Annotated in this window: 54 protein-coding genes (2 of these 54 running past the window's edge); 25 read left to right on the plus strand and 29 right to left on the minus strand. The window is 67.3% G+C overall.

Features of this window, described 5'->3' with window-relative positions; genetic code table 11:
* From gcvPA to NDI65_RS05870, 6 genes are all read right to left on the minus strand, one after another.
* A protein-coding gene (gcvPA, locus tag NDI65_RS05845) for an aminomethyl-transferring glycine dehydrogenase subunit GcvPA (RefSeq protein ID WP_089781559.1) crosses the window boundary here: on the minus strand, positions 1-283 show its beginning. Its footprint begins 1,061 nt before the window's first position; only the first 283 of its 1,344 coding nucleotides appear in the window; it begins with the start codon at positions 281-283; its stop codon lies off the left edge, out of view.
* A 1-nt stretch (position 284) separates the two neighbouring features.
* On the minus strand, positions 285-665 hold the full coding sequence (gcvH, locus tag NDI65_RS05850; protein WP_089781557.1) for a glycine cleavage system protein GcvH: 381 nt from the start codon (positions 663-665) through the stop codon (positions 285-287).
* Between the two features lie 2 nt (positions 666-667).
* Complete coding sequence (gcvT, locus tag NDI65_RS05855) at positions 668-1,759, minus strand: glycine cleavage system aminomethyltransferase GcvT (RefSeq protein ID WP_089781555.1); 1,092 nt, start codon at positions 1,757-1,759, stop codon at positions 668-670.
* 294 nt (positions 1,760-2,053) lie between these two features.
* Positions 2,054-4,474, minus strand: coding sequence for a DUF2309 domain-containing protein (locus NDI65_RS05860; protein ID WP_310893479.1), 2,421 nt, complete (start codon positions 4,472-4,474; stop codon positions 2,054-2,056).
* Positions 4,464-5,948 (minus strand): proton-conducting transporter membrane subunit, encoded by a 1,485-nt coding sequence (locus NDI65_RS05865; protein WP_089781551.1) that lies wholly within the window; start codon positions 5,946-5,948, stop codon positions 4,464-4,466. Before NDI65_RS05865 ends, NDI65_RS05860 begins: the two co-directional genes overlap by 11 nt.
* 364 nt (positions 5,949-6,312) lie before the next feature.
* A complete protein-coding gene (locus NDI65_RS05870) occupies positions 6,313-6,798 on the minus strand; it encodes an Lrp/AsnC family transcriptional regulator (RefSeq protein ID WP_007274563.1) in 486 nt (161 codons plus the stop codon).
* Between the two features lie 425 nt (positions 6,799-7,223).
* Between NDI65_RS05870 and tuf the strand changes: the two genes are divergently transcribed.
* Positions 7,224-8,486 carry a translation elongation factor EF-1 subunit alpha gene (gene tuf, locus NDI65_RS05875; RefSeq protein WP_004969741.1) on the plus strand — a complete coding sequence of 421 codons (1,263 nt, stop codon included), beginning with the start codon at positions 7,224-7,226 and terminating at the stop codon, positions 8,484-8,486.
* 119 nt (positions 8,487-8,605) lie between these two features.
* Here tuf and NDI65_RS05880 read toward each other — a convergent pair whose 3' ends face one another.
* The 3 genes from NDI65_RS05880 to NDI65_RS05890 all read right to left on the minus strand — a co-directional run bounded on the left by NDI65_RS05880 (position 8,606) and on the right by NDI65_RS05890 (position 12,213).
* Positions 8,606-8,857, minus strand: a complete 252-nt coding sequence (locus NDI65_RS05880) for a hypothetical protein (RefSeq protein ID WP_089781549.1) — start codon at positions 8,855-8,857, stop codon at positions 8,606-8,608.
* Between the two features lie 337 nt (positions 8,858-9,194).
* A complete protein-coding gene (locus NDI65_RS05885; protein WP_310893480.1) occupies positions 9,195-10,487 on the minus strand; it encodes a RimK family alpha-L-glutamate ligase in 1,293 nt (430 codons plus the stop codon).
* 160 nt (positions 10,488-10,647) lie between these two features.
* The gene (locus tag NDI65_RS05890; protein ID WP_089781540.1) at positions 10,648-12,213 is read right to left on the minus strand and encodes a S8 family serine peptidase; all 1,566 of its coding nucleotides are present in this window, start codon (positions 12,211-12,213) and stop codon (positions 10,648-10,650) included.
* 195 nt (positions 12,214-12,408) lie between these two features.
* On the opposite strand from NDI65_RS05890, the gene NDI65_RS05895 reads away from it, so the two are divergent.
* The 5 genes from NDI65_RS05895 to hmgB all read left to right on the plus strand — a co-directional run bounded on the left by NDI65_RS05895 (position 12,409) and on the right by hmgB (position 18,752).
* Complete coding sequence (locus NDI65_RS05895; RefSeq protein WP_089781538.1) at positions 12,409-12,885, plus strand: NYN domain-containing protein; 477 nt, start codon at positions 12,409-12,411, stop codon at positions 12,883-12,885.
* A gap of 135 nt (positions 12,886-13,020) precedes the next feature.
* On the plus strand, positions 13,021-13,869 hold the full coding sequence (locus tag NDI65_RS05900; protein WP_089781537.1) for a TatD family hydrolase: 849 nt from the start codon (positions 13,021-13,023) through the stop codon (positions 13,867-13,869).
* Between the two features lie 172 nt (positions 13,870-14,041).
* The gene (locus tag NDI65_RS05905) at positions 14,042-14,629 is read left to right on the plus strand and encodes a DUF2150 family protein (protein WP_089781535.1); all 588 of its coding nucleotides are present in this window, start codon (positions 14,042-14,044) and stop codon (positions 14,627-14,629) included.
* Positions 14,630-14,685: 56 nt separating this feature from the next.
* Positions 14,686-17,352 carry an Ig-like domain-containing protein gene (locus NDI65_RS05910; RefSeq protein WP_089781533.1) on the plus strand — a complete coding sequence of 889 codons (2,667 nt, stop codon included), beginning with the start codon at positions 14,686-14,688 and terminating at the stop codon, positions 17,350-17,352.
* Between the two features lie 62 nt (positions 17,353-17,414).
* Positions 17,415-18,752 (plus strand): hydroxymethylglutaryl-CoA synthase, encoded by a 1,338-nt coding sequence (gene hmgB, locus NDI65_RS05915; RefSeq protein WP_089781531.1) that lies wholly within the window; start codon positions 17,415-17,417, stop codon positions 18,750-18,752.
* Positions 18,753-18,854: 102 nt separating this feature from the next.
* On the opposite strand, the gene NDI65_RS05920 is transcribed toward hmgB, so the two are convergent.
* Together NDI65_RS05920 and NDI65_RS05925 are read right to left on the minus strand one after the other, a co-directional pair.
* Positions 18,855-19,157, minus strand: a complete 303-nt coding sequence (locus NDI65_RS05920) for a hypothetical protein (RefSeq protein ID WP_089781529.1) — start codon at positions 19,155-19,157, stop codon at positions 18,855-18,857.
* Between the two features lie 57 nt (positions 19,158-19,214).
* The gene (locus NDI65_RS05925; protein ID WP_004062555.1) at positions 19,215-19,922 is read right to left on the minus strand and encodes a helix-turn-helix domain-containing protein; all 708 of its coding nucleotides are present in this window, start codon (positions 19,920-19,922) and stop codon (positions 19,215-19,217) included.
* Between the two features lie 141 nt (positions 19,923-20,063).
* On the opposite strand from NDI65_RS05925, the gene NDI65_RS05930 reads away from it, so the two are divergent.
* A complete protein-coding gene (locus tag NDI65_RS05930) occupies positions 20,064-20,708 on the plus strand; it encodes a metal-dependent hydrolase (RefSeq protein WP_310893481.1) in 645 nt (214 codons plus the stop codon).
* A 73-nt stretch (positions 20,709-20,781) separates the two neighbouring features.
* Positions 20,782-21,354: a GNAT family N-acetyltransferase gene (locus tag NDI65_RS05935; protein ID WP_089781526.1), complete on the plus strand. Its 573-nt coding sequence runs from the start codon at positions 20,782-20,784 to the stop codon at positions 21,352-21,354.
* Positions 21,355-21,402: 48 nt separating this feature from the next.
* On the opposite strand, the gene NDI65_RS05940 is transcribed toward NDI65_RS05935, so the two are convergent.
* Positions 21,403-21,984, minus strand: coding sequence for a transporter (locus NDI65_RS05940; RefSeq protein WP_310893482.1), 582 nt, complete (start codon positions 21,982-21,984; stop codon positions 21,403-21,405).
* A 171-nt stretch (positions 21,985-22,155) separates the two neighbouring features.
* Between NDI65_RS05940 and NDI65_RS05945 the strand changes: the two genes are divergently transcribed.
* Positions 22,156-23,343 (plus strand): amidohydrolase family protein, encoded by a 1,188-nt coding sequence (locus NDI65_RS05945; RefSeq protein WP_089781741.1) that lies wholly within the window; start codon positions 22,156-22,158, stop codon positions 23,341-23,343.
* An 8-nt stretch (positions 23,344-23,351) separates the two neighbouring features.
* Here NDI65_RS05945 and NDI65_RS05950 read toward each other — a convergent pair whose 3' ends face one another.
* Together NDI65_RS05950 and NDI65_RS05955 are read right to left on the minus strand one after the other, a co-directional pair.
* Positions 23,352-23,999 (minus strand): GNAT family protein, encoded by a 648-nt coding sequence (locus NDI65_RS05950; protein ID WP_089781521.1) that lies wholly within the window; start codon positions 23,997-23,999, stop codon positions 23,352-23,354.
* Positions 23,996-24,634 (minus strand): GNAT family protein, encoded by a 639-nt coding sequence (locus NDI65_RS05955; RefSeq protein WP_089781519.1) that lies wholly within the window; start codon positions 24,632-24,634, stop codon positions 23,996-23,998. The genes NDI65_RS05950 and NDI65_RS05955 overlap by 4 nt, the downstream gene beginning before the upstream one ends.
* 205 nt (positions 24,635-24,839) lie before the next feature.
* Between NDI65_RS05955 and NDI65_RS05960 the strand changes: the two genes are divergently transcribed.
* The 3 genes from NDI65_RS05960 to NDI65_RS05970 all read left to right on the plus strand — a co-directional run bounded on the left by NDI65_RS05960 (position 24,840) and on the right by NDI65_RS05970 (position 27,956).
* Entirely contained in the window at positions 24,840-25,232 is a 393-nt protein-coding gene (locus NDI65_RS05960; protein WP_007274577.1) for a hypothetical protein, read from the plus strand.
* Positions 25,233-25,345: 113 nt separating this feature from the next.
* Positions 25,346-26,806, plus strand: a complete 1,461-nt coding sequence (locus NDI65_RS05965; RefSeq protein ID WP_089781517.1) for a replication factor C large subunit — start codon at positions 25,346-25,348, stop codon at positions 26,804-26,806.
* A gap of 88 nt (positions 26,807-26,894) precedes the next feature.
* A complete protein-coding gene (locus NDI65_RS05970) occupies positions 26,895-27,956 on the plus strand; it encodes an alcohol dehydrogenase catalytic domain-containing protein (RefSeq protein WP_188423050.1) in 1,062 nt (353 codons plus the stop codon).
* Between the two features lie 43 nt (positions 27,957-27,999).
* On the opposite strand, the gene NDI65_RS05975 is transcribed toward NDI65_RS05970, so the two are convergent.
* The 5 genes from NDI65_RS05975 to NDI65_RS05995 all read right to left on the minus strand — a co-directional run bounded on the left by NDI65_RS05975 (position 28,000) and on the right by NDI65_RS05995 (position 31,778).
* A complete protein-coding gene (locus NDI65_RS05975; RefSeq protein WP_007274580.1) occupies positions 28,000-28,233 on the minus strand; it encodes a hypothetical protein in 234 nt (77 codons plus the stop codon).
* Between the two features lie 70 nt (positions 28,234-28,303).
* The gene (locus NDI65_RS05980) at positions 28,304-29,032 is read right to left on the minus strand and encodes an amino acid ABC transporter ATP-binding protein (protein ID WP_007274581.1); all 729 of its coding nucleotides are present in this window, start codon (positions 29,030-29,032) and stop codon (positions 28,304-28,306) included.
* On the minus strand, positions 29,029-29,862 hold the full coding sequence (locus NDI65_RS05985; RefSeq protein WP_004969786.1) for an amino acid ABC transporter permease: 834 nt from the start codon (positions 29,860-29,862) through the stop codon (positions 29,029-29,031). Before NDI65_RS05985 ends, NDI65_RS05980 begins: the two co-directional genes overlap by 4 nt.
* 49 nt (positions 29,863-29,911) lie before the next feature.
* Positions 29,912-30,721 (minus strand): basic amino acid ABC transporter substrate-binding protein, encoded by an 810-nt coding sequence (locus NDI65_RS05990; RefSeq protein ID WP_007274582.1) that lies wholly within the window; start codon positions 30,719-30,721, stop codon positions 29,912-29,914.
* Positions 30,722-30,986: 265 nt separating this feature from the next.
* Positions 30,987-31,778 carry a COX15/CtaA family protein gene (locus NDI65_RS05995; protein WP_193310977.1) on the minus strand — a complete coding sequence of 264 codons (792 nt, stop codon included), beginning with the start codon at positions 31,776-31,778 and terminating at the stop codon, positions 30,987-30,989.
* A gap of 234 nt (positions 31,779-32,012) precedes the next feature.
* Between NDI65_RS05995 and NDI65_RS06000 the strand changes: the two genes are divergently transcribed.
* Both NDI65_RS06000 and NDI65_RS06005 read left to right on the plus strand, forming a co-directional pair.
* A complete protein-coding gene (locus NDI65_RS06000; RefSeq protein WP_089781511.1) occupies positions 32,013-33,119 on the plus strand; it encodes a M24 family metallopeptidase in 1,107 nt (368 codons plus the stop codon).
* Between the two features lie 131 nt (positions 33,120-33,250).
* The gene (locus NDI65_RS06005) at positions 33,251-35,506 is read left to right on the plus strand and encodes an NADP-dependent malic enzyme (RefSeq protein WP_089781510.1); all 2,256 of its coding nucleotides are present in this window, start codon (positions 33,251-33,253) and stop codon (positions 35,504-35,506) included.
* Positions 35,507-35,539: 33 nt separating this feature from the next.
* Here the strand turns inward: NDI65_RS06005 and NDI65_RS06010 are convergent, their stop codons facing one another.
* Complete coding sequence (locus tag NDI65_RS06010; protein ID WP_089781508.1) at positions 35,540-36,265, minus strand: hypothetical protein; 726 nt, start codon at positions 36,263-36,265, stop codon at positions 35,540-35,542.
* 178 nt (positions 36,266-36,443) lie between these two features.
* Complete coding sequence (locus tag NDI65_RS06015) at positions 36,444-37,082, minus strand: ribonuclease H (protein WP_042662440.1); 639 nt, start codon at positions 37,080-37,082, stop codon at positions 36,444-36,446.
* 177 nt (positions 37,083-37,259) lie between these two features.
* Between NDI65_RS06015 and NDI65_RS06020 the strand changes: the two genes are divergently transcribed.
* From NDI65_RS06020 to NDI65_RS06045, 6 genes are all read left to right on the plus strand, one after another.
* Positions 37,260-38,891 carry an ABC transporter substrate-binding protein gene (locus tag NDI65_RS06020; protein WP_089781506.1) on the plus strand — a complete coding sequence of 544 codons (1,632 nt, stop codon included), beginning with the start codon at positions 37,260-37,262 and terminating at the stop codon, positions 38,889-38,891.
* A 3-nt stretch (positions 38,892-38,894) separates the two neighbouring features.
* Positions 38,895-39,893 (plus strand): ABC transporter permease, encoded by a 999-nt coding sequence (locus tag NDI65_RS06025; protein ID WP_042662442.1) that lies wholly within the window; start codon positions 38,895-38,897, stop codon positions 39,891-39,893.
* Between the two features lie 6 nt (positions 39,894-39,899).
* Positions 39,900-40,964, plus strand: a complete 1,065-nt coding sequence (locus NDI65_RS06030) for an ABC transporter permease (protein WP_042662443.1) — start codon at positions 39,900-39,902, stop codon at positions 40,962-40,964.
* Between the two features lies 1 nt (position 40,965).
* Positions 40,966-42,159: an ABC transporter ATP-binding protein gene (locus tag NDI65_RS06035; protein WP_089781504.1), complete on the plus strand. Its 1,194-nt coding sequence runs from the start codon at positions 40,966-40,968 to the stop codon at positions 42,157-42,159.
* The gene (locus NDI65_RS06040; protein WP_089781502.1) at positions 42,152-43,483 is read left to right on the plus strand and encodes an oligopeptide/dipeptide ABC transporter ATP-binding protein; all 1,332 of its coding nucleotides are present in this window, start codon (positions 42,152-42,154) and stop codon (positions 43,481-43,483) included. Before NDI65_RS06035 ends, NDI65_RS06040 begins: the two co-directional genes overlap by 8 nt.
* A 114-nt stretch (positions 43,484-43,597) precedes the next feature.
* Entirely contained in the window at positions 43,598-44,533 is a 936-nt protein-coding gene (locus NDI65_RS06045; RefSeq protein ID WP_089781500.1) for a DMT family transporter, read from the plus strand.
* Positions 44,534-44,542: 9 nt separating this feature from the next.
* Here NDI65_RS06045 and NDI65_RS06050 read toward each other — a convergent pair whose 3' ends face one another.
* Positions 44,543-44,842, minus strand: a complete 300-nt coding sequence (locus NDI65_RS06050) for a transcriptional regulator (RefSeq protein WP_089781498.1) — start codon at positions 44,840-44,842, stop codon at positions 44,543-44,545.
* Positions 44,843-45,180: 338 nt separating this feature from the next.
* Here NDI65_RS06050 and NDI65_RS06055 point away from each other — a divergent pair, with 338 nt between their 5' ends.
* From NDI65_RS06055 to NDI65_RS06070, 4 genes are all read left to right on the plus strand, one after another.
* Positions 45,181-45,447: a hypothetical protein gene (locus NDI65_RS06055; protein WP_089781496.1), complete on the plus strand. Its 267-nt coding sequence runs from the start codon at positions 45,181-45,183 to the stop codon at positions 45,445-45,447.
* A 322-nt stretch (positions 45,448-45,769) separates the two neighbouring features.
* On the plus strand, positions 45,770-46,753 hold the full coding sequence (locus NDI65_RS06060; RefSeq protein ID WP_310893483.1) for an aldo/keto reductase: 984 nt from the start codon (positions 45,770-45,772) through the stop codon (positions 46,751-46,753).
* A gap of 62 nt (positions 46,754-46,815) precedes the next feature.
* Positions 46,816-47,376 (plus strand): DUF1684 domain-containing protein, encoded by a 561-nt coding sequence (locus tag NDI65_RS06065; RefSeq protein WP_089781492.1) that lies wholly within the window; start codon positions 46,816-46,818, stop codon positions 47,374-47,376.
* Between the two features lie 51 nt (positions 47,377-47,427).
* A complete protein-coding gene (locus NDI65_RS06070) occupies positions 47,428-47,616 on the plus strand; it encodes a hypothetical protein (protein ID WP_089781490.1) in 189 nt (62 codons plus the stop codon).
* A 173-nt stretch (positions 47,617-47,789) separates the two neighbouring features.
* Here the strand turns inward: NDI65_RS06070 and NDI65_RS06075 are convergent, their stop codons facing one another.
* From NDI65_RS06075 to NDI65_RS06085, 3 genes are all read right to left on the minus strand, one after another.
* Entirely contained in the window at positions 47,790-48,260 is a 471-nt protein-coding gene (locus NDI65_RS06075; RefSeq protein ID WP_089781488.1) for a type IV pilin N-terminal domain-containing protein, read from the minus strand.
* Positions 48,261-48,689, minus strand: a complete 429-nt coding sequence (locus tag NDI65_RS06080; protein ID WP_089781486.1) for a type IV pilin N-terminal domain-containing protein — start codon at positions 48,687-48,689, stop codon at positions 48,261-48,263.
* A gap of 405 nt (positions 48,690-49,094) precedes the next feature.
* The gene (locus NDI65_RS06085; RefSeq protein WP_089781484.1) at positions 49,095-52,190 is read right to left on the minus strand and encodes an adenosylcobalamin-dependent ribonucleoside-diphosphate reductase; all 3,096 of its coding nucleotides are present in this window, start codon (positions 52,188-52,190) and stop codon (positions 49,095-49,097) included.
* Between the two features lie 535 nt (positions 52,191-52,725).
* Between NDI65_RS06085 and NDI65_RS06090 the strand changes: the two genes are divergently transcribed.
* Positions 52,726-52,938 (plus strand): hypothetical protein, encoded by a 213-nt coding sequence (locus NDI65_RS06090; RefSeq protein WP_042662454.1) that lies wholly within the window; start codon positions 52,726-52,728, stop codon positions 52,936-52,938.
* 94 nt (positions 52,939-53,032) lie between these two features.
* Here the strand turns inward: NDI65_RS06090 and trpG are convergent, their stop codons facing one another.
* The 4 genes in view from trpG to trpD are tightly spaced (at most 1 nt apart) and all read right to left on the minus strand, a layout consistent with a single transcriptional unit that may run on beyond the window.
* Positions 53,033-53,653, minus strand: a complete 621-nt coding sequence (trpG, locus tag NDI65_RS06095) for an anthranilate synthase component II (RefSeq protein ID WP_089781482.1) — start codon at positions 53,651-53,653, stop codon at positions 53,033-53,035.
* Complete coding sequence (trpE, locus tag NDI65_RS06100) at positions 53,650-55,224, minus strand: anthranilate synthase component I (RefSeq protein ID WP_089781480.1); 1,575 nt, start codon at positions 55,222-55,224, stop codon at positions 53,650-53,652. The genes trpG and trpE overlap by 4 nt, the downstream gene beginning before the upstream one ends.
* On the minus strand, positions 55,221-55,886 hold the full coding sequence (trpF, locus tag NDI65_RS06105) for a phosphoribosylanthranilate isomerase (RefSeq protein ID WP_089781478.1): 666 nt from the start codon (positions 55,884-55,886) through the stop codon (positions 55,221-55,223). Before trpF ends, trpE begins: the two co-directional genes overlap by 4 nt.
* 1 nt (position 55,887) lies before the next feature.
* On the minus strand, positions 55,888-56,046 hold the 3' portion of the coding sequence (gene trpD, locus NDI65_RS06110) for an anthranilate phosphoribosyltransferase (protein ID WP_089781476.1). It continues 837 nt past the right edge of the window; only the last 159 of its 996 coding nucleotides appear in the window; its start codon lies beyond the right edge, outside the window; it ends in the stop codon at positions 55,888-55,890.

Genomic DNA, 56,046 nt, shown 5'->3' on the forward strand with positions numbered 1-56,046 from the left:
GCGAGAGGTCGTCGACCAGCGCCGGCACGTAGTGGGCGTGGTGGCCGCGGCCGAGGAACTCCGTCAGCTCCTCGTTGCGCGAGAACAGGTCGGCCATGGCGTTCCTGAGTTCGCGCTCGTCGGCACCGGAGACGCCGAACTCGCCGTCGAAGCGGACTTCCTCGGGGATGTCGAAGAGGTCTTCCGCGCTGTCGACGCCGACGGCGTCCAGCATCGCTTCCTCGTCGGCGTCGGTGTGTGGGGCGTACGGGCTTCCGGCCCGCCGTCCGTTTCCAGCTGTCATCTCACTCCGTCTGCTCGCGGTACTCCTCGGGGGAGAGGAGGTCGTCGAACTCGCTTTCGTCGGCCGGTTCGACTTCGAGCATCCAGCCGTCGCCGTAAGGGTCGTCGTTGAGGAGTTCCGGGGCGTCGAACAGCTCCTCGTTGACGGCCGTGACCGTGCCCGAGACGGGGGCGTAGAGGTCCGAGACGGCCTTGATGCTCTCGACCACGCCGAACTCCTCGCCGGCGACGAGCACGTCGCCCTCGGCGGGGAGCTCCACGAAGACGACGTCGCCCAGTTCGTCCTGCGCGAAGTCGGAGATGCCGATTTTGACGGCGTCGCCCTCGGTGGTGGTCCATTCGTGCGATTCCAGATACTTCCGGTCGTCGGGAATTTCGAACATTGTCAGTTGATGAAGGGGGGAGTCACGATTACTGCGCGCTTCTCGCGGCCGCGGACGAGCACCGAAATCTCGGTCTCGTCGTCGGCGTACTCGACGGGAACGTAACCGAGGCCGATGGGTTCCGACAGGGTCGGGCTCATCGTCCCGCTCGTCACGACGCCGATGACCTCGCCGTCCGCGTCGGCGATGTCGTAGCCGTGTCGGGGGACGCCGCGGTCGAGGAGCGTGAAGCCGACGAACGTCTCCTCGACGCCGGCCTCGCGCTGTCGTTCGAGGGCGTCGCGGCCCACGAACTCGGTGTCGAGGTCGACGACGAAGCCGATGCCGGCCTCGTAGGGGGTCCGGGGTTCCGTCTCGGGGTCGAAGTCCTGTCCCGAGAGCAGGTAGCCCATCTCCATGCGGAGCGTGTCGCGGGAGCCGAGCCCGCAGGGAGTCGCGTCGAGCGCCGACCAGACGGTCTCGGCGTCGGCCCACGGGCAGAGGACCTCGAAGCCGTCCTCGCCGGTGTAGCCCGTCCGGGCCACCCAGCACTCGACGCCCGCCACGTCGACGAACGCCGCTTGGAACTTCGAGAGGTCGCCGAGGGCCGCGCCGGGCGCGGCGTCGGTGACCGAATCGAGGGCGTCGGGGCCCTGCACCGCGAACATCGCCCACTCCTCGGTCACGTCCTCGACGGCGGCGTCGAGGCCCCACTCGTCGCGGAACGCGGTCCAGCGGTCGTACATCTCCTCGTCGTGGCCGGCGTTCGGGATGAAGAGATAGACCCGCTCGTCGCGGTCGGGGAGGCGGTAGACGACGGTGTCGTCGACGATGACGCCCTCGTCGTTCACGATGGCCGAGTACTGCGAGTCACCCGGTTCGAGGGCCGTCACGTCGTTCGTCGTCAGGCGTTGCATCAGCGCGGTCGCGTCCGGGCCGGACACCTCTATCTCGCTCATGTGCGAAACGTCGAAGATGCCGACCGACTCGCGGACGGCCGCGTGTTCGGCCTTGATGGAGTCGTACTCCACAGGCATGTCCCATCCGCCGAACTCGGTGAACGTCGCCCCGGCGTCCGCGTGGACGTCGTACAACGGCGGCTTGCGAAGGCCCATACAGGCCCCTGCGAACTGAGATAAGTAATGCTTTGGTATCTGTTCGCTCGGTATATCCATTATCGTGCATTAATCAGGGGAGGGATGCGGGGGAAAACACCACGAACCCGCAACCAGATGGCGAAATATGCCGTTCGGACGCGGTTGGGAGAAAGACGGCACGCACCGCGATAAACGAATTACTGCGATATATAATTCCGATGTGGGTCGACGACACGCCGCGAAGTCGCTATCCGTGGCGAATCGGCCGGAAAAAACGGTCGCTGGCGAGTGTCCGACTCGAACGCGGCCCGCTCAGTCGTCAGCGGCGGCGGGCGCGGGCGGCGTCTCCGGTTCGGGGCGCGCTTCGACCCGTTCGGACGTCGGCGTCCACGTCAGTTCTTCCTCGTAGTGGAACGCGCGGTGGTCCTGCGTCGGGTCGACGACCGTCAGCGAGAGCCAGTCGTTGTCGAGCAGTTCGGTCAGTTCCTCGTGGTCGGCCAAGATGTCGGTGACGCGGTCGACCGGCGCGTGGATAATCGTCGAGAGGCGGAGCGGCTGGTGGTACGGGTCGTCGTCGGCGGCCATCAGCGACTGGAGGGGGAGGCCGGTCATGAGGTCGCCGCCGTTGCCCTGATAGACGCCGACGTTGCCGACGGGGTTCTGGGTCACCTTCGACCCGCTCCCGTAGGCGGCGTTGTCGACCGTCGAGAAGTAGTACTGCATGTTAATCCACTGGGTGACGACCATCGGCCCCGTGAGAATCGCTTCGAGCGCGTCGCCGTCGGGGTCCGTCGAGTGGTCGTAGGAGTGGAGGAACGCGCGCCCGTCGAGGTTGAGGTCGCTCGTCAGTTCGCGCGGGCCGATGACGAAGCCGGCGTTGCCGGCCAGCCCCCACTCGGGGCGCGTCTCGGCCCAGTCGGCGGCGCGGCGCTCCGCCTCGCTGACGGCCGCGGAGCCGTTTGCGCCCGTCCGCTCGGCGGCCGCGTTCTCGCGGGCGACTGCGAGGTCCGCGCGCAACTGGTCGAGGTCGTCCGCGTGGCTCTCCGGCACGTCGCCGTCGTACAGCTCGATTTCGTCGGTCGTCGTGTTGTGCTGACCGGCGACGAACACCGTGTCCTCGGGGATGTCGAACCCGCGGTCGCGGAGTTCGTCCGCGACCGTCTCGTCGTTGCAGATGGCCGCGAGGACGCGGGCGTTCGGGCCGCCGGGGTTGCCGGCGCAGGCCCCGCAGTCCAGGCTCGAATCGTAGGGGTTGTTGGCCGTCTCGCTGGCGTGGCCGGTGAACACGACGAGGCGGCCGAACTCCTCCCACCCCATCAGGTCGAAGGCGTTCGCGGCGTACTCGACTTTCTCCTCGTCGGTCAGCCCCACCGGGAGGTCGCCGACGTAGGAGTGCTGGTGGTGGACGACCGGGTCGCAGAACTCGTGGTTGTCGGGGACCGCGTCGTCGGCGGTTCCGAGCAGGTCGGCGACGCGGCCGGGAACGAGCGTGCGGGCCGCGAGGGCCACCCCGTAGCCGCTCCCCGCGCTCTCGACGAAGCCGAAGGCGGTTGCGGGGTTGGTCTTCAGCGCCTCGATGGCTTCGCCCGCGGTCTCGCGGAGGCGCGACCAGCGGTCGCGGGTCGCCTCGGTGTCCCTGTCGGTCGGGACCTCGGTGACGCGGTGTTCCGGGTCGACAATCGGGGGACAGGCGTCGACCGCAATCTCGGCGTCGTAGCCCTGATACTCCATCGGGACGCCGAAGAAGCCGGCGTAGCCGTGGGTCTCGTAGTCGCCGGTGTCTTCGATGTGCCGGCGGATGACCTCCGAGCGCGTGTCGATACAGAACACCAGTTGCGCGTCCGGGCGACCGCCGGAGTCGCTGTGTTCGAGGGCCTCGCTCTCGGCGGCGACGCGGTCGACCACCTCGCCGCGGTAGCTCGCCTCCCACGCGCTCAGGAACGCGTCGGCGAGGTCGTCGGCCGCCTCGGCCTCGTCGCTTTTCGACCCGGTCGACGGCGCGATGTCGACGCCGAACGCGTCGAGGAGCGCGAGGCGGGCCGCGAGGTAGCCGTCGAGCGAAATCGGGTACGCGGACTGCCACTCGCCGCCGTCGGCGGCGCGTTGCTTGATGAACCCGGTCCAACCGGGGAGCGCGGCGAGCTGCTCCTCGAATATCGGCACCCACTGGCTCTCGGGATACGGCGCTAACGCGGACTCGATGGCCTCGACCGGCGACTCGGGCAGGTCGGCAACGACCCCGTCGTCGGGAATCCGGCCGTCGTGGGGGGCCATCGACCGGAAGGCGCTGTAGAAGCCGTCTTCGCGGTCCGGCATCGGCCAGTGGGCCTGCCCCTCGTCGAGGAACGCCGACAGCCACTTCGTCAGCACGCGGTCGACCCGCGCGGCGTCCGTGTCTGCGGCGGTCTCGGCGTCCGCATGGCCCGACTCGTCGCCGGCGTCCATGCGCTCCAGTAGGGCTTGGGGGTCGCCCTCGTAGCCGCGCTCGGTCAGTTCCGCGTCGAGCACCGCGGGGTCGATTTGGCCCCCTTCGAGTGCCGCTTCGAACGTCTCCGGGGTCGGGTAGCCGCGGCCGCCGACGAGGTCCGCGGCCTGCGTGACCGCCTCGCTGAACGGCATGTCCTCGAAGCCCGAAAGCGGGTTGGCCGTCACGAACGAGTGGACCGGCCAGACCGAGCCGACGGTGGTCGCGGCTTTGTCGATGCTGTCTTCGATGCTGTGTTCAGTACTCATTGTATTCCTCCGTGGCGGTCAGCATGGTGCTGGACGCGGGTTGGCTCGCGTTCAACAGCGCGACGTAGAGGCGGCGACTCCGCTCGTGGACGCCGAGTTCTATCGCGACGTAGACGACGAGGAAGACGCCGGCGACGAGCGCGTGGAGCGCGCTCAGTTCGGCGGGTGCCTCGACGACCGGCAGTCCGGACAGCACGCTCGAAATCCCCTCGTAGACGAGGGCGTACACGGCGATGGCCGACAGGGAGACGAGCGGGACCGCGCCGTAGCGGGCCGTCGACGGGAGCGCGGCGCGCGCGACGACGTTGCGGGCCGCGTGCAGCGTGGTGAGCACGACGAACGCCACGAGCAGGAGTCCGCTGTCGAGGTGCGTTCCCTTCCCGGTGAGCGCCGCGAACAGCGCGCCGCCGGCCAGTCCGGTCGCCACGATGACGGCCGTGCCCGCGACCCCGGTGTCCGGGTTCCCGTGGTCGGTCGGGGCGGTCCGTTCGACCGCGCCGCCCGAACTGAGGAAGTGGTACGCCTTGTAGAAGCCGTGCAGGATGAGGTGGGTGATGGCGGCCCCGAAGAAGCCGAGGCCGGCCTGCATGATCATAAAGCCCATCTGCCCGATGGTCGAGCAGCCGAGTTCGCTCTTGACGTCCGACTGGACGTTCTTGAGCAGTTTTCCGACGAGGGCGCTCGTCGCGCCGACGGCCACGATACCGAGCATGAGCGTGGCGTCGAGGGTCACGACCGGGGCGAACCGGAGCAGGAGGATGCCGCCGGCGTTGACGAATCCGGCGTGCATCAGCGCCGAGGCGGGCGTCGGCGCGGTCATCGACGACAGGAGCCAGCCGTGGAACGGGACGAGCGCGGACTGAATCATCGCCGCGAGAACGAGCGCGACGACGGCGACGAGCCACGCCGGGCCGCCGAGTCCGTCGGCGTTCGCGGCGATTCCCGAGACCGTCGTCGCGCCGGTCGCCCACCACAGCGCCGCGAGCGCGACGCCGAGGAACGCGCTACTGGCGAGGAAGTACCTGCGGGCGACGCTCGCGGCGGCCTGCGCCTGCGGCCAGCCGTCGATGACGCCGATGAGATTCGCCATCACGAGCCCCATCGCGAGCCAGAACAGCCAGAACAGCGCGAGGTGGTCGGCCGCGACGAGACCCATCACGGCCACCGTGAAGCCGAACACGGTCGCGAAGAACTTCGTCTCGTGGGCGGAACCGGCCATGTAGCGGCGCGAGTAGCTGTGGACGATGCCGCTGAAGAACGTCACGACCACCCACAGAAGCACGGTCAGGCCGTCGACGGCGACGACGCCGGGAACTTCCCACGCACCCCCGAGTCGGACTCGGGCGAAGAGCACGGCGACGCTCGCGGCGAACAGCGCCCACACGAGCCGCGTTAGTGCGACGGGCGCGAGCGGCGAGTCCGCCGCCGCGTCCGGGAGTGCTCCGACCGTCGGGTTCGAGCTGTGTCCTGACATCGTTCGGTTCGTCGTTGACCAGTCCGGTCATCGAGACCGCATCGCGGTCCGATACTGGTCGCCCTTACGCCCATCCGAGAACAGATTGTCTATTAAATCTATCTACATTCACAAACCGTTCGCAAATTAGCCATTATAGAACATTATAGTTTCGCGGCGTCGACTCTCGACTCTCAGAGTCGATTCCGCGTAGAACAGTTCGCTCGAGGCCTGATACCCGGTGAAGCGGCGCGAGCGAACGAATCGAGTGCGCCGGCCCGACGGCTGTCGCCCCGCCGCGGCGCCCGGCGACTGCGGTCGCTCGCCTGTCTCGGTGACCGATTCGTGAACGGCCCGTTCGTCGGTGGATGCCGCGCGCGCCCGGTCAGGAGTCGTTCTCGGCGTGCCGCTCGGAGTCGAACTCGCCGAACGGCGTCGTCTCGTGCGTGCGGACGAGGACTTCGTCGGCGACGGTGACGCCCATGTCGAGAAGCTCCTGCGCGATGGACGTGATGTCGTCGTCCGTCTCGCAGACGGCGGTCACGAGGAGGTTCTGCTCGCCGGTGACCAGTTCCTGGACCGCCACGACGCCGTCCATCTCCAGAATCTCGGGGACGAGTTCGCCCCGCTTGGGAATCGAGGCGGTGCAGTACAGCAACATCCGGAGCGGATAGCCCGACTTCTGATAGTCGACGCTCGCGCTGTAGCCTTTGACCACGCCTTCGGATTCGAGCCGCTGGATGCGCTTGCGGACGGTGCTGTCCGAGGTCCCCGTTCGCTTTGCGATGTCCCCAGACGACATGTTCCGGGCGTCCTCCTGGAGTGCGTATAGAATCGCCCTGTCCACGTCGTCGATGTCCTCGCGGGCCATACCACTACCTCCGCGAGGAGCACACTTTAGCCTTTGATATCGCGCGGACGCCCTCTCGCGTCTCGACCTCGGCGGTAGATTTATTACCCAAACGGTAGGAATAGTTACTATGATTGTTGTAAAGGACAACGCCGATACGTCTCACGCTCACGAGCAGTCCGTTCGCCGCACGGCCACCTTCGCCGACATGGCCGCCGCGATGCGTCAGTTCTGAGCCGTCGGCTTCCGCTTCGATTCCCCGCTCGACTCTCGCTCGGTTCGCCCGACGGCGTCGCAACGTGACGGCGTTCCTGAGTTTTCGCGTTTCCTGATAACCCGTTTCCGCGACCCGTCTGAGCCGGCGCGAGACGCGCTTCGCCCCGGGAAAACGGATTTACCTTTGGGTGTCATATTTTACCAAACTGGGCGACACCGCCCTGATACCCATGGCAGACAAACCACACCAGAACCTGGCCATCATCGGACACGTCGACCACGGGAAGTCCACCCTCGTCGGCCGGCTTCTGTTCGAGACAGGTAGCGTCCCGGAACACATCATCGAACAGCACCGCGAGGAGGCGGCGTCCAAGGGGAAGTCGGGCTTCGAGTTCGCCTACGTCATGGACAACCTCGCCGAGGAGCGCGAGCGTGGCGTCACCATCGACATCGCCCACCAGCGCTTCGACACGGACAAGTACTACTTCACCATCGTCGACACGCCCGGTCACCGCGACTTCGTCAAGAACATGATTACGGGCGCGTCGCAGGCCGACCACGCGATTCTCGTCGTCGCCGCCGACGACGGCGTCGCGCCGCAGACCCGCGAGCACGTCTTCCTCGCCCGAACCCTCGGCATCGAGGAGCTCATCATCGCGGTCAACAAGATGGACGTCGTCGACTACAGCGAGGACTCCTACAAGCAGGTCAAAGAGGAGGTCCAACAGCTCCTGAACCAGGTGCGGTTCAACTCCGACGACGCCGGCTTCATTCCCATCTCGGCGTTCGAGGGCGACAACATCGCCGAGCCCTCGGAGAACATGCCGTGGTTCGACGGGCCGACCGTCCTAGAGGCCCTGAACAACCTCCCCGAGCCGTCGCCGCCGACCGACGCCCCGCTTCGCGTCCCGATTCAGGACGTGTACACCATCTCCGGCATCGGGACGGTCCCGGTCGGCCGCGTCGAGACGGGCATCCTCAAGACCGGCGACAACGTCCGGTTCATGCCCTCCGACGCCGGCGGCGAGGTGAAGACCATCGAGATGCACCACGAGGAGGTCCCGGAGGCCGGCCCCGGCGACAACGTCGGCTTCAACGTCCGCGGCGTCGGCAAAGACGACATCCGCCGCGGCGACGTCTGCGGCCCGGCCGACGACCCGCCGTCGGTCGCCAAGACGTTCAAGGCGCAGATCGTCGTGATGCAACACCCCTCGGTCATCACCGCCGGCTACACGCCGGTCATCCACGCGCACACGGCGCAGGTGGCCTGCACGTTCGAGTCCATAGACCAGAAGCTCGACCCCGCGTCGGGCGAGGTCGCAGAGGAGAACCCGGACTTCATCAAGGCCGGCGACGCCGCCGTCGTCACGCTCCGGCCGCAGAAGCCGCTCAGCATCGAACCGTCGTCAGAAATCGCCGAACTCGGGAGCTTCGCCATCCGCGACATGGGACAGACCATCGCGGCCGGCAAAGTGCTCGAAGTCAACGAGTAGCGCCCGGTCCCGACCTCGGTTTTTTCGCGTCGCCGCCGCGACAGCGACCGCGCCGTCCACGCGGACGGTCGGCGACCGATTGGTCACAAACGGCGCGCGAGCGTTCGTCGCGTCCGGCGTCACTCGTCGGCGCCGGGGTAGAGCGCCGACACCTGCCAGACGTTCGCGCGGACGCCCGCCCTGACGATATCCATCCGCACGCGGTCGCCGGCGTGGTGGTTCGCGAGGTAGTCGCGGAAGCTGCTGTTCTCGTAGGACGTGACGTGGTACGTCGAGCCGTTGTCGCCGCGGAGCGTCGCCGCACCGTGGTCGTTGACCTCGTTTACGATTGTGAACGTATTTGGATTATTTCTGGACGCTGTCTCGGACATGTTCAACTATATGTTAATTAGAACCATAAAACCTGCCATCGCGTTTAGTAAATCATTATAAACTATATCCTGATTGTATCTCGGACGACACTGTCCGCTCGCCGTCTGTCGGTTCTCCGAGAGTGGCCCGCGTCCGGTGGTCGACTCGACGTGCCGTGCGCCGGTGTTGGGTTGCGACCGACGTGGGACGTGACGCGACGCGGCCACGCTGTCGAGCGCGGGTGGATCGTCGAAACGAACTGCATCGCGTAAGTACGGCCTCTCGAATCGGGGACGGGGCGCAGTCACCCTTGGCGGAGCAACCAATTAACCGAATGGCTTGATATATCCGGTCTCATTAGTCACCCGCGCCGCCGCGGACCCCTCGGCGCACGTCGACGTAGTAGTCGCGGAGCACGTCCCGGCCGATTCGAAGCGGCGTCTCCGAACCGACGTCCTCGTCGAGCACCGCGGTCACGGTCCGCCGCTCGCCCGCGAGTTCGACCACGATGTCCACCCGCGGCGGCGCGCCGTCTTCCACCGCGGCCGGTGGTTCGGTCCCGAGGTCGGACGCCAAGTCGGGCGCGATTCGCGTCGTCGACGCGGCGGTGTCGATGCGGGCGAGCACCTCTTTCGACCCGCTGATTCCGGTGACGGTCACGCGTTCCGCGTGGCCGACGACGGGAACCCGCTCGTCGCGGACCCGCGAGGGGGCGTCCGCCGGCGGCGTTCCGTCGAGGTCGCGGCCGAGTCGCTCGACGAGCGCCGGGTCGACGCGCCCGCCGGCCCGCTCGATTGCGAGGCTGGCGATGGCCGCCGCGGGCGACCGCCCGGTGGCGCGGAACAGGCCGCGGAACCCCGCGGTCGGGTTGACTTCGAGGACGAGCCAGCCGCCGTCGCTCTCGATGAGGTCGACGCCCGCGTAGTCGAGGCCGAGCGTCCGCGTCGCCCGGAGCGCCGCCCCCGCGGCCCGCTGCGGGAGGTCCCCGGTCGCGTCCTCCACGTCGCCGCCGAGGGCGACGTTCGTCCGCCAGTCCCCCGCCGGGGCGTAGCGGTACATCGCGCCGACGACCTCGTCGTCGACGACGTAGATTCGGAGGTCGCGGTGGCGCTCGCTCGCACCGACGTACTCCTGAATGAACGCCCGGCGGCCGTCGACGGTCGCCGAGACGGCCCGGTCGTGGTCGACTAACCACGTCCCACCGCCGTTGGTCCCGATTGCGGTCTTGTAGACGACCGGCGTCCCGAACCCGTCGCGCGCGGCGTTCAGTTTGGCGTCCGCGGTGGCCATGTACGTGTGCGGCACCGGGACGCCCGCGGCGGCCAGCCTGCTCGCCGTCGCGTGTTTGTGGACGGCGAAGAGAACGCTCCGCGGGTCGTTGAGCACGGGCCGAACGGCGGCGTAGCAACTGGCGATAGAGAGGTCTTCGAGCGGGCTCGTCGATTTCGACAGCAGGAGCCGGTTGACAACCACGTCGACGTCGGGGTCCAGCGCGACGCCCGACCGCGACACGTCGATGCCGACCGCCTCCTCGTGGAGCCAGACGGCCTCGTGGCCGAGCGCCGCGACCGCGTTGCTGATGGCTTTCGTCTCCCTGCTGTCGTGGAACCCCAGAATCCCCACGGTGACCGTTTGTGTATCCCCACCCATGGGTGAGACTACGCGTTCCGGTCGCATCAGCGCATCGCGAGGTCCCGCAGAATCGGAATGTGACGCCGCGCGACGCGTTGTCGCGCGCGACGGTCACCCGCTCATGAAGTCGGCTGTCGGTTCGCTCGCGAGGCGGCCTCGCGGGCGGTCGAGGTCCCCGTTACTCCTTTTCGGTGACGGTCACGGTGTAGCTGCCGCTGCCGGAGTAGCTGTCGACCAACACCGAGAGGTCGGCCGACGTGTCGGGGTCGTCGACGACTATCTGCTCTTCGCTGTTCGTGGTCCACGAGCGGTAGTCGTACGACCCGGTCGTGGGGCACGTCCCCGAGCCCTCGTTGACGTAGAGGTCGAAGTCGGCGCTCGTCGGGCCGCTGAGGTCGACGACGACCTGCGACGGCGAGCCGTACTCCCACGCGTAGCTCCAGCAGTCGGAGTCGGCCGACGACGACAGCGAGTCGTCGATGGTCGAGGTAATCGAGTCGCCACCGCCGCCACCGCCGCCACCGCCGCTTCCCGGCTCGGTCGTGACGGCGTTCGCGGCGTCCACGCGACCCGCGCCCTGTTCGTTCTCCGAGAGGCCGATATCGACCGCGGTGTTCTTGAGTTGGCTCCGCAGGTCGGCCGGCGAGAGGTCGTAGACGGCGAGCGTGAGCCCGGCGACCCCCGAGACGACCGGCGTCGCCATCGACGTGCCGGATATCTCCTTGTACTCGGTGTCGGTCGTCCAACACGACAGCACGTTCGTCCCCGGCGCGGCGAGGTCGATGTCGGTGCCGTAGTTGGAGTACGTCGCCAGCGTCTCGTCGGGGTCCAGCGCGGAAACCGCGACGCACTCGCTGTAGGCGGCGGGGTACGAGACGCTCCCGCTCCCGTCGTTGCCGGCGGCGGCGACGACGAGGCTCCCCTGTTGGGTCGCGTACGACACGGCGTTTTTCATCGTGGACGTGTAGCCGCCCCCGCCGAGCGAGAGGTTGATGACGTCCGCGCCTTGGTCCGCCGCCCACTCGATGGCGTCGGCGATGTCGCTCGTCGAGCCGCTGCCGGACTCGGAGAGCGCGCGCCCCGAGAGGAGCGACGAGTCGCTGATGCCGCCGATGCCCTCGTTGTTGTCGGTGGAGCCGGCGGCGATGCCGGCGACGTGGGTGCCGTGATACTCGTCGGCGAGCACGTCCGGATACGGGTCGCCGTCGGCGTCGACGAAGTCCTGGCCCTTGTCGGAGCCGAACTGCGCCGAGAGGTCGGGGTGGTCGTATTTGACCCCTTGGTCGACCACGGCGACGGTCACGTCGGGGCTGCCGAGCGTGGTGTCCCACGCGGCGTCGGCGTTCACCTGCTGTGGCGCGTACTGACTGCCGTACTGCGGGTCGTTCGTCGTGTAGAGCGCCTGATGGGTGACGTTCTTCTCCGCGTACTTCACCTCGTCGCGCTTCGTGACCGCCGAGATGAAGTTCTCGCGGGCGCGGTCGGCGGCGACCGACGGGAACTTGACCGCCACGTAGCCGAGTTTCTTGTTCTCGTGGACGACCGTCGCGTTGCCGGGGACGTGCTTTTCCACGGCCTTGCGCGGACTGTCGGCCGTCTTCGAAACGCCGACGAGAATCTCTTCTTTCTTCGGGCCGGGAGACCGACCGGGCGTCGCGGTGGTCACGCCTGCCGCGCCGGTCAACCCGGCGGCCGCGGCGAGCTTCAGGAAGGTTCGTCTGTCGAAGTTCGGTGTGCCTGTCATAGGCACACATGTCTCGGGAGGCCGTGGCAATATTTGTTAGCTTGACTGAAATTTCAATTTCAGCCTGTTCTTCAAATGGGATTCGGAACCGGCTCGTAAACCAAAATAAATCCTCGACAGATTCCCGAATCGTCGTTCCTGCTTCGGTCGCCCCTCCCTCGAAATTTATAAACCCGAAACCGGGTGAGGTGGTGTATGGACCTCCTGCGGCGGTTGGTCGGCCCCGACGGGCTTCCCTCGGGCCGAGTGGCGCTCTTCGTGGACGGGCCGAACGTCCTCCGCGACGAGTTCGACGTGGACTTAGACGACATCCGGGCGGCGGGGCGCTCGCTCGGCGACCAGTTGAGCGCGGCGCGGCTCTACCTCGACGAGCACGCCACGCCGGGGCTGATTCAGGCCGCGGAGGCGCGCGGGTTCGAGGTCGTCGTCACGAGCGGCGACGTGGACGTGAAGCTCGCGGTCGACCTCACGCGCTACGCCGTCGAGGACCGCGCCGACGTCGTCGCGGTCGCCTCGCGGGACACCGACTTCAAGCCCGCCTTGGAGACGGCCAACGCCTACGGCCTGCGGACGGTCGCCATCGCTCCGGGGAGCTACGGCCGCTCGGACGCGCTCCAGAACGCGGCGACCCACGCGATGACGCTCGACGACCCCGCCGACGGCGGCGACTGAGTCGGCGACGAGCCGGCGGCGCGGACCGCCTTGCCCGACGCCGACCGCCGGCGAGAGCGTCGCCGCACCGACACCGCACCGACCGCACCGACCGCGAACGGTTCGCTTTTTCCTCCCCCGACCAACCACACGTCCATGCAGGAGTTCGACACGCCGGTCGTGGACGACCACCTCCACCTCGACCCGGACCACGGGCGCGGGCTGGAGGCGGTGAAGGATTTCGCCCGGAGCGGCGGCACGCACCTCCTCGTCGTCAACAAGCCCTCGTGGCTCCTCGGACACGAGGTCGAGACGGGCGCGGACTTCCGCCCGGTCTTCGAGACGACGGTCGAGGTCGTCCGCGAGGCCACCGAGCTACTTCCCGGACGCGCGTGGCCGGTCCTCGGCGTCCACCCCGGTCTCGTCTCGAAGCTCGTCGACGACCGCGGGTTCGACCCCGAGGCCGCCCGCGACCTGATGTGCGCCGGCCTCGACACCGCCGCCGAGTTCGTCCGCGAGGGCGACGCGCTCGCGCTCAAGTCCGGCCGCCCGCACTACGAGGTCACCGACGCGGTCTGGGAGGCCTCGAACGCCGTCCTCAGACGCGGTCTCGACCTCGCCGCGGACTGCGACTGCGCGCTCCAACTCCACACGGAGTCGACGACCGACCTCTCGGACGTGGCGGAGTGGGCCGACGAGCGCGGCGTCCCCGGCGAGCGCGTGGTCAAACACTACGCGCAGGGCCACCTGACCGGCGGCACGCCGAGCGTCATGAGCGACAAGGACCGCCTCGAAGACGCCGCCGAGCGGGGCGACCCGTTCCTCATGGAGACCGACTTCATCGACGACCCCGACCGCCCCGGCGCGGTGATGGGACCGAAGACCGTCCCCCGGCGCGTCGACTGGCTCCTCGATGAGGGCCGCGACGACGCGGTCCGAAACGCGCACGTCGAGACGCCCGCGCTGGTCTACGGCGTCGACACCGAAGCGACGCTCGACCGATAGCCGGGGCGAGAGAACGCTAGGCGGGCGAGGCGGACCGACTGACCCGGGAGGCGGGACGACCGCCGAGACCGACGCACGGGCCGAATCGCGCCGTCTCCTCCCACGTCGTCGTCTCACACGGTCACAGGCAGGATAAGAAAGGCATTTGAGTCCGGCACGGGAGGTTGTAGGTATGACCGAGGCCGAGGAACGATACTACTCGCCGGAACGCTGGCAGAACTGGTTGACGCGCGTCGAAGAAGAGGACCTGGACCTCGAAAGCGAGGAGACCGGCCGTCTCCTGATGAACATCCAGAACGACGCGGCCATCGCCATCGCCAAGATTCTGACCGCCTACGACGACGACACGCTGGGCGAAGAGGAGGCGCTCGACGAGCTGTCGACCGTCCACGACATCGTCATGGCCGAACCCGAGTTCGAGTCCGAAAACGAGGAGGCCGAAATCCTCGTCGGGAGCGTCCAGACGAGCCTCTCGTGTGCCTTCTTCGCCGCCGAGGAGTTCATCGTCGCCGGCCCCGCCGAACTCGAAGACGGCATGGACGCCTACATCCGCGCCGCCGCGGACGCCGAGGCCGCCGACGACCTCGACAGCGCGCTCGGCTACATCGTCCGGGTCGGCACCCGCGTCATCGACGGCGAGGAACTCGATATCGAGGTCCTCGACGAACTCGAATTCGGACTCGTCACCGAGTGGGTCAACGGCCTCGACAGCCTCCAGAGCGGCCTCTCGGAGCCCGAGGTCGTCGAAGAAGAAGACTGAACTCGGCCTCTCGCTTCTGTAGGAGTCTTTTTCCCGTTCGGATATCTTCACGTTATATGGACTTTCGGGGGGACGAGAGAGCAGTCACTGTCCAAATCGGCGCAGTCCTGCTGTTCGGTATCATCATCATCTCGATGTCGATGTACCAAGCGACCGTCGTCCCCAACCAGAACGAACAGGTCGAGTTTCTCCACAACCAAGAGGTTCACGACCAGTTCGAATCGCTTCGCGGTGCCATCATCGAAAGCTCGTCGGAGACGACCGCCCGTCCGTCGACGGTGTCGCTGGGGACTCGGTATCCGAGCCGGACGCTGTTCGTCAATCCCGGCCCCGTCTCGGGGACGTTGCAGACGCGGGAACTCGGAAGTCTCACCCTCACGAACGTCGAGACGGGGGAAGCCGAGACGAGCGACTACGTGAACGGCGGTCTCACGTACGAGACAAAGTCGCTCGAATACCGGCCGAACTACAACGTTCTGCAGTCGCCCCCGACGACGGTGTACGAAAACACCGTCGCGTACAACCGGTTCGAGACCGGCTACTCCGGGACGCTCAACGACAAGCAATCACTCATCAGCGGCCGGACGATTTCGCTCGTCGTCCTCCAAGGGAACTACTCGGAAAACGGCGTCGGCTCCGCGACTGTCGACGCGCAGGCGGTCAGCCCGGCGACGCGGACCGTCTCGGTACGCGGGAACGCATCGGGGAACGTGACCATCAGCGTGCCGACGGAACTATCCGTGGACGAGTGGCGTGACCTTCTCGCAGAGGGGAACGACGACTACGTCCACAGCGTGGACCGTTCCGGCGACAGCGTCGTAATCGAGATGCAAGGGGAGGAAGGTGGCGAGCCCGTGACGTACGACCTCCGCGTCGGAGCGGTCGGCGTCGGTTCGGGCGTCGACGACCCGCCGGCGCATTACCTGACGGTCGTCGACGGAGCCTCGCCTCGAAGCATCGGGTCGGGAGACACCGAGACACTCACTTTCGAAGTCCGGGACCAATACAACAACCCCGTCTCCGGAGTCTCAGTGAACTTCTCTGCGAGCGGGAGTTCGGCCTCAATCGACCCGGAGAGGCCGACGACCGACTCGGAGGGGCGAATTCGAGTGACAGTGACGGGCGACTCGGCGGGGACCGCCGAGGTGCTCGGCAGTTTCGACGACGCGACGTTCAATCCGAGTACGCGGCAGGACGCGGGCGTCGAAATCACCGTTTCGAGCGGGGAGGCCACCGAGAGTGGCGTCGCCGGACTCCTCTATGAGAACGACGCAGTCGCCCGCGACGGCGACGACGACGACTTCTTCTCGACGCCCGGTGGCGTCGAGTTCTCGCTTCGGAACGTCGGCTCCGACTCCGTCGAACTCCTGAACGTCGTGATCAACCCGCACGACGACAGCATCGATGGACTCTCAGACCGGGTCGACGGCGGGAACGACGACCCCGGCGAGACAGAGCTGTACGTCGAGTCGCCGAGCGGCGACGCCCTCGTCGACTACCAGATTACCCGGAACGAGTACGTCGACGTGCCCGAAGACGGGCTCGCAATCGATATCGACGAGAGCGGTGACATCGGCGGATCGAACCCCGTCGTCGGCAGCGGCGAGTCCGCGCGGTTCTACGTGTACGAGTTCTACGACGGCGACACGAACGTCGACATGACCGGCGAGTGGCTCTCTGTTCGCGTGACCTACCGCCTCCCGTCGGGCCTCGTCGACGCCAAGACGTTCTCGTTCGAAGCTAACGCCCAGCCGGAAGGCGGTGTGAACGCTCCGCCGACTCCCCGGACGACGGGTCCGTACAGCGTCCCCGAAGGCGAGTCGATACAGCTCGATGGCTCGGGGAGTTCGGACAGCGACGGGTCGATTACCAGCTACAGTTGGTCCATCACTGACGACCCGACGGGACAGGCGAGTCTGTCGAATCCCAGTTCCGCACAACCGACGTTCAACGCGCCCGACAGCGTTTCGGGGGACACCGACGTGACCGTCGAGTTGACGGTCACCGACGACGACGGGGAGACGAGCACGAGAACGACGACTGTGACTGTCACGGATAGCACGCCGTCCCCGCAGCCGTCCATCTCGATGCGGGTCGACGACCTTACCGACATCCGCACGAACAACCCTGACTTCGTCGTCTCCTACGATATCGGAGAGACGAACGCCTCGTTCGAGCGGGTCGAAGTCGAGATGGATTCGACGCAGGGTTCCGCGTTCGATTCCGAACAGCAGACGGCGGCACGAGGGAGCGTTCGGCTGCAGCCCGGATACGGAGCGGAACAGACGTTCGAAGTCACGGTTGACGTGATTTACGATGGACCGAACGGCGAGTACGTCGAGAGCTCCCAGACCGTGACCGACGTGGCCGACGCGCGGAACCGGAACGAAAACGCCGACCTGTCGCTCGGAAGTAGCGCATCCATCAACTCTCTCAACATCGAAGATCAGACAAACACTGGACAAAACGAAGTCAGGTACCGCGCAGACTACGCTGTCTCGACCGGTGACTTTAGTCGGGTCGAACTGGTGGCGCTCAACCTCAACGGCAACGGGGCGACGGACACGACCCAACGGACCGACCGGAACCGTAATAACGTGGAGATTATCAGGTCCGACGGCGCGCAGACTGACTACCGAGTCGGAATACTGGTGTACGACAACACGGGTGCCGTCGTCGACATCCAGACGGTCGACGACGTCGCGGACGGCACTGACCCCTAGTTCGACAACCGACGTAACTCCCCATCGACAAAACCTTATCCCTCGGTTCTGTAGCATCGACCATGACTTCCGTCGGCATCGACGCCATGGAGATTTGGACGGGCAAACTCGTGTTAGACCTCCCCAACACCTTCGCGCCGGTGAAGGGCGAAGACCCGGAGAAGTACACGAAGGGTCTGGGTCTCCACACGTCGTCGTTCCCGGACGTGTACGAGGACATCGTCACGATGGGGGCGAACGCCGCCAAGAAACTGATGGACCGAAAGGGCCTGACGCCCGCGGACATCGGCCGCATCGACGTGGCGACCGAGTCGGCGTTCGACAACTCCAAGCCGGTGTCGACGTACATCGCCGGCTGTCTCGAACAGGTGTACGACGGCGACTTCCGCCACGCCAACAAGGGCGAGCGCAAGTTCGCCTGCATCGCGGGCACCCAGAGCCTCGACGACGCCTACAACTGGATTAAGGCGGGTCGGAATCGCGGGCGCGCGGCGCTCGTCATCGCCACCGACACCGCCCTCTACGAGCGCGGCGACCCCGGCGAGGCGACGCAGGGCGCGGGCGCGGTCGCGATGCTCATCGACGAGGACCCGGACCTCGTCGAACTCTCGACCGAGCAGGGCTACGGCAGCATGGACGAGACGGACTTCCTCAAGCCGAACCAGCAGTTCCCCTCGGTGGACGGCAAGCGCTCCATGCAGGTGTATCTCGCTCGGATGCGCGAGGCGCTCGAAGACTACGAGAGCGTCGCGGGTCGGACCCACCCCGACCTGTTCGAGTACATCCCGTTCCACACGCCGTTCCCCGGCATGGTCCGGAAGGCGGCGCTTCTGGGCTTCCGTCACATGACTCGCGACACGGACATCGAAGACGACCTCGAAGCCGAAATCGGCCGCCAGCCCCGCGAGGAGGACTTCGAGACGTGGGACGACTACGAGGAGGCCATCCGCGGCTACATGGACGAGTTGAAGACGACCGAGCAGTACCGCGACTGGTACGGCCGCGTCATCGAGCCGACGCTCGACATCTCCAGCCGCGTCGGCAACTGGTACACCGGCTCGGTCCACATCGCCCGGCTGTCGGCGCTCATCGCCGCCGCCGACGAGGGGAAAGACATGACCGGAAAGCAGCTTCTCGTCGGGTCGTACGGCTCCGGCGCGCAGGCCGAGATTCACGCCGAGACGGTCCAAGAGACGTGGCTCGACGAGATCGAGGCCGTGGACGTCGACGACCAGCTCGCGGCCCGCACCGAGATTTCCTTCGACGACTACGAGCTCATCCACGACGTGCACAACCACGAAAAGGAGATCGAGGTCGAGGAGTTCACCCAACCCGAAGCCGAGTTCGTCTTCACGGGCTGGGGCCGGATGAACGAGCGCCGCTACGAATACGTGGAGTAGCGGGGACCGTCCGCACGAGCGGAGCGAGTGCGGAGACGAAGCGCCGGTGAGGCGCTTCGGAAGTACGAATACGTGGAGTAGCGGGGACCGTCCACGCGAGCGTCAGAACGGGCGGGGCTGGTCGTTTCGAATCGACCACGCTTCCGCCGGGTTCGACCCTCTGTCATCGTAGAACTTCCGTCCGACGTAGCTCTCGCTCACGCCGCCGAGTATCGTGTTGTACAGGTCGCTCGCCGACTTGTGGGTCTCTGCGCCGAGCGGGTCGAGAATCGTCTCGACTGTCTCCGCGTCGTCGACGTTCGGCGCACTGATTTCGACGTCACCGGCCTGTTCGACCACGCGAGACGTGCTCACCGGATAGGTGAACTCGGTTTCGAGGAACGACTGGAGGTCACTACGTTCCATATGTGCCCATGTGCATCGAGCCCCTTCGTATTTTTCACCATTATTCAGAACGATCGGTCAGGGAAGCTTCCGCAGGTCTTCGAGCATCTCGTCTAAGTCGCGGTCGGTCACGGCGAGCGCGAAGCCGTCGATGGTGGCGAGCGCGGGCGCGTGCTCCCAGAGGTCGTCCTCCGAGAGCCCGTGGAGGACGACCGCGTTCGGCGTCGGCGTGACGACGCGCATGGCGACCAGCGGCGACTCGCCGCGGGTGACGCCGGTGAACACGAGCGCCCGACTCGTCGACTGGCCGTAGAGGCGGTAGAACTCCTCCGATGAGAGCCGCGTGATGGCCTGAATGCTGTTGATGACGGTGTGGCCGCTGATGCGGTCTTGGTCGCCGTCGACGATGGGCGTCGCGCCGATGGCGTCGTAGAAGCTGTCCAGCGGAATCGACGTGGGGTACTCCCGGAGGTCCTGGACGATGTCGCTCTCGAAGCCGGCCGAGAGCACGCGGGCGTACTGCCGGATGCGGCTGCCGCCGCGGGCCTCGTCGATGTCGAGGAGCGCCTCGACCATCCGGCGGATGACGCCGATTCCGGGGCTCTCGCGGCGGCCGCTCTCGTAGTCGGAGACGACCGACGACGACACGTCCAACTGCTCGGCGAGCGCCGTCTGGGAGATGTCGAAGTCGGTCCGCCACTTCCGGAGCGTCGCGCCGGGGTCGTCCGAGAGGGTGATCTCGCCCGCGATGCGGCGGGCGAGGTCGTCGCGCGGTGCCGCGGTCACCGCGAGCACCTCGGTCCGGCCGACGAGTGAATCATGGGACAATCTGCGCGAGTGTCCCGCAAAAGCGTGTCGAAAGTGGTAGTCGTCGCCTGACGAACTCCGTGGGAACACTTCAAGGCCGTCGCCCGACCACTACGCGGTATGCCATCGACCCTCGTCAACGTCGCGGTCGGCGGACTCGTCGGTGCCGCCCTCCTCGGTCGCTGGTTCGACGCCCGGGCTATCGGCGTCGCGCTCGCCGCGGCCGCGGTCCCCGACCTCGACTCGTTCACCAGCACGCTCCTGCCGGGGAGCCACCGCGCGCTCCTCCACACGCTGTTGCTCCCGTTCGCGCTCGCCGCGGTCGTCGTCTACGACACGCGGATTCGGGACCCAGAGCGCTCCGCGATTCGCGGCCGATGGGGTACCCGAGGGGTCGCGGTCGCGTGGGTGGGCATCGCCGCGCTCCTCTGTGGGGGCATCTTTCCCGACCTGTTCACCAACGGCGTCAACGCCTTCTACCCGCTCCACGACGCCTTCTATTCCATCAACGGGCGCGCCGAGTGGTCGAGCACGCGCGGGTTCGTCCAGACGTTCGTCGAGCTACGGCCCGCGTCGCCGCCGCCGACGACGGAAACCCTTCACTACAGCACCGTGGTCGACCCGTCGCCGGGCGCGGAACCCGAGAACGTCGAGCGAATCGCCCCGCTCGCCTCGTCCGGACTGGAGCTGCTGCTCGTCGTTCTCGGGGCGGGCGTGGTCGGCGGGCGACTCCTCTCGGAGCGGCTTCGCGGCTCGTCGGAGTGAGTCAGCGCGGACTGACCCGAGAACGCGGCCGCGACTCCGAGCGTTCATAACCGACGGCGACGCATCCGCGTGCATGACAGAGACACCGGACGGCGTCGAGGTGCGACCCTACGAACCGGGCGACGCGGCCGCGTTCTGGGAACTGAAACGCGGGTTCGAACTCGGCCTCGGCGCGGGGACCGGCGGCGACGACAAGCTGTCGACGTACGAGGCGAAACTCACCGACGACTACCGCGAGCGATACCTCTCGTGGGTCGAGCGCTGTGCGACCGACGACCCCGGGTGCGTCGTCGTCGCCGAGGCGGTGTCGGGCGACGGGGACAGTGATGGCGGCATCGATAGTGACGACGGTGTGGACAACGGCGACGACGACGCTAATCTGGTCGGCTACGCCTTCGCGCTCCCCGAGGAGATGACGTTCATCTGGGATGCGGCCGTGCTCAACGAACTGTTTCTCGACGCCGACTACCGCGGCACGGGCGTCGCCGACGAACTCATGGGCGCGGTGTTGGACCACGTGCGCTCGCAGGACCTCCCCCTGGACCGAATCGTCCTCGACGTGGACGAGGCGAACGGCCGGGCGCGGGCGTTCTACGAGCGCTACGGCTTCGACCACTGGGGCGAACTCGTCGCGCGCGACCTCTGAGGTCGGGAAAACGAGCAACCGGGGGACCGAGCGAGCGGACGTCGGCGACTACCGGAGCGCCGTGGCCGCGACGCCGCCGACGGTCCCGAGGACGGCGGGGTAGGCGACGCCCGCGAGGAGCGCGGACGTGACCGGGTCGGGGCTGATGGCCGACTCGCCGACGCTGACGGTGAAAAGCGCGATACCCGCGAGCGCGAAGACGAGGTAGCCGACGGTGGTTCCAGCGCCGGCGAGCGCGCCCGCCCGCGTCGAGGACGCGCCGCTGAGGACGGCCGCGAGCGCGCCCGCCGCGAGGAGCGCGACCACGGGCACGAGGTAGAGCACCGGCGAGAACGCCTCGACGTTCTCGATGAGGTTCGCGCTGGAGGTCGTTCCGAACAGGCCGGGGAACCGCGTCGTCACGCCGTGGGCGCTCATGAACACCCAGCCGACGACCTTCCACGTCGCGATGTCGGAGCCGAGGGCTTCGAGCACCTGACTGGCCGTCGAGTTCTCGATGGTCGAGGAGGACAGCAGGTACGTCACGAGGTAGCCGAAGAGGGCCGCCCCGAGACCGGCGACGCCGCCGCTCCCGACCGACCGAAGCGTCGACGGGTCTGCGCCGGACGTCGAGTGAGGTGTCGATGACATTGTGTCGAGACACATTATCGTTCTCCCGTAAATGTCTCGTGGCCGGCGTGAGACGGCGTCTCGCGGTGCGTACTGACGGTTCACACTGGTTGCGACGTGTCCGGAGACCACCGGACGGCCGGCGAACGCAAGAGGGCCACGTTCAAGTCGCGGGAGGCGATAGCGATGGGCATGCTACTACGGGGTGCGCGGGTGATTCGAAGCGACCGCGTCACCGACGAGGCGGACGTGCGAACCGACGCCGAGACGGGGCGAATCGAGGCCGTCGGCGACCTCGACCCCCGCGGCGACGAACGGGTCGTCGACCTCTCCGGCAAGACGGTCACGCCCGGACTGGTGGACGCGCACGTTCACTTCTCCTTGTCGGGCGAGCGGAGCGTCGAGGACGTAGTCGATATGTCAGACGCCGAACTCACGCTGGTCGAGGCGCGAAACGCCCGGAAGACGCTCGAAGCGGGCGTCACGGGCGCTCGCGTGATGGGTGCGCGCGACATCGACGTGGCGCTGAAGCGCGCCATCGACGCCGGGGACGTCCCCGGCCCGCGGACGGTCGCCAACTGCCGGTCGATAACTATCACCGGCGGTCACGGCCACCACATGGGCCGCGAGATAGACGGGCCGACCGAGGCGCGAACGGCGGTCAGAGAGCAGGTGAAACTGGGCGCAGACTTCATCAAGTTCATGGCGACCGGCGGGGTGACGACGCCCGGCAGCGACCCCGGCGCGGTGGCGTTCACCGAGGAGGAGCTCCACGCGCTCGTCGACGAGGCGCACCGCCGGGGCGTTCACACCGCGACCCACGCCCACGGCGGCGAGGGCGTGAAAGCCGCCATCCGGGCCGGCGTCGACACGGTCGAACACGGGACGTTCCTCGACGACGAGGCCATCGACCTGTTCTTGGAGCGCGACGCGACGCTCGTGCCGACGCTCTCCGCGCCGTACCACATCGTCCGCAACACCGAGGCGGCGACGAAGGAGGACGTGACGAAGACCGAGTTCGTCTACGACCGCCACATCGAGTCGTTCAAGCTGGCCGCCGAGGCGGGCGTCCGAATCGCCGGCGGCACCGACGCGGGCACCCCGTTCAACGTCCACGGCGGCAACGCCTCGGAAGTGCAGTTCATGGCGCAGCACGCCATGGAACCGTTGGACGCTGTCCGGGCGATGACCGAGACGGCCGCCGACGCGGTGGGACTGGACGACTGCGGCGTCGTCGAACCCGGCGCGTACGCCGACCTGCTCGTGTTCGACGACGACCCGCTGTCGGACCTGACGCTGCTGAACGACCCGACGGCGGTCCTGAAAGGCGGTCATGTCGTCGCCGGCGCGGTCCCCGGTGCGGTTCCCGACGGCGAATAAGCGGCGGCTCAGCGAACGTCGTCGGGGTCGACGTCCCAGCGGAACTCGGCGTCGTAGTCCCCGCCGGTCGTCGCCAGCCAGTCCTCGCGGGAGACGCTGTAGCGGAGTTCGTCGGTCGGCTCGCCGTCGACGACGATGCTGTTGCGGTCGCGTCCGTCGAGGTCGCCGCCGAGCGCCGCCATGTACTTCTCTATCGCTCGCTTGGACTGCTCGTTCTCGGCGACGTGCGACACCGAGACGACTTCGAGGTCGAACGCGTCGAACGCGAGCGCCGCCAGCGCCGCGGCTCGCTCGCCCGAGTAACCGCGGCCCCAGTAGCGCGGGCGGAGCCACAGGCCGAGTTCTCCGACGCGGCGGTCCCACTCGGTGTGGAGCCCGCCGAACCCCGCAATCTCGCCCGCGCCGCCCTCGCCCGCGCGGGGGATAATCGCGTAGTCGGCGCTCGCCGCGTCGGTCCAACTCGACTCCCCGCGGTCGAGGAACTCCTTCGTAACTTTCGGCGTCTCGTGGCGCGACCACGGCATGTACCGCGTCACGTCGTCCATCTCGGGGGCCGAGCAGAGTTCGTAGGCCTCGTGGACGCCGACGTACTTCGGGCGACGAGCGACCAGTCGGAGCCGCGGCGTCTCGACGACCGGAGGGTAGAGGTCGCTCACTCGCGACCCTCCCAGCGGAACTCGGCGTCGTAGTCGCCGCCGGCGGCGGCTTCCCACTGCTCGCGGGTCACGGACCAGCCGCGAACGTCGCGCGGCGTGCCGTCGGCATCGACGGTCTCGTTGGGGAACAGGCCGTCTTCCTGCCCGCCGAACCGGTCGGTGTACTTCTCGATAGCTCGACACGACGCCTCGTTTTCGGGCATGGCGTAGGCGAGCGCGACGTCGAGGTCGAGCACGTCGAAGACGGCGGCGAAGAAGGCGGCCGCCCGCTCGCCGGAGTAGCCGCGACCCCAGAACTCCTTGCGGAGCCACATGCCGAAGACGGCCCGGCGCTTGTCCCACTCGGGGTTGAAGCCGGCGGTGCCCGCGAACTCGCCCGCACCGTCCTCGCCGTCGCGCGGGAAGACGGCGTAGATGGCGTTTTCGGCCGATTCGTGGCCGTCTTCGGCCTGTTCGAGGAACTCCAGCGTCTCCTTGGGCGTCTCGTGGGGGTTCCACGTGACGAACTCGGTCTCCTCTTCGATGGTGTCCGACCGCGAGGCCGCGAAGCGGTCGTAGGCGTCCAACGGGTCGACGACCGCCCGCGACAGGGCCCGGAGCCTGAGCCGCGGGGTCACGATTTCGTCGGGGAACATGGGACGGAGTCCACTCGGAGGGCGCTAATAAGTTTTCTGACTATTGACATATGTCAACGTGATGCACGACCTGACTGGCCGCGGCTCTCGGATCGGTCGGATTCGAACACGTTCCGGGCGCACACACCTTCTCCCGCGCGAGAACCCGGAGATGCGTATTTGTGTCGGGAGCGCGTCTAGCGGGGACGGAACGGAGTGCAACGAGATGGACTGGGAGCGAACGGTGGGCGGCTACGCGCTCGTCATGGGAGCCGTGACGCTCGTCATCTGGGCGTTGACCGTCGACGGCGGCCCGGTGATGGAGCCGCGGACCGACCCGTTTTCGCTGTTCGCGTCGCTCGTGTTGGGCGGGCTGACCGGCGTGTCGCTTCTGGTGGCGGGTGCGGGACTCGTCCGACGGCAGTTGTGGGCGCGCCCGCTCAGTCTCGTGGCCTTCGGCCTGCTTTTCGCCGGCGTCATCGACAGCGCCGGCTACTACGCCGCAGTCGGACGAGTCGGCGTCGTCGTGGCGCTGTTCGTTGTCTGTCTCGCCACGCTCGCGGCGCTCGGGTGGTCCCTCGTCGACGCCCGGAACCGGGCGCGGCGGGCGGCGTGGTGAGTCGGCGTCTGCGTCGGTGAGTCGCCCCGGTAGTTCGGGCGCTTCCGGCGGAGCGTCCGGCCGGCGCGCGGCGCTCCGCAACCACTAAACGCGCCTCGGTCCTCCTTCCGGTAATGGTAGACTGGACGGAGAAGTACCGCCCATCGACGCTCTCCGAGGTCCGCGGCAACAACAAGGCCCGCGACGCCCTCGCGGAGTGGGCCGAGACGTGGGACGACCATCGAGAGGCGGTCGTCGTCCACGGGAGCCCGGGCATCGGAAAGACCTCCGCGGCCCACGCGCTCGCCGCCGACATGGGCTGGGAGACGGTCGAGTTGAACGCGTCGGACCAGCGGACCGGCGACGTCATCGAACGCTTCGCCGGCCGCGCCGCGAAGAACGCGACGCTCGCCGGCTCGTCGACGGGCACGTCCACCCGACAGTTGGTCATCCTCGACGAGGCCGACAACATCCACGGCAACTACGACCGCGGCGGGGCCAGCGCCGTCACCCGCCTCGTCAAGTCGTCGAGCCAGCCCATCGTCCTCATCGCCAACGAGTTCTACGACATGAGCCGCGGGCTTCGGAACGCCTGTCGGGAAATCGAGTTCCGCGACGTGTCCGCCCGCTCTATCGTCCCCGTCCTCCGCGACATCTGCCGCAAGGAGGAGTTAGCGTTCGAATCCGACGCGCTCGACCGCATCGCCGAGATGAACAGCGGCGACCTTCGCTCGGCCGTCAACGACCTCCAAGCCATCGCCGAGGGCCGCGAGAAAATCACCGAGGAGGACGTGGTCATGGGCGACCGCGACCGATCGGTCGGCCTGTTCGAGTTCCTCGACGCCGTCCTCAAAGAGGAGTCCGCTCAGGACGCGCTCTACACCGCCTACGACGTGGACGAGACGCCCGACGACCTCACGAAGTGGGTCGAGGACAAGGTGTCGCTCGTCTACGAACCCGACGAACTCGCCCGCGCCTACGACTTCCTCGCCAACGCCGACCGCTGGCTCGGCCGCGTGCGCGCCACGCAGAACTACTCCTACTGGCGCTACGCGACCGACAACCTCGCCGCCGGCGTCGCGGCCTCCCGCGACCGGACCCGCGGCGGGTGGACCCGCTACGGCGGCGCGCCCTACCGCTCGACCCGCGACAAGACCCGCGACACCGTCGTCCGGAAAATCGCGCAGAACGGCGGCTTCAGCATGGCGACCGCCCGCCGCGAGGTCCTCCCGTACCTCTCGGCTATCACCCACCACTGCAAGCCCCGCGAACTGACCGTCGCCATGGCCGCCTACTACGAGTTCGACGAGTCCCACGTCTCCTTTGTCACCGGGAGCGGCGAGACGACGAACAAGGTCCAGTCCATCGTCGAGGACGCCGGCGAACTCCGCGAGGAACTGGTCGAGGAACACGCCGGCGGCGCGTTCGCCGGGATGGAAGACGTGTCCGTCGAGGGCGACGCGGCGGCCGCCGACGGCGACGAGGGCTCCGACGACGTGCTCGACCGCGACGCCGACGCCGACGACGCGGCCGAGAGCGACGAGGACGACGCCTCGACCGACGACGGGCAGTCCGGGCTCGACGACTTCTTCTGAGCGGGACCGTCCGCCGCGTTTCTGTCGCGCCGCCGCCCGAGAGTAACGCCACGCGGGGCTTTTTGGGGCCGCCCGACGAACCGCGCGTATGAGAGCCGCAGTCCTCCGCGAACACGGTGAACCGCTCGACGTGACCGAAGTCCCCGACCCGACGTGCGACCCCGACGGCGTCGTCGTCGAAGTCGAGGCCTGCGGCATCTGCCGGAGCGACTGGCACTCGTGGATGGGTCACGGCGAGTGGGCCGACGACGCGGTCCCCGCCGGCCAGATTCTCGGCCACGAGCCCGCCGGCCGCGTCGTCGAGGTCGGCGACCGCGTCGAGACGATTCGGGAGGGCGACCGCGTCGCCCTGCCGTTCAACCTCGCCTGCGGCTCGTGCGGCTACTGCCAGACCGGCCACGGCAACGTCTGCACGGGCGACCACCCGCACGCCCTCGGCTTCGAACCGTCCGCGCAGGGCGCGTTCGCGGAGTTAGTCCATCTCCCGTCCGCCGATTACAACGCGATTCAGCTCCCCGAGGATGTTTCCCCGACCGACGTGGCCGCGCTCGGCTGTCGGTTCATGACGGCCTACAACGCCCTCGACGCCCGCGCCGGCCTCCGCGCGGGCCAGTGGGTCGCCGTCCACGGCTGCGGCGGTGTCGGCCTGTCGGCGATTCAGGTGGCGAACGTCCTCGGCGCGCGGGTCGTCGCCGTCGACGTGCGCGAGTCCGCGCTCGACGCCGCGGCCGACCTCGGCGCTGACGCCGTCGTCGACGGCTCCGCGGAGGACCCGGTGGACGCCATCCGGGGGCTGACCGACGGCGGGGCGCACGTCTCGCTCGACGCGCTTGGCGTCGCCGAGACCTGCCGGAACTCGGTTCGGTCGGTCCGGCCTCGGGGCGCACACGTCCAGGTCGGCCTGACGACCGAGGCCGAACAGGGGAACGTGTCGCTTCCGACCGACTGGATGACGAGACACGAGGTGTCGTTCCTCGGCGCGCGCGGGATGCCGCCGACGAACGCGGACGACCTGCTCTCGCTGCTCGCGTCGGACGCGGTCGACCCCGGCTCGCTCGTGACGAAGACCGTCTCGCTCGACGAGGTACCCGAGCGACTAGCCGCGATGACCGACTACGACACCGTCGGCGTCGAAGTGATGGTTCCGTAAAAGCGGAGTCGGCGGTTCGGACGCTCGTTGGCTCGTTGCCGGCTCAGGGCGTCGGCGTCGGCGTTCGACGCTCCTCGGACGGCTCGTCGTCCGCGAGGCCGCGCCAGACGACCTCGCCGCAGTCGGGACAGTCGAGTCGGACCGTCCGGCCGTCGCGCGTCCGCTCGGACCACGCGTCGATGCCGGCGGCGCGGCCGCAGGTCTGACAGAAGAGGACGGCCTTGGTGCGTTCGCTATCGGGCGGTTCGTGACTGAATTCGCGGGGAGCGTAGTTCATGCCGCAGGAAGCGGCGTTTCGGGGGATAAGCTTGTTGGAAGATTCCGGGTGTGTGCCCGGCTACCCCGTCTCAGAGGAGCTTCGAGAGGAACTGCTTGCCGCGGTCGGTCTTCGGGTTCTCGAAGAACACCTCGGGCGGCGAGTCCTCGACGACGCGGCCGTCGGCCATGAGGACGATTCGGTCGCCGACCTCGCGGGCGAACCCCATCTCGTGGGTGACGACGAGCATCGTCATGCCCTCGTCGGCGAGGTCGTGCATCACGTCGAGCACCTCCCCGACGAGTTCGGGGTCGAGCGCGCTCGTGACCTCGTCGAACAGCATCACGTGGGGGTCCATGGCGAGCGCGCGGGCGATGGCGACGCGCTGTTGCTGGCCGCCAGACAGTTGGTTCGGATAGGAGTTCGACTGCGCGCCGAGGCCGACCCGGTCGAGCAGTTCGTCGGCGCGCCGCGTGGCGTCTCCCTCTTTGAGGCCCTTGACCTTCGTCGGCGCGAGCGTCACGTTCTCCCGCGCCGTCTTGTGCGGAAAGAGGTTAAAGCTCTGGAACACCATGCCGATGCGCTGTCGCAGGCGATTGATGTCCGCGTCCTCCGCAGAGATGGACTGGCCTTCGAGTCGAATCTCGCCGTCTTGAATCTCTTCGAGGCGGTTCGCACAGCGGAGGAGCGTCGATTTCCCGGACCCCGAGGGGCCGATGACGACGCACACTTCGCCCTCTTCGACGTCGAGGTCGACGTCCTTCAGGACGTGCGTCTCGCCGAAGTACTTGTCCACCTCGTCGAATTCGAGGAGGCTCATCGGCGGTCACCTCCCCAGTCGGAGCGGGCTTCGAGGTAACTGACGATTTTACCGAGCGGAATCGTAATCATGAGGTAGGCGATGGCGACGAGGAGGATGGGCGTCCACGGGTCGAACGTGGTCGAGTTGACGTTGCGGAACGCGCTGATGAGCTCCGGGATGGCGATGACCGTCAGGAGCGAGGTGTCCTTCACGAGGATGACCTGGTCGTTGCCGATTGCGGCGAGCGCGTTGCGCCACGCCTGCGGGAGGACGACCTCGCGCATGCCCTGCACGTAAGACATCCCGAGCGAGCGGGCGGCCTCCATCTGGCCCTCCGGGACGGCGTCGATACCGCCGCGGACGGCCTCGCCGACGTAGGCGGCGTGGTTGAGCGTCAGTCCGATAATCGCGGTCGGAATCGCCCAGTTGGAGATGGGGAACTGCCCCGGCGGCCAGAACGCCGGAATCCCGACGTAGATGACGAGCAACTGGAACAGAAGCGGCGTCCCGCGGAAGAACTCGACGTAGGCGGTCGCGACGGTGTTCGTGAACCTCGTGTTCGACACCCGACCGAGTCCGACGAAGACGCCCGCGGTGACGGAAAACAGACTCCCGACGAGGACGATACCGAGCACTCGCAGGAACGCGTTGACGAACTGCGGGTGGATAATCTCGACGAGGAGTTCGAAATCGACCTGGGTGAAGATAATCGCCGCGATGAACCCGCCGACTCCGAGCGTGAATAGTCCCGCGATGGCCGCGCCCAGTCGCCTGAGCGTTTTGTCGTTCAAGAACTGCTCTTGGTACTCACCGTCACCGGTTCGTCCCTCGGAGTAGGATTCAGCCATTGGTAGTGTTTCTCACAGTGGTGGGATAAAAAACGCGTCCTGGTTCGGCTTATCCGGAGAAGTACTCCGAGTAAATCTCGTCGTACGTGCCGTTGTCGCGGATGGTCTGGAGCGCGCCGTTGACCTCCTCGCGCAGGTCGTCGTCGTCCTGCCGGAAGCCGATGCCGTACTCCTCGACGGTGAGGGTGAGGTACGGCGGGGCGTTCTCCTTGCCCTGTTCCTCGGCGGCACCGGGACCTTCGAGGAACCGGACGTTGTCGCTCTGGTCGACGAAGGCGGCGTTGACGGTGTTGTCGTTGACGACCGCGCTGACCTGGTTGTTCCGGAGCGCGTCGAACGCGCCGGTCACCTGGTCGTAGCTCTGAATCGTCAGGTCGCCGTCGAACTCCTCTTTGAGGCTGGTCGCGGCGCTCTCGCCGGTCGTCCCCTTCTGGACGCCCACCGTGACACCCTGGAGGTCCTCCTTCGAGGAGATATCACTGCTGTTGAGGACGATGACCGTCTGGTAGGCGGTGAAGTACGGGTCCGAGAAGTCGATCTGCTCCGCGCGGTCCTCGGTGATGGTCATCGCGGACATGATGACGCGGAAGTTCCCGTTGTTGAGCGAGGGGATGATGCTGTCGAAGCTCGTCTTCTGGAACTCGTGTTCGTAGCCGAGTTCGCCGAAGACCGCCTCGGCGATGTCGACGTCGAAGCCGACGAGTTCGCCCTCGGTCGTCTCGTACTCGAACGGCCGGTACGGGATGTCCGAGCCGATGGTAATCGTCTCGCTACTACTGCCGCCGCCGCCGAGACAGCCGGCCAGCGTGAACGCGGCCGCGGCCCCGGCGGAGCCCTTCAGAAAGGTGCGACGTTCCATAACAGCCATCAGGTAGCACAGCCCCGTATAACACTTCTTCGGTCCGTTCGTCAATTCGTTCCGATATTGACGAAAAATATCCGGGAATTGTGTGGATGGGTGGGATATATCTCTAACCGTGAAACGGATTCGCCATATCGTCGTTTTATCGGAGTAGTATGCAACTCGAATCGCGAAAGTTGTTGATATTGCCGATAGTTATCTCATTTCTTGTATTTTAGTTGTTAAACGGAGTTCCTCCCCAACCCGAGGTCACGCTCCGCCGTCAGTCGGCGTCGTTCGTCGCGCCGGCCTGCGGTATCGGGAGGCCGCCGCGGACGAGGACCGCCGCGCCGACGACGAGGACGAGCGCGAGGACCGTCCCGCCGAGGTGGGCGAGTTCGAGCGCCGGCCCGTACACCTGCCGGCCGGCGATGAGAAGCGCGACGACGACGACGCTCGCGGGCGCGGTGACGAATCTGAGCCGGTCGTAGGCGTCCGCCCGCGGGCCGTGAGCGGCGTTCGCCCAGAGGGTGACCGCGACGAGCGCGGCGTAGGTCGTGAGGCCGACGACGTAGTAGACGGCCTGCGTCGTCGGGCCGAAGGAGACGAACGCGTGGGGCGCGAGGACGAGCATGACGGGCGCGCCGACGAGCGCCAGTCCCACCGCGTCGGCGATGCGGGGGATGCCGCGGTCGGCGAGTCCCCACGCGGCGGCGGCGACGACGGCGGTGAAGATGGAGGTCGCGACCACGTAGTGGGCGGTGAGGATGACCCACTCGTACTCGGTGACGGTGAGCGCCCCGAGGACGATTTGGAACGGGAGGATGACCGTGGCGACGACGAGCGCGTAGCGGACGCCTTTCGCGACGCCCTCGCGCCACGCCTGCACGGTCGTTCCGAGGATGAGGAAGCCGGTGAGCATGGCGACGAGGCGGTGGAACCATTCGAGGAAACTGCCCCAGTTGGCCGGGAACAGGCCGAGGAAGCCGTCGCAGAACGGCCAGCGGCCGGCACAGGTGAGGCCCGCGCCCGCGGCGGCGGTGTACACGCCGAGGACCATCAGGACGCCGGTCATCGCGGCGGCCCCCGCGAGGAGGCGGCGAAGCCGAGGTGTCATACGCGTGGGTCGGGACCGCGCGAACTTATATCTCGTCGGTATGGTCCTCGAAGAACCCACCGTGCTACCTCCTCGCACGACAGGCCCGGCCGCTCGGCTCGTGTCGGACCAGTTCGCCTCGGTCGCGTTGGACCGGTCCGCCCGGGTCGTCCGAGCCGTCCCATTCAAGTCGATTCGGCTGGACGCGCGAACATGGACGAGCGACTCGACTCCCGAGCGGACCGACTCGATGGCTACCTCGACGACAACGGCCTCGAAGCGGTCTGGTTCGCCCGACCGAACTCCTTCGCGTGGCTCCTCGGCGGCGACAGCGTCGTCGACCGCGACTCGCCGTTGGGCGTCGCCGCCGCCGGCTACGACGGCGACGAGTTCCACGTCGTGACGGACAACATCGAAGCGAACCGCCTGCTCCACGAGGAACTGCCCCACGAGGACGTTCGCGTCCACCGATTCCAGTGGTACGAGGGCTCGCTGGCGTCCGGCGTCGAGGCGGTCTCGCCGACACCCGCCGCCGCCGACTTCGACGTGCCCGGCTTCGAGGACGTGGACGCCGCGGCCGTCCGCCAGCCGCTTTCGGACGCCGACATCGAGGCCTACCGCGAACTCGGCCGCGACGCGGCGAGCGCGGTCGAGCGGGTCTGCCGCGAACTCGCGCCGGGCGACACCGAACACGAGGTCGCCTCCGGTCTGAAGGTCACGCTCAGCGCGATGGGCATCGAAGCGCCGGTGGTGCTCGTCGGCGGCGCGCGGCGCGTCCAGAAGTACCGCCACTACACGCCCAAACAGGAGGAACTCGGCGACTACGCCCTCGTCTCGGTGACGGCCCAGCGCGGCGGTCTCTACGCGAGTTGCACGCGGACCGTCGCGTTCGACGCGCCGGAGTGGCTCGAAACCCGCCACGAGGGAGCGATGCGGGTCGAGACCGAGGCGCTGGCGGCGACCCGGAAGGCCGCCGCGGAGGGCGGCACCGCCGGCGACGTGTTCGACGCCATCCGCGACGCCTACGACGCGGTCGGCGAGTCCGAGGAGTGGCTGAACCACCATCAGGGCGGCGCGGCCGGGTTCGCGGGCCGCGAGTGGTTCGCCACGCCCGACGCCGACGACGAGGTCCGCGCGCCGATGGGCTACGCCTACAACCCGACCATTCAGGGCGCAAAAAGCGAGGGAACCGCCCTCGTCACCGACGAGGGCGTCGAGCCGCTGACCGCGACCGGCCGCTGGCCGACCCGGACCGTGACCGACGCCGACGAGACGGTCGAACTCGAACGGCCGGAAATTCTTCACATCGAAACGGAGTAATTTTTCGAACGGGGCGGCGTCGATTCGCCGCCGCGACCTCGCCGCCGTCCGGTGAGGATTCGACTATTGTCGAAGTCAAAATTCGACGTTGTTGAATAGCTTTTTGCCCCCTGCGTGAGGACGTGTGGGTCATGGGACTGGACGACGACTCACGGGAATATCACAGACAAGACCCGCCCGGAAAAATCGAGATTGCGACGACGAAGCCGACGAACACTCAACGCGACCTGAGTCTGGCGTACTCGCCGGGCGTGGCCGCGCCGTGTCTCGACATCGCCGACGACGAAGACGCCGCCTACGAGTACACGGCGAAGGGCAACCTCGTCGGCGTCGTCTCGAACGGCTCCGCCGTCCTCGGGCTGGGGAACATCGGAGCGCAGGCGTCGAAGCCGGTGATGGAGGGCAAGGGCGTGCTGTTCAAGCGCTTCGCCGACATCGACGTGTTCGACGTCGAACTCGACATCGCGGACGTGGACGACTTCGTGGCGGCGACGAAGGCGATGGAGCCGACGTTTGGCGGCATCAACTTGGAGGACATCAAGGCCCCGGAGTGCTTCGAAATCGAACGACAGCTCCGCGAACAGATGGACATCCCCGTGTTCCACGACGACCAGCACGGCACGGCCATCATCTCCGGCGCGGCGCTTCTGAACGCCGCCGACATCGTGGACAAGGACCTCGACGACCTCGACATCGTCTTCTCCGGTGCGGGCGCGTCCGCGCTCGCGACGGCGCGGTTCTACGTCTCGCTCGGCGCGAAAAAGGAGAACATCACGATGTGCGACTCCTCGGGCATCATCACCGAGTCGCGCGTCGAAGAAGGCGACGTCAACAAGTACAAAGCCGAGTTCGCGCAGCCGGTCGACGAGGGGTCGCTGTCGGACGCGATGGAGGGCGCGGACGTGCTCGCGGGGCTCTCGGTCGGCGGCATCGTCAGCCAAGAGATGGTGCGGTCGATGGCCGACAATCCCGTCATCTTCGCCATGGCGAACCCGGACCCGGAGATCACCTACGAGGACGCGAAGGAGGCCCGCGAGGACACCGTCATCATGGCCACGGGACGCTCTGACTACCCGAATCAGGTGAACAACGTCCTCGGGTTCCCGTTCATCTTCCGCGGCGCGCTCGACGTGCGCGCGACCGAAATCAACGAGGCGATGAAGCGCGCGGCCGCCGAGGCGCTCGCCGAACTCGCCCGGCAGGACGTGCCCGACGCGGTCGTCAAGGCCTACGGCGACCACCCGCTGCAGTTCGGTGCCGACTACGTCATCCCCAAACCGTTGGACCCCCGCGTGCTGTTCGAGGTCGCCCCCGCGGTCGCACAGGCGGCGATGACCTCCGGCGCGGCCCGCGAGCGCCTCGACATGAACGCCTACCGCGAGCGCCTCGAAGCCCGCCTCGGGAAGTCCCGCGAGATGATGCGCGTCGTCCTCAACAAGGCGAAGTCGAACCCCAAGCGGGTCGCCCTCGCCGAGGGCGAAGACGAGAAGATGATTCGCGCCGCCTACCAGATGCAGGAGGAGGGCATCGCCGAACCCATCCTCGTCGGGAAGACGACGACGATACTGCGGAAGGCCGAGGAGCTGGGTCTCGACTTCGACCCGACCATCGCTAACCCCCGCGACGGCGAGTGGGACCACTACGTCGACCGCCTCTACGAGCTTCGACAGCGCAAGGGCGTCACGAAGTCCGAGGCTGAGGAACTCGTCCGCCGCGACTCGAACTACTTCGCCAGCGTCATGGTCGAAGTCGGCGACGCGGACGCGATGCTGACGGGGCTGACTCACCACTACCCCTCGGCGCTCCGCCCGCCGCTGCAGATTATCGGAACGGCCGACGAGGCCAACTACGCCGCCGGCGTCTACATGATGACGTTCAAGAACCGCGTCGTCTTCTGCGCCGACACGACGGTCAACCTCGACCCCGACGAGGAGATTCTCGCGGAGATTACGAAGCACACCGCGGACCTCGCACGCCAGTTCAACGTCGAACCCCGCGCGGCGCTGCTCTCGTACTCCAACTTCGGGAGCGTCACGAACGAGGGGACGCGCAAGCCCCGCGGCGCGGCGGCGCTCCTGCAGGACGACCCCGACGTGGACTTCCCGGTCGACGGCGAGATGCAGGCCGACACCGCCCTCGTCGAGGACATCCTCGAAGGAACCTACGACTTCGCGGAGCTCGACGGCCCCGCGAACGTCCTCGTGTTCCCGAACCTCGAAGCGGGTAACATCGGCTACAAGCTCCTCCAGCGCCTCGGCGGCGCGGAGGCGATCGGCCCGATGCTCGTCGGCATGGACAAACCCGTCCACGTCCTCCAGCGCGGCGACGAGGTCAAAGACATCGTCAACCTGGCGGCGACGGCGGTTGTGGACGCGCAGGAAGAGTAACGCGCAATCTGTCTTCGGTTTTTCTTCGAATCGCTACCCGAACTCGACCCACGCGACGGCGACGCCCAGTCCGACCGCCGGCGGGGCCGCGTAGAGCGCGAAGGTCGTCGAGTCCGGCGGCGAGAAGCACGCGGCGAAGGCGACGAGACAGAGGAGCGACAGCCCTCTGGTCGTCCCGGCGAGTCGGCGGGAGAGCGCGCCGGCGCGGCGCAGTCCGAGCAGGAGCGGGGCGACGGCCGCGCCGCCGCCGACCGCGACCGGGAAGAACAGTTCGAGTTCGAGCGCCGACTGGCGTGAGTCGGCCGCGACGCGGCCCCATTCGACCAGCAGGTCGGTGAGGCCCGGCGCGAACTGCCGCGCGGCGACGGTCCCGACGAGAAAGCCCGCGGCGGCGACCGCCAACCACCCCGAGGCGGCGCGGAGGTCGACCGCGGGGTCGCAGCCGGCGAGGGCGACGAGCGAGACGCCGGCGGTGAGAGTGCCGGTGAGCACGCCCAGTTCGAGACGGACGAGGAAGGTCGGGTCGCCGACTCCGGCGACAGCTGTCGAAACACCGGCGGTCGGAGAGACGCCGGCAGTCGGCGGGAGTCCGCCGGTCGGTGAGAGGAGTCCTGGGTCGCGGATAGCGGCGAAGACGGAGACGGCCGTCAGAAGACCGATGGCGACGAGTCGTGTCGCGTGGCGTCTCGCGGTCGCGGCGAGCGGCGAGAGTCCGCGTCGCCGCGGGTCGAACGTGTCGACGGTCTCCGCGGAGTCCATACGTCCGGCGTCGTCGCTCCGCGTTGTCAACTTTGTGACGGTGAGGAGACCGGCCGGCGGCGGGACGGCCGCCCGGGGGACGCGCCCCGGGAAGGCGACAGCCCGGTGAGACCGCTCGCGCTCGGCGGCCCACTCGATGGGCGGGGCGAACGGGACGGGTCTCAGCGACGCTCTGCGCTCAGTCGCTCGCGCGCCCCTCGAACCGCGAGGGCGGGAGGTAGCTCACGTCCCTCCCGGAGTCGGCCTCGAACTCCGGGGGGTCGGGGAGCACACAGCGGTCGGCGCGCCGGTTGACGTGTTCGTACTCGCCCGGCGCGTTCGCCAGCGGGTGCGCGGGGTTCTCGCGGCTGTCGATTCGCGCGGCGCGTAGCTCGCCGAACCCGGCGATGCGGGCCTGAATCCCCCGCCAGTGGTGTTCGCTTCCGGCGGGAACGACGATTCGCTTCGGCGACTTCCAGTCGGGGTGGTCACCGGCGAGGACGGCGTTGTTGACGTTCGCGGCGAGGTCGTCGTGGTCGACGAGGACGCCGACGCGAGCGCCCGGCGGCGCGCGGTGGGCGAGCACGTCAAGTCCGAGGTGCAGTGCGCGATACTCCGAGACGTTGTTGTCCGGCGGCACGTCCGGGAGTGCGATACGGGCGACTCGCTCGCCGTCGCGGGTCTCTATCACCGCACCGAGTCCCCCGCCGTTCGGGCGGTACGACCCGTCCGTCGCGACGTAGAAGTGTCGTTGATGCGTTCGCGGCGGGTGTGCGATGTGGGGCGTCGGCGACTCGTCGAACAAGTCCCGAAGTGTGGGACGGCCGGTCACGGCCATACGAATGATTCCGCGATGGGCAGTAATAAACGTACCCCGTGTTTGGGGGGATGACGCATCCGTGTGTTCAGCGGCGATGCCCCGGGAGCATAACTGCGCACAATATATTGTCAGAACGCTATGCGGGGCCGAATCTCAGGCAATGGATATAAGAACGACCGACTCAATCTACCTTCGATGGCTGATACCAATTCTCACATTAGTCGACGGTCGTACATTAAGTTGGCTGGCGGCGCGGCGGCGTCGGCGGCGCTCGCGGGCTGTTCCGGTGGCGGCGGGGAGGAGACCGAGACCACCGAGACGACGACCGGCGGGGAGGAGACCGAAACCGACGAGACCACGACGACGACCGAGGCCAGCGGCTCGTTCGACGTGACCATCACGCAGGGGCAGATGCCCTCCGGTCTCGACCCGCAGGACCACCGCGAGACGACGACGGACATCGTCGTCCTCCACGCGTACGAGGGCGTCTTGACCCGCGACGCGGCGGGGTCGATTCAGACCTCGCTCGCGACGAACTACGAGCGCATCGACGGGGAGAACGCGGTCCGCTTCGACCTCCGCGAGGACGTCACGTTCCACAACGGCGACGAACTCACTCCCGCGGACGTCGCCTACAGCATCAACCGCGTCGTCGACGAGGAGGTCGGCTTCGCCAGCCCGCAGAGCGACCAACTCGCCGGCGTCGCCGGCGCGGAGGTCATCGAGGGCGAGAACGCGGTCAGGGTCAACAACGCCTCCCTCAACCCCATCGTGTTCTCCGAGTTCGCGACCTACCTCGACGTGATGCAGCAGTCGTGGGTCGAGGAGAACGACAAGGCGTACATCAGCCAGCACATGAACGGCACGGGACCGTTCCAGCTTGACTCGTACACCGAAGACGAGGAGGTCGTCCTCACGGCGTACGAGGACTACTGGCGGGAGCCCGCGGCGGTCGACACGCTCACCTTCCGCGCCGCGTCGGAGGCCAGCACGCGCGTCAACCAACTCCTGCAGGGCGAGACCGACCTCATCGTCAACGTCCCGCCGCAGGAGGTCCAGCGCGTCACCAACTCCGACAACGCCCGCGTCGCCGCGGCCCCGTCGACCCGCATCATCTACAACGGGATGCGCTACGACGTCGAACCGTTCGACTCGATGGAGTTCCGGCAGGCGATGAACTACGCCATCGACCTCGAAAGCATCGTCCAGAACGTCCTCGGGGGCTTCGGCGCGCAGACGGGCCAGCCCACTCTCCCCGAGTTCGTCGGCCACAACCCCGACATCGACCCGTACCCGCACGACCCGGACCAAGCCGAGCAGTTGGTCGAGGAGTCCGGCTACGCCGGCGCGGAAATCGAGCTTCACACGCCGGTCGGGCGCTACCTGAAGGACCTCGAAGTCGCGCAGGCGGTCGCGGGCTACATCGACGAGCTCCCGAACGTCACGGCGACGGTTCGCCAGCGCGACTTCGGGTCGCTCGTCGACGAACTGCTCGCGGGCAGTATCGAGGCCCGCCCGCCGTGGTTCCTCATCGGCTGGGGCGAGGCGACGTTCGACGGCGGCCTCGTCATGGAGGCGCTTCTCGCCTCCGAGGGGACGCTCACGACGTGGCAAAACGAGGAGTTCGACGCGCTGCTCGAACAGGCCGGCAACCAGTCCGGCGAGGAGCGCGAGGCGACCCTCCAGGAGGCGAACGCGATGGCCCACGAGCAGTGCCCGTGGATATTCCTGAACCAGCAGTACAGCGTCTACGGCGTCAGCAACGCCATCGCGTGGGAGGCCCGCTCCGACGAGCGCATCGACGCGTACGCGATGAGCCAGCAGTAGTCGATGTCGCTGTCGAGGTTCCTCATCAAGCGCTCGCTCCAGGGGCTGTTCGTCATCTGGGGGGTCATCACGGTCGTCTTCGGCCTCCGGTTCATCTCGCCGGGGGACCCGGCGAACGTGCTGTTGCCCCCCGACGTCGACCCCGAGGTCAGAGCGCAGGTCATCGCCGAACTCGGGCTGAACGAGCCCCTGTACGTCCAGTACTGGGAGTTCGTCTCCGGTATCCCGTTCGGCGACCTCGGCCTGTCGCTCGTGACCCGGACGCCGGTGTCGGCGCGCGTCGTGGCGAAGCTCCCGGCGACGCTCGAACTCGCCGTCGCGGCGACCGTCGTCGCCGTCGTCATCGCCATCCCGCTCGGCGTCCTGTCGGCCACGCGGCGGCACGAGCCCGCGGACTACGGCGCGACGGTGTTCTCGCTGGTCGGCATCAGCACGCCCAACTTCTGGCTGGGGGTGATGCTCATCCTCGTGCTCGCGGTCCAGTTGAACCTGTTCCCGACGAGCCAGCGTCCCATCGGCCTCGACGGCATCGCGCTGCTTCTCGTCGGCGGCGACCCGGGCGCGGCGATACGCGGCTTCGGGACGTGGCTGTGGCACATCACGCTCCCCGCCGTCACGCTCGGGACGTACTTCACCGCACTCATCACGCGGCTCACCCGCAGCGGGATGCTCGACCAACTCGGACAGACCTACGTCCGCGCGTCGCGGGCGAAGGGGCTCCCCGAGACGTTGGTCCGCTACAAGCACGCGCTTCGGAACACGCTCATCCCGGTCATCACCGTCATCGGTCTCCAACTCGGAACCCTCATCGGCGGGGCCGTCATCACGGAGGCCGTCTTCGCGTGGCCGGGGCTCGGGACGCTCATCATCAACAGCATCAACGCCCGCGATTGGCCGGTCTTACAGGGCTCGCTCATCGTCGTCGCGGTCGGGTTCGTCCTCGTGAACATCCTCGTTGACGCCCTGTACGCCTACGTCAACCCGCAGGTGGCCTACGATTAACGCTCTATGATATCGGAACGCACACGCAGAAACCTTCGCCGAGAGCTCAGACGGAGTCTCCTCGCGAAGCTCGGCATCGTCGTCGTCGTCCTCGTGGTGGCGATGGCCATCTTTGCCCCGTTTATCTCGCCGTATAGCCCGTCCCAACAGAACCTCGACAACGCCCGGCAACCGCCGCTCGGCTTCAGCACGACGGAGACCCGGGAGGTGACACAGATGGAAGACGGGAGCGTCGTCATCGAGGACGGACAGGTCGTCACCGAGACGCAGACCGTCTACACGAACGCGACGGTCGCACACCCGCTCGGCACCGACGGCAACGGGCGGGACATCCTCTCCCGCGTCATCTACGGCGCGAGAACGTCCATCCTCGTCGGCCTGTTCGGCACGTCGCTCGCGGCGCTCATCGGCGTCCTCGTCGGGCTGTCGGCGGGGTTCTACCGCGGGCGCGTGGACGACGTCCTGATGCGGAGCGCGGACATCATGCTCGCGTTCCCGTCGCTCGTCCTCGCAATCGCCCTCGTGGGCGTCTGGGGACAGGCCCAAGCGCCGATTCCCGACCCGTTCGTCGCCACCGGACTCGCCCCGGCGTTCCGCTCGGCTGTCGGGTTACCGACGGGCATGCCGGGGACGGTCGTCCTCCCGGGGACGGTCATCGTCGTCGTCGCGCTCGTCAACTGGGTGTGGTTCGCCCGCGTCGCCCGCGGCGAGGCGCTCTCCATCCGCGAGGAGGAGTACGTGAAGGCCGCGAAGGCACTCGGCGCGAGCGACGGGCGGACGATGCTCAGACACGTCCTCCCCAACGCCATCACGCCCATCCTCGTGTTGGCGACGATTCAGGTGGCCGCCATCATCCTGCTGGAGTCGGCGCTGTCGTTCCTCGGCTTCTCCGGGGCCGACGTGTCGTGGGGCTTCGACATCGCCCTCGGCCGGCAGTACCAGTCCACCGCGTGGTGGATTTCGACGATGCCCGGCCTCGCTATCGTGGTGACGGTCATCGGGCTGAACCTCGTCGGCGACTGGCTCAGAGACGCGCTCGACCCCGGCATCGAAGGGGAGGGGGGCGTCTGAGATGGCCGACACGATTCTCAGCGTCCGCGACCTCTCGACCCGCTTTTTCACCGAGGAGGGGCAGGTCAACGCGGTCGAAAGCGTCTCGTTCGACGTCGAAGACGGCGAGATATTCGGCATCGTCGGCGAGTCGGGGTCCGGCAAGTCCGTGACCGCGCTGTCGGTCATCGACCTCATCGAGTCGCCCGGTCGCGTGACCCAAGGCGAGATATGGTACCGCAACGCCGACCTCGCCGAGGAGTTCCGCGGGTCGAAGCCAGACGCCGTGGACGGCGACCTCGTCGACATCCGGCGGCTCCCGGAGGGCGTCCGCCGGTCGCTCCGCGGCCCGTCGTTCAGCATGGTGTTTCAGGACCCGATGAGCAGTTTCAACCCCTCGATAACCGTCGGCGAGCAGATCGCCGAAGCGGTGGAGGTCCAGCGCCGCGCCCGGTCGAACCCGCGGAGCACGCGCTCGCGCACCCAGGGCTACGGGCTCGCGTCGCTCATCAGGGACTCGCTTCTCCCCTCGAAGAGCTACGTCGACGACGAGAGCATGGACCGCGCGGTCGAACTGCTCGACCAGGTCGGTATCCCCGACCCCGAGGACCGCGCCGAGGAGTACCCCCACCAGTTCTCCGGGGGAATGCTCCAGCGCGCGATGATCGCGCAGGCGCTCGCCGGCGAGCCGGACGTGCTCATCGCCGACGAGCCGACCACCGCGCTCGACGTGACCATTCAGGCGCAGATTCTCAACCTGCTGCGCGACCTGCAGGAACAGGAGGGGATGAGCATCCTGATGATAACCCACGACCTCGGCGTCATCGCCCGGATGTGCGACCGCGTCGGCGTCATGTACGCCGGCGAGGTCGTCGAGCGCGGCCCGCTCGCCGACATCTTCGAGAACCCCGTCCACCCGTACACGCAGGGGATGTTGGGGTCGATTCCCGACGTTGACGACCCCTCGGGCCGCCTCGAACCCATCTCGGGTAACGTCCCCAGTCTGCTCGACTCGGAGATGCCCGACGCGTGTTACTTCGCCGACCGGTGCCCCAAAGCCATGACCGACTGTCTGACCCGCATCCCCGAGTACGAACTGGACGGCCGACACAGCGTCCGGTGCGTCCTCGCCGAACAGGAGTTCGACCCCTCGGACGCCGTCGATTCGGTCGACGGGGCCGAGGCGGCCGACCCGGAGGTGAGCGCCGATGACTGAACCGCTTCTGTCGGTTCGGGAGCTCCAGAAGTACTACTTCGAACAGGACTCGCTCGTCGACAGCCTCCTCGGGCGCGACCCGACGAGCGTCAAGGCGGTCGACGGCATCTCGTTCGACATCGTCCGCGGCGAGACGCTCGGACTCGTCGGCGAGTCCGGCTGCGGAAAGTCCACGACCGGGGAAACCCTGCTCCGGCTCCGCGAGGCGACCGGCGGCGCGGTCACGTTCGACGGGAAGAACGTCTTCGAGATGGACGACGACGAACTCAAGGCGTTCCGCAGGGACGCCCAAATCGTCTTCCAAGACCCGTTTTCGAGCCTCGACCCCCGGATGACCGTCGGCGACATCGTCGCCGAGCCGCTGCGGATTCACGGGATTCCCGACACCGCCGACGGCGAGTCCAAACGCGAGTGGCGGCGCGACAGGGTCACCGACCTGCTAGAGCGGGTCGGCCTCTCCGCGAACCACTTCGACCGCTACCCCCACGAGTTCTCCGGCGGCCAGCGTCAGCGCGTCGGTATCGCCCGCGCGCTCGCGCTCGAACCGGAGTTCATCGTCCTCGACGAGCCGGTGTCGGCGCTCGACGTCTCGGTGCAGGCGCAGGTGTTGAACCTGCTCGACGATTTGCAGGAGGAGTTCGGGCTGACGTATCTGTTTATCGCCCACGACCTCTCCGTCGTCCGGCACATCTGCGACCGCGTCGCCGTGATGTACCTCGGCAACATCGTCGAACTCGGCCCGACGGACGAGCTGTTCGAGTCGCCGAAACACCCCTACACCGAGGCGCTGTTGGAGAGCGTGCCCCGGCCCTCGACGGCCGAACACGGCCGTCGGGTCGAGGCGCTGTCGGGCGACGTGCCGTCGCCGCGAAACCCGCCGTCCGGCTGTCGCTTCCGGACGCGGTGCCCGCGGGTCATCCCCCCGGACGACCTCGACATCGAACAGGAGACCTACCGCGCCGTGATGGACCTCCGCGACGCGCTGGCGGTCGGCGACGTGAACCCCGACCACGTCTGGGACGCCGCCGACCCCGACCGGGAGGACGCGGAGGCGTTCATCGAGGAGGCGCGCGCGCGACACGTCGACGCCGAACTCCGCGGCGAGGTCGCGGGCGTCGTCGACACGGCGCTGGGCCACCTCGCCGAGGGCGACGCCGACCGCGCCGGCGAGACGCTACGGGAACGCTTCGAGAGCCCCTGTGAGACGCGACGCCCCGCGGTCGGCGACGCGCCGCACCCCGCGGCGTGTCACCTCTACGAGGGCTCCGACGAGGTGACGGTCATCGAGACGAACGCCGGCGCGGCCGTCGAGGCGGACGACTGAGTCGCGGTCGCAGGCTGGCGGCCGGCGGGTGTTGCTCGGCCGTTCCCCCCTCGCGGCACCGGCGAAACCGCCCCGTAACGAAACGTTCAGGCACCTCCCCGGTGCACCAACGCTGTGACACGGTACCGAAACATCGGACTGTTCGTCGTCCTCGCAGCCGTCTGGGGCTCCGCGTTCATGGCGATAAAGGCCGGACTCGACTTTTTCCCGCCGGTGCTGTTCGCCGCCCTCCGGTACGACGTGGCCGGCGTCGTGATGCTCGCCTACGCGCTGTACGCCACCGACTCGCCGGTCCCACGCGGCAGAGCCGAGTGGACGGAAATCGCCATCGGCGCGGTGTTTCTCATCGCCGCGTACCACGCGCTTCTGTTCATCGGCGAGACCGACCCGACCGTGACGAGCGCCGCCGCCGCCGTCATCGTGAGCCTCAGCCCGGTTCTCACCACCGGGTTCGCCCGACTCTTGCTCCCGAGCGAGCGACTCACCGCGCTCGGCGTCGTCGGCCTCCTCCTCGGCCTCGTCGGCGTCGCGGTCCTCTCGGAACTCGACCCGAGCAACCTCCTCGCCGGCGCTACGGTCGCGAAACTGCTCATCTTCGGCGCGGCCGCCGCCTTCGCCCTCGGCTCCGTCCTGACCCGTCGGGTCGACTCGGAGATGCCCATCGAGACGATGGAGGCGTGGTCGATGCTCCTCGGGGCGGGCCTGATGCACGTCGCGTCCGTCGGGCTCGGCGAGAGCATCGGCTCGGTCGACCTCACCGTCCAGTCGGTCGCCGCGCTCGCGTACCTCTCGCTCGCGGCGAGCGCGCTCGGCTTCCTCATCTACTTCGACCTGCTCGCGCGGCTCGGTCCCATCGAAATTAACCTCGTCTCGTACGTTGCACCCGTCTTCGCGGCGCTCGCCGGCTGGGCGTTCCTGAGCGAGGTCCCCACCTCGTCCACGGTCGGCGGGTTCGCGCTCATCTTCCTCGGGTTCGTCCTCCTGAAGCGCGGGGCGATTCGGCGCGAACTCCGCTATCGGTTCGGCGACGGCGCGGGCGCGGCCGACTGAAACACGCGGCTACGCGTCCGTCGTATCCGCCGCGTCCGCCCGCTCGACTGTCTCTACTTCTCCGACCATCGACCAGCCGTCCTCCCCGGGGCGCTGTCGACCGACGACGACGGCGTCGTTGTTCTCCGTCGTCGCGAACCGATAGACCGCGTCGTCGTCGACGCACCGCCCCTCGGCCTGAAACTCCGTCTGGAAGAACTCCGCGCTCTCCAACGTGAACGTGCCGTCTATCTCCTCGCCGACGACGAGACGCATGGCGTTCGGGTGGATGTTGTACATGCGCTTTGCGACGCGGTTGAGTTCGGGCATCACCCCGACAGTCGCGCTCGCGGGGTAAATCCCTGCGGGAGCGACGGCGGCCGAACCTCAGACCGACTGACGAACCGCGCGGGCCGGCGCACCGAGCGCCGAGTCTGGTCAATCGAAATTCGGGAAAATCAGGATTTCCGGACTGTTCAGGAACAGCTGAATGTTCTCTGAATAAAAGAGTTAGAACCGAGTATAAAGTATTAGGCCGTCGCTCGTCAGCCTATGAAATTTCACGTTTATCCGACGGTCGCGAGTAAACGAGTATGAAACGAATCGAATTCTCGCACCTAATTATGACCCCTCCGCACCATGTTGTGTTCGTAGGTGCCCCCCAACCAATGTCGAACTCCCCATCCACGGTCCCCCGTGAACGCCTCTCCCAACTCCGCGAGGTCGTAACGGAAGAACGGTCGCTTCGCCTCGGCTTCGAACTCGTCGCCGCACCGCTCCGGTTCGTCGGCTTCTGGGCCGCCGTTGCCCTCCCGTTCCTGTATCTGCCCTTGCTGTTCGGCGGCCTCGAAGCGAGCGAGTTCACCGTCTTCGGAGTGCTTCTCGCACTCAACGCGCTCGCGCTCGTCATCGGGCACAACTACGCCCGGTCGTAGGCGAGACGGTCGCCGACACGCATCCGACGGTTCGCGCACCGACGCGACCTGCGTTCTCCCTCCGCGTCCCTCCGTCCCTCCGTCCCTCCACATCCTCCCACCTCCGCGTCCCCTCCACATCCTCCCACCTCCGCGTCCCCTCCACATCCTCCCACCTCCGACACTCTCGGTCTCTCCTCCGCGAGCGCCTCCGGCGCGGCTCCCTCCGCGATTCTCGCGTCTCTCGGGCGCTCGATGCGTCGACCCGCCACCGCCGCACGTTCCTCATTTTCGACCGTCGGGAATCGAGTGGCTTTACCCCGGTCCGGTCTTCGGATTCGGTATGTCGCTCGCGATGGTTCCATTAGGACGGACCGGGACGACGGTCTCCGAACTCGCGTTCGGAACGTGGCGGTTCGGTCGGCGGAACGACGACGGCGAGGTCGAGGTCGGCCGCGACCGCGCCCACGAACTGCTCGACGCGTACGCCGCCGCCGGCGGGAACTTCATCGACACCGCGGACATGTACGGCGACGGTGCCAGCGAGACGTACATCGGCGACTGGCTCGGTGAACGCGACCGAGAGGATTTCGTCGTCGCGTCGAAAATCTTCTGGCCCACGCGAGAGGACGCCAACGGCCGCGGCCTCAACCGGAAACACCTCCGCCGCCAGATGGACCGCATCCTCGACCGACTCGGCACCGACTACGTCGACCTGCTGTACATCCATCGGTGGGACGACGAGACCCCGGTCGAGGAGTTCATGCGGACGCTCGACGGCTTCGTCCGCGACGGCAAGGTGAACTACCTCGGCACCTCGACGCTCGAACCGAACGCGTGGAAAGTCGTCAAGGCGAACGAACTCGCCGACAAGCGCGGCTACGAGCCGTTTAAAGTCGCCCAGCCGCGGTACAACGCCGTCAACCGCGAGATAGAGGGGAACTACCTCGACATGTGCGCCGACTACGACATCGGCGTCGTCCCGTGGTCGCCCTTGGCCGGCGGGTTTCTCACGGGCAAGTACGCCCGCGACGAGCGCCCGCCCGCGGACTCCCGCGCGGCGAACGACCAGCGGTTCGCCGACTCCTACCTCACGCCGTCGAACTTCGACGCGCTCGAACAGGTCGAGGAGGTCGCCGAGGCGGTCGGCGCGTCGCCCGCGCAGGTCAGCCTCGCGTGGCTCATGCATCACCCGCAGGTCACCGCGCCGATTGTCGGAGCGCGGACGGTCGACCAACTCGGCGAGAACGTCGCGGCCGCGGACATCGACCTCACGCCCGACCAGTTCGAACGCATCTCGGTCGCCAAGCGCCGCGTTTCCGGATAGCGGGTTCGTCGCCGCGCCCTCGAACCGTCAGGTGTAGGTGTCGCCGGCGGGTATCGGCGCGTATGACCGACCACGCGTTCGACGCCGACGCCTACGTCTCCGAACTCCGGGCGAAGCGCGAGGAGAAAGACGACTTCTTCGGGTCGCACCCGCAGTCGCCGATTCCGCCGGAAGAGCGGGACGAGTTCGACGGCCTCGACTACTTCGACCCCGACCCGGACTACCGCGTGACCGCGTCGGTCGAGACGCACGCCGACCCCGAGCCGGTGACGATGGACACCTCGACCGACGGCGAGGTCCGGTATCTCCGCGTCGCCACGTTCCACTTCGAACTCCGCGACACTGACCTCTCCCTCGGGGCGTACCGCCAGGAACACGACGACTCGCCGACGCTGTTCGTCCCCTTCCGCGACAAGACGACGGGCCAGCAGACCTACAACGGCGGTCGGTACATGGAACTCACGCCCGACGCGCCACTCGACGAGTTAGACGAGGTCGTCGTCGACTTCAACCTCGCGTACAACCCGTTTTGCGCGTTCACCGAGGCCTTCGAGTGTCCGCTTCCACCCGAGGAGAACTGGCTCGACGTGGTCGTCCCCGCCGGCGAACAGGACTACGAGTAACCGCGACGCGAAAGCGCAAGTTCCATATCGGACGCTTCCGGAGAGACCGACATGGGACTGCTCAGTTCGAAGAAAGCCGTCATCGGGATGGCGCTGATGATCGTCGGGACGATCGCGATGCTGCCGGGAACGCTACCGAACTCCGCACAGGTGATGTCCTACGCGGTCATCGTCGGTGCCGGCGCGCTCACCCTCGGAACGTGGCTAGTCGGCACGTCCGAAGACGGCCGCCCGGTCTGAGACCGGCGTATCCCTCGTTGTAACGGCGAAGAACCGGCTGTTCTCGCGACGGCGCAGTTCGTCTGTCTGAGCGCGCGCCAGCGACGCGGCCGGACACGCTTCGCGGGAGTCGAGTCAGCCGCGGCTCGGTGGGTGGGTCGGAAGAAAACGATGCCGCAAAGGCGGTGTTGCGTTCAGGCGTCGGGACCGGACCAGCTCTGAAGCGTGGCGGAGTTACTGCCACTCTCGGAGGTCCAGATGACTCGAACAGTCGCGGTTGAGAGGTCGTCGGCGTTCTGCTCGACAACCGTCACTTGGCTCCCGGCAGTAATCTCCGAATCCGAGGATATCGACTTCCAAGTGCCGGTCGTACCGCTCGCCCCGGCGAGTTCAGTTCCCGTGGAGTCGTTAAGGGCAACCGAAGAGGTGATGTTGACCTGCGCGGCGTCGATGGAAGAACCGCTCTCGTGGGTGACCGTGAGGGCGGTGCCGTTGTAGTCGAACCCGAAGCTCGCCTGCGGAGCAGTGTCGCCGACCTGGTCGCCGAGACCGAGGACGAACGTCCCGATAACGGCCGCGAGAATCACCGTGATTGCGACCATGAGGATAACGCCGATGACCGGCGACACCGCGTCGTCCTCAGCGAGGAGTTGTTTGAAATTCATCTATCCGTTGTAGGTCCACTGCTGGAGCGTGGAGGACGTGCTGCCACTCTGCGAGTTCCAGACGACGCGAACGGTGTCGCCGTCAGCGAATCCATCAGAGTTGTTTACGACGGCGGACCCACCTGCGGAGATCGGATCGGAGCCACCGTAAGCGGTCCAGTTATTACCGGAGTTGCTGAAGTTACCGGTTACGGTGACCTGGTTCGCGGCAATCTGCTCCCCGCTCTCGTGGGTAATCGTCAGGTTGTCGGTGCCGTCGTAATCGAAGCTAAAGCTCGCCTGCGGGGCCGTCTCGCTGACTTGGTCACCGAGTCCGAGAACGAACGTGCCGATGACGGCTGCGAGAATCACTGTAATCGCCACCATCAGGATAACCCCGATGACGGGACTGACTGCACGGTCTTCCGTGAAGAGATGTTTGAGTTGCATGCGTTATGTCCGACACCCGGGACGGTATCGCTCGCCGAGGACGCTAGTGGCGCGGTCGTCGCTGCCAGCATCCCTGCCCGGCACCCGTCGCGGTGTGTCCACCCGACCGGTATCTCCGGGATAACTTAAATCTACGTGCCAGATTAATGGGCAATTTCGAGCCGGAATTAGGACATTAATATACTGTTTATACTGTGTTTAAGTCCCTAACTACCCCCCTTCGAGAGACGCTTTCTGAGGACATTTGACATGTCCTCGGGGGCGTTTCATTCGATTCCGACGGTCGCATACGACGTCGTCGAACACGTCCGCGAGACTGGACCGCACAGGCTCGGAGTGGAGAAGTCGCAAAGAACAGAGCGGAAGAGAGACGAGACAGCGACCGCGGATGTTACTGGCCCGCGTTCAGCACTCGGACCAGCCGCAGTTCTGGCAGGTCTTACAGCCCTCGGAGTAGTAGAGGTCCATCTCGCCGCACTCGGGACACTCGGGGCTCTCGCCCGCCGCGAGCAGGTCCGCGACGGCGTCGGAATCGGAGCCGTCGTCGACGGCGACCCCGCCGTCGGTGTCCGCGTCCTCGGCCGCGGCGGCCTCGGCTTCGACCTCGGTCAGGTTCTGCTGTTGCGGGTAGCCCTTGTCGATGTCGCCGTCGAGATACCGGCGCATGGCGGTCCCGATGGCGTCCGGGATGGAGTTAATCTGCTCTCCTTTGTCCCAGGCGACCTTCGGGCTCCGGATGCCCTTCAGCTCGTTGGCAATCTCCTCGGGGTCGACGCCCGAGCGGAGCGAGGTGGAGACGGTCTTGGCGAGCGCCTCGGTGAAGGAGGCGGTGAAGCCGCCGGAGTTGCCGATGTTGGCGAACAGCTCGAACGGCTCGCCGTGTTCGTCCTCGTTGATGTTGACGTAGAGCTTCCCGTAGCCGGTGTCGATGCGCTGGGTGACGCCGTACAGCACGTCCGGACGGGGGCGCTTCTTGCCGACGTCGCTCGGGGAGTCGGCGAAGGCGAGTTCGAGTTCGCTGCCGATGAGGTCCGAGACCTCCTCGGATTCGAGGAACGCCTCCACGTCGCCGAACACGTCGCGAATCTGCGAGACGATGGCCTCGGCGGCCTCCTCGTCGTCGGAGAACTCGGTGTTCTTCGCGCGCGTGGTGAGCACCTGCTTCGAGCGGGTCCCGTCGCGGTAGACGGTGACGCCCTTGCCGCCGTGGTCGTAGATGTAGCGGTAGACCTCGTCCATGTCCTCCTTCGAGGCGCTGTTCGGGAAGTTACAGGTCTTCGAGATGGCGGAGTCGACGCCGCTCTGGAGGGCGCACTGGACGCCCGCGTGCTCGATGCCCGCGAGGTCGGAGGTCACGACGAACAGCTCGGAGATGGCGTCCGGAACCGTCGACAGCGAGGCGACGCCGTCGAACTCGTTTGCGGCCATCTGGTCTTGGGCCTCGCGCTTGACGGCCTCGACGTCGATGTCGTTGGCCTCCAGCACGCGGAGGAAGTAGTCGTCGAACTCGACGAGCATCTCGTCGCCCTGCACGTCGTCGGAGACGTTCTTGTAGTAGGCGACGTTGTAGATGGGTTCGCAGCCGCCGGTGGTGTTCGACACCATCGACGTGGTGCCCGTCGGGGCGATGGTCGTCGTGTTGTGGTTGCGGATGGGGTAGCCGTCCTCCCAGTCGTCGGCGGACTCGCCGGTGTGGTGTTCGAACCACTCGCGGTACTCCGTCGGGTTCGCGTACTTCGAGTCTTCCCACGCCTCGAACGGGCCGCGCTCTGCGGCGAGTTCGTGGGAGGCCCGCTTGGACCCGTGGTTGATGTGGGTCATGAGCTGCTGGGCGATTTCGTTGCCCTCGTCGGAGCCGTAGCGGACGCCGAGCTGGATGTACAGCTGGGCGAGACCCATGATGCCGAGACCGATCTTGCGGAGTTCGCGGACTTTCTCCTCGATCTTCTCGACCGGGAAGTCCGACATCGTGACGACGTTTTCGAGGAAGCGCGTGCCGCTTTCGATGCGGTGGTTGAACTCCTCCCAGTCGACGGCGTCTTCGAGGAACGCCTCCGTCGCGGCCTCAAGCGAGTCGTACTCGTCGCCGTGGGCGTCGTACCAGACGCGCCAGTCGGGGGAGTCCTCCGCGACGAGCGTCGAGAGGTTGATGTGCCCGAGGTTACACGCCTCGTACTCCTCCAGCGGCTGTTCGCCGCAGGGGTTGGTCGCGAGGATGCGGTGGTCGGGGTGTTTCTCGACGTCGAAGGAGTGCTGTTTGTTCGCGCGTTCGAGGTAGACGACGCCGGGTTCGCCGTTCTCCCACGCGCCCTCGATAATCTGGTCCCAGAGCTCCTTCGCGGGGACCGAAAGGACCTCGCCGACCTCGACGTACTCGCCGAGACCGAACATGTCGTAGATCTCCTTCGTCTGGGGCGTGGCGACGTGCGGCTCTTCGGTGCGGGGGTTCGTGAAGACGAACTCCTCGTCGTTGTACAGCGCCTCCATGAAGCCGTCGGTGATGCCGACGGAGATGTTGAAGTTCGAGAGGTGGCCTTCGACGGCGTTACGGAGGTGCTTGGGGACGCGGCCGTCCTCGTCGATGAGTTCGCGCGCCTCGTCGAGCGCATCGACGAACTTGGTGTGGGTGAAGTCGTCGGGGTCGTTCAGGCGGAGCGTGTGCGCGAGCGAGACGTCCTTGTTCTTCGCGTGGAGGAACTGGATGACGTCGGGGTGGCTGACGCGCATGACGCCCATCTGCGCGCCGCGGCGCGCGCCGCCCTGCGCGATGGTCTCGCACATCTGGTCGAACGTCCGCATGAACGTGATGGGGCCGGAGGCGATGCCGCCGGTCGAACCGACCGCGTCGCCGTAGGGGCGGAGCTTCCAGAAGGCGTAGCCCATGCCGCCGCCGGACTGGAACACCTCGGCGGCCTCCTTGGCCGTCTGGTGGATGTCGGTGATGTCGTCGCCCGGGGAGTCGACGAAGCAGGCCGACAGCTGCTGGAGTTCGTCGCCGGCGTTCATGAGCGTCGGCGAGTTCGGCATAAAGGAGAGCTGTTCCATCATGTCCTGGAACGTCTCGCGCTTCTCGACGACGACCTCGCGGACCTCCTCGGGGAGTTCGGGGACGAGGGTGTCGTAGGCGAACTTGTTGACGTTGTACACCGAGAGCGTCGCCTCGGCCTCGTCGTCGTCGGCGGTGACGCCCTTACCGAAGACCTCCGCGGCGAGTTCGTCGCGGCGCGGGTGGTCCGGCTTGATGAGGTCGGGGGTGACCGTGAGTTCGATGTCGCGCTTTTCGGCCTCGAAGACGGCCTCGGCGAGCGCGATGTTCTTCGCGACGCGGGGGAACAGGTCCTCCTGCGTCTCGACGAGGTCGCCGTCGGCGTCCTTGCGGAGATAGCGGGCGGGGAGAATGTTGTTGTAGGCGTTGCCCGTCATCCGCGCTTCGAGGGTCTCGCCTTCGGTCCGCTTGACCGGAAGCACGAGTTCGTCCGTCGAGAGGTTCGCGTCGCTCATCTTACTGTCCCTCCCGCCCGAGCCGCGTTCGGGCGAGGTCGCGTCGATAGTGTCCGGAAATTCCGCTCATTGGTGACGATATTGGTGTGTGTTGCGTGGTTGGTTAAGGGCTTCGAACTCGGAGGTTCGACCGCCGAACGTATCATAATTAGTGCAGTTACGCCGACGGCCGACGACCGGGTCCGAAGTGCACGGATTCATAGGACGGACGGAAGCCACATAACCGTAGTTAGAGCGGAGCGGAAGTGAAATCGTGACGCCCAAAATCGACAGACGGAAGCGGTATATCCAGTAGAACGTGAGGGGGGAGACGAAGCCGCTGAACCAGTCGCATGGTGACGTGTCTCGCATCAATGGGGAGATTATAAAGGATGGCCTGATAGTCACCGCTCATACAACTATCAGAATTCATATGTTCAAATTCGCCAGTCGCTCAGGGGTGCCGAAATCGGTCGTTTCGGCGGGAAAATCACGCCGGAACCGCGCGACGAGACCGCCCACAAGCTTATCCACTTCACGGGAGTCATATCGTGGTATGGTACTGACTTCCCTCGCACTCACCCCGTTACAGCTCGGCGGCCTGCTCTCCGGCCCGCTCGGTCAGATGCTCGTGGTGCTCGCGGCCGTCGCCGTCGTCATCCTCGTCGGCCGACTGTTCCTCAAAATCGCGTGGCGACTGGTCACTATCGCCGCCATCGTCGTGGGCGCGCTGCTGCTGCTTTCGTTCTTCGGCATCAACGTCCTCTGAGGCGGCGGCACAGCCGCCGGACCGAGAACAGCAGACCGCAGTCGCATCCGCTCGGTCGCGTCTCGACGTCTCTGCGCCTGACCGGTCTCAGGCCTCAGGCCACGTCGAAGCCGGCGACCTCTGTGAGGAAGTTTCTGACGACGCCGTGTCCAGACCCCGTGAGCACGCTCTCCGGATGGAACTGGACGCACTCGATTGGGTACTCGCGGTGGCGAACGCCCATCACGAGCGCCTCGCCGTCGTGGTCGGTCGTCGCCGAGACGTCGAAGCAGTCGGGGACGTCCGTGGCGACGAGCGAGTGGTAGCGCCCGGCCGGGAAGCCGTCTTCGAGGCCGGCGAAGACGCCCTCGCCGTCGTGGTCGACGGGGAACGCCTTGCCGTGAATCGGCTCCGGCGCGTGGCCGATAGTGCCGCCGTAGGCGTACGCGGCGGCTTCGAGGCCGAGACAGACGCCGAGCGTCGGAATCTCCGTCGAAAGTTCCGTGAGCACATCGTTCGTCACGCCCACGTCGCGGTCGTTCTTCGGGTGGCCCGGCCCCGGCGAGACGACGATGGCGTCGGGGTCGAGGTCGCGTATCTCGTCGAGCGACGCGGTGTTCTTGCGCACCTCGATGTCGAGCGGTTCGCCCTCGACGGTCTGCTCGGAGAAGTACTCCACGAGGTTGTACGTGAACGAATCGAAGTTGTCGACGACGACGAGCCGAATCGCCGTCATTGCGGCGCCTCCTCGGTCTCGTACTCGATGCGGCGGACGGCGTCGAGCACCCCGCCCATCTTCTGTTCCGTCTCCTCGTACTCCGAGGTCGGGTCGGAGTCGGCGACGATGCCGGCTCCCGCGCGGACGGTGATGGCGTCTTCCGCGCCGCCGGAGTCGATCGTCGCGGTCCGGATGACGATTGCCATGTCGGCGTCGCCGGTCCACGAGTAGTAGCCGACGCCGCCGCCGTAGACGCCTCGCGGCTCGTCTTCGAGGTCGTCGATAATCTCCATCGCGCGGACCTTCGGCGCGCCGGTGAGCGTCCCCGCGGGGAACGTCGCCCGCGTGGCGTCGAAGGCGTCCGAGTCGGGGTCGAGCGTCCCCGAGACGGTCGATTCGATGTGCTGGACGTGGCTGTACTTGATGATGCTCATGAAGTCCTCGACGCGGACGCTGCCGGGCGTCGAGACCCGGCGCACGTCGTTGCGGCCGAGGTCGACGAGCATCGTGTGCTCGGCGCGCTCCTTTCCGTCCGCGAGGAGTTCGCCGGCGAGGCGGCGGTCCTCGACCGGCCCGGAGCCGCGCTGGCACGTCCCCGCGATGGGGTTGACGACGACGCGGTCGCCGCGCACGGAGACGAGCGTCTCGGGGCTCGCGCCGACGACGCGCCGGTCGCCGTGCCGGAGCAGGTACATGTACGGCGAGGGGTTCACCTCGCGCAGCGAGGCGTACAGGCCGACGGGGTCGACCTGTCCGCGGAGCTTCCGCGTGCGCGAGATGACGCCCTGATAGATGTCGCCGTCGCGGACGTGTTCTTTCGTCTTTCTGACCGCGGCCTCGTAGTCCTCGCGGGAGCCGGCGTCCTCGCCGGTTCGCTCGAAGCCGCCGGGCGAGGGGTCGGCCGCCGCGCGGAGCTTTTCGGCGACGCGCTCGGCCTCGGCGACGACGCCGTCGTACACCTCGCCGGGGTCGTCGTCGGGCGAGACGACGGGGGTACAGACGAGGCGGACGGCGTCCTCGCGGTGGTCGAACGAGAGCGTCCGGGTCGTGAGGACGAACTCGGCGTCCGGACCGTCGGTGTCGGGGCGCTCGCGGCCGACCTCGTCGAGCCAGAGGTCGTAGACGGCCTCGTAGGCGAGAAAGCCGACCAGCCCGCCGGTGAGCGTCTGACGGTCCGTCTCGGGGAAGTTGACGCGCGGGAGGTCCGGGAGCGCGCCGCGCAGGGAGTCGAGCACGTCGCCGTCGCCCGCGCCGACGAACTCGGCGGCGGGACCGCCGAGGTCGGTCACGTCGACGCCGTCGGGGCCGACCGTCACGACCGCTTCCGGGTCGTAGCCGACGAACGAGAAGCGCGCGTGGGAGTCGGCGGCCGTCGCGGGCGCGGAGAACGCGCCTTGCGGGTTACTGGAGGAGACCTTCTCGGCGCTCTCCAGGAGGAAGCCGTAGTCGCTTCGGTCGGCGAGCGTCGTGTACGCGGCCAGCGGGTCCACGGACACGTCGAGGTCGGTCACGAGGTGCGTCACGACCGGTTCGTCCGCGTCGCCGACGAGGTCGACGAACTCCTCGCGGCCGGTGTCGGGGGTCGTCACGCGACGACCTCCTCGTGGTCGTCGGACGCTCCGCGGGCCGCTTTGGCCGCGGCGACGAAGGCGCGGACCGCGTCGTGGTCCTTGACGCCGCCGGCGGATTCGACGCCGCTGGCGACGTCGACGCCGTAGGGTTCGACCGTCCGAACCGCCTCGGCGACGTTGTCGGGCGTCAGACCCCCCGCGAGAATCACGGGTACGTCGACCGCCTCGACGAGTTCGCGCGAGGCGTCCCAGTCGTGGGTCTCGCCGGTGCCGCCCGCGCCGGACGCGGAGGGCGTGTCGACGAGGATAGCGTCCACAACGGGCGCGAGGCCGCGTGCGCGGTCGAGGTCGGTGGCGTCGACGACGGGGACGACCCCGACGCCCGTCGCGCGGAGCGAGTCGAGGTCGTCGGCCGCGAAGTCGCCGTGGAGTTGGAGCACGTCGGGGCCGACCTCGCGGGCGAGGTCGCGGGCGTGGTCGATGGAGTCGGGCATGGTCACGAGGACGGTCGTGAGGAACGGGGGCGCGGCGGCGAACAGCTCGCGGGCGCGCTCGCGGGGAATCTCGCGGGGCGTGTCCACGGGCACGTCGCAGATGGCACCGACGGCGTCGGCACCGGCCGCGTCGACGGCGTCGAGGTCGGCCTCGTCGGTGACGCCGCACACTTTGACGCGGGTCATCTCACGCCTCCCGGAGCGCGTCGAGTTTGGCTTTCGCGGCGCCGGACTCGATGGCGTCGCGGGCGACTTCGACGCCCTCCTCCAGCGAGTCCGCGAGGTCGGCGACGTAGACGGCCGCGCCGGCGTTGGCGAGGATGAGGTCGCGCTTCGGTCCGGTCAC

It is taken from the genome of Haloferax sp. S2CR25 (assembly GCF_031624535.1).
Taxonomy (GTDB): Archaea; Halobacteriota; Halobacteria; order Halobacteriales; family Haloferacaceae; genus Haloferax; species Haloferax massiliensis.

Coding starts and splice junctions, on each gene's coding strand:
- NDI65_RS05865 (WP_089781551.1), bottom strand. CDS start 5,948: ATGTCAGGACACAGCTCGAACCCGACGGTCGGAGCACTCCCGGACGCG.
- trpF (WP_089781478.1), bottom strand. CDS start 55,886: ATGACCCGCGTCAAAGTGTGCGGCGTCACCGACGAGGCCGACCTCGAC.
- NDI65_RS05880 (WP_089781549.1), bottom strand. CDS start 8,857: ATGTCCGAGACAGCGTCCAGAAATAATCCAAATACGTTCACAATCGTA.
- NDI65_RS05860 (WP_310893479.1), bottom strand. CDS start 4,474: ATGAGTACTGAACACAGCATCGAAGACAGCATCGACAAAGCCGCGACC.
- NDI65_RS06070 (WP_089781490.1), top strand. CDS start 47,428: ATGGGACTGCTCAGTTCGAAGAAAGCCGTCATCGGGATGGCGCTGATG.
- NDI65_RS05920 (WP_089781529.1), bottom strand. CDS start 19,157: ATGGAACGTAGTGACCTCCAGTCGTTCCTCGAAACCGAGTTCACCTAT.
- NDI65_RS05965 (WP_089781517.1), top strand. CDS start 25,346: ATGGTAGACTGGACGGAGAAGTACCGCCCATCGACGCTCTCCGAGGTC.
- NDI65_RS06060 (WP_310893483.1), top strand. CDS start 45,770: ATGTCGCTCGCGATGGTTCCATTAGGACGGACCGGGACGACGGTCTCC.
- NDI65_RS05885 (WP_310893480.1), bottom strand. CDS start 10,487: ATGGGTGGGGATACACAAACGGTCACCGTGGGGATTCTGGGGTTCCAC.
- NDI65_RS05895 (WP_089781538.1), top strand. CDS start 12,409: ATGGACCTCCTGCGGCGGTTGGTCGGCCCCGACGGGCTTCCCTCGGGC.
- gcvH (WP_089781557.1), bottom strand. CDS start 665: ATGTTCGAAATTCCCGACGACCGGAAGTATCTGGAATCGCACGAATGG.
- NDI65_RS06075 (WP_089781488.1), bottom strand. CDS start 48,260: ATGAATTTCAAACAACTCCTCGCTGAGGACGACGCGGTGTCGCCGGTC.
- NDI65_RS05945 (WP_089781741.1), top strand. CDS start 22,156: ATGCTACTACGGGGTGCGCGGGTGATTCGAAGCGACCGCGTCACCGAC.
- NDI65_RS05970 (WP_188423050.1), top strand. CDS start 26,895: ATGAGAGCCGCAGTCCTCCGCGAACACGGTGAACCGCTCGACGTGACC.
- NDI65_RS06030 (WP_042662443.1), top strand. CDS start 39,900: ATGATATCGGAACGCACACGCAGAAACCTTCGCCGAGAGCTCAGACGG.
- NDI65_RS05980 (WP_007274581.1), bottom strand. CDS start 29,032: ATGAGCCTCCTCGAATTCGACGAGGTGGACAAGTACTTCGGCGAGACG.
- NDI65_RS06035 (WP_089781504.1), top strand. CDS start 40,966: ATGGCCGACACGATTCTCAGCGTCCGCGACCTCTCGACCCGCTTTTTC.
- NDI65_RS06040 (WP_089781502.1), top strand. CDS start 42,152: ATGACTGAACCGCTTCTGTCGGTTCGGGAGCTCCAGAAGTACTACTTC.
- NDI65_RS05930 (WP_310893481.1), top strand. CDS start 20,064: ATGCCATCGACCCTCGTCAACGTCGCGGTCGGCGGACTCGTCGGTGCC.
- gcvT (WP_089781555.1), bottom strand. CDS start 1,759: ATGGGCCTTCGCAAGCCGCCGTTGTACGACGTCCACGCGGACGCCGGG.
- NDI65_RS05910 (WP_089781533.1), top strand. CDS start 14,686: ATGGACTTTCGGGGGGACGAGAGAGCAGTCACTGTCCAAATCGGCGCA.
- NDI65_RS06020 (WP_089781506.1), top strand. CDS start 37,260: ATGGCTGATACCAATTCTCACATTAGTCGACGGTCGTACATTAAGTTG.
- NDI65_RS05935 (WP_089781526.1), top strand. CDS start 20,782: ATGACAGAGACACCGGACGGCGTCGAGGTGCGACCCTACGAACCGGGC.
- NDI65_RS06090 (WP_042662454.1), top strand. CDS start 52,726: ATGGTACTGACTTCCCTCGCACTCACCCCGTTACAGCTCGGCGGCCTG.
- NDI65_RS05985 (WP_004969786.1), bottom strand. CDS start 29,862: ATGGCTGAATCCTACTCCGAGGGACGAACCGGTGACGGTGAGTACCAA.
- NDI65_RS06025 (WP_042662442.1), top strand. CDS start 38,895: ATGTCGCTGTCGAGGTTCCTCATCAAGCGCTCGCTCCAGGGGCTGTTC.
- NDI65_RS06015 (WP_042662440.1), bottom strand. CDS start 37,082: ATGGCCGTGACCGGCCGTCCCACACTTCGGGACTTGTTCGACGAGTCG.
- NDI65_RS05900 (WP_089781537.1), top strand. CDS start 13,021: ATGCAGGAGTTCGACACGCCGGTCGTGGACGACCACCTCCACCTCGAC.
- NDI65_RS06065 (WP_089781492.1), top strand. CDS start 46,816: ATGACCGACCACGCGTTCGACGCCGACGCCTACGTCTCCGAACTCCGG.
- NDI65_RS06005 (WP_089781510.1), top strand. CDS start 33,251: ATGGGACTGGACGACGACTCACGGGAATATCACAGACAAGACCCGCCC.
- NDI65_RS05995 (WP_193310977.1), bottom strand. CDS start 31,778: ATGACCGGCGTCCTGATGGTCCTCGGCGTGTACACCGCCGCCGCGGGC.
- NDI65_RS05960 (WP_007274577.1), top strand. CDS start 24,840: ATGGACTGGGAGCGAACGGTGGGCGGCTACGCGCTCGTCATGGGAGCC.
- NDI65_RS05990 (WP_007274582.1), bottom strand. CDS start 30,721: ATGGAACGTCGCACCTTTCTGAAGGGCTCCGCCGGGGCCGCGGCCGCG.
- NDI65_RS06000 (WP_089781511.1), top strand. CDS start 32,013: ATGGACGAGCGACTCGACTCCCGAGCGGACCGACTCGATGGCTACCTC.
- NDI65_RS05955 (WP_089781519.1), bottom strand. CDS start 24,634: ATGTTCCCCGACGAAATCGTGACCCCGCGGCTCAGGCTCCGGGCCCTG.
- NDI65_RS06085 (WP_089781484.1), bottom strand. CDS start 52,190: ATGAGCGACGCGAACCTCTCGACGGACGAACTCGTGCTTCCGGTCAAG.
- NDI65_RS06010 (WP_089781508.1), bottom strand. CDS start 36,265: ATGGACTCCGCGGAGACCGTCGACACGTTCGACCCGCGGCGACGCGGA.
- NDI65_RS05870 (WP_007274563.1), bottom strand. CDS start 6,798: ATGGCCCGCGAGGACATCGACGACGTGGACAGGGCGATTCTATACGCA.
- NDI65_RS05940 (WP_310893482.1), bottom strand. CDS start 21,984: ATGTCATCGACACCTCACTCGACGTCCGGCGCAGACCCGTCGACGCTT.
- hmgB (WP_089781531.1), top strand. CDS start 17,415: ATGACTTCCGTCGGCATCGACGCCATGGAGATTTGGACGGGCAAACTC.
- NDI65_RS05890 (WP_089781540.1), bottom strand. CDS start 12,213: ATGACAGGCACACCGAACTTCGACAGACGAACCTTCCTGAAGCTCGCC.
- NDI65_RS06080 (WP_089781486.1), bottom strand. CDS start 48,689: ATGCAACTCAAACATCTCTTCACGGAAGACCGTGCAGTCAGTCCCGTC.
- NDI65_RS05905 (WP_089781535.1), top strand. CDS start 14,042: ATGACCGAGGCCGAGGAACGATACTACTCGCCGGAACGCTGGCAGAAC.
- NDI65_RS05975 (WP_007274580.1), bottom strand. CDS start 28,233: ATGAACTACGCTCCCCGCGAATTCAGTCACGAACCGCCCGATAGCGAA.
- tuf (WP_004969741.1), top strand. CDS start 7,224: ATGGCAGACAAACCACACCAGAACCTGGCCATCATCGGACACGTCGAC.
- NDI65_RS06055 (WP_089781496.1), top strand. CDS start 45,181: ATGTCGAACTCCCCATCCACGGTCCCCCGTGAACGCCTCTCCCAACTC.
- NDI65_RS06050 (WP_089781498.1), bottom strand. CDS start 44,842: ATGCCCGAACTCAACCGCGTCGCAAAGCGCATGTACAACATCCACCCG.
- trpG (WP_089781482.1), bottom strand. CDS start 53,653: ATGACGGCGATTCGGCTCGTCGTCGTCGACAACTTCGATTCGTTCACG.